Below are 54,122 nucleotides of genomic sequence, written 5' to 3' on the forward strand. Positions count from 1 at the left end.
CCCGAAGGCGTCTGGGTATAGTATCTGGGCACGTATACATTTCCCTGTACAAACCAAAACAGGGATGGACGCAGAATTCTTCCTCTTGAATGAAATCAAGAAGTTAGTACACTCATATAGGTGACGTAAGGGAATGGCGGAGAGGAAGGGATTCGAACCCTCGAGACGGTTGCCCGTCTACTCCCTTAGCAGGGGAGCGCCTTCGACCACTCGGCCACCTCTCCGGTTCGTTTCGTTTATAAGCCGACGCCTTGAGACGCAAGCCCTTTTCAGCCCACGACCCGATTTTTCCACGTTCGCAGAAAAGATGCTTCGACCGTCTGGAACTTGCGCGGGAATGGCGTCCCTTAGATGCTGTACAGGAAACGCGGGGCTCTCGCCTTCACTTCGGACAGTTCGCCCCGACAAGGCAGATCAGCTTGCCTGTTTCTTTTCTTGCTGGGTTTGGGCGCCCTTTGCGCCTGTCACGAACAGGAACCGCTTCGCAACGAGCGATATGGCAAAAAGGAAACCAGCCCCAACAAGGAACACCGGACCATAGATCGTCCAGTCGATGTTATCGCTGTCACCCAAAAGAAGTGCGATAAAAACAGCGCCAAGAGGTAGGGAAATCGCCATTTCAACAAGCGTCATGCGCCGCGATGCAGCCCAGGCTTCCTTGACATCCGGGACTTGCTGATAATCTTCGAAATACATTTTTCCAACATGCATGGTGGCAATCAGGACCGGGATAAATTGCGTCGCTGAAGCTGGCACATCAATGCCAAAGCCGAACAGCAGAACACCCGAGATCAGTGTAATCCCGACCATTGCAGCCACATAGACCAGCGCGAACCATTTCAAGTTGACGGAGTTCGTCATTGAAAGTCTCCAAATCAATAAAAGAAAGCTGCCAGACCTAATCCGGCTTATTCAAAAAGGGGCGAACGGAACTGTCTGTTCAATCGTCCATTCGCCCGGTCTGAAAATATCCCCGACAGGTCCCTGCCCTGTCAGATCGCGCGCCCGGCCAATCCGCCGCCGGTCGGCGCGAGAGGGTCATCAATGCATCGACAGCCATTCGCGGGCAGAGCGCTGTGCTTCTGCAATTTCCTCGCGGCTCATCTCGTCAGAGATTTCCTTGCGATAACGAACAGCTTCCTTGTTGCCCTTCAGAGCTGCAATGTTGAACCACTTGTGCGCAGTCACAAGATCCGTGAAGCCGTTACGGCCACAGGCGCTGTCCAGACCCATTTGAAACAGAATGTCGGCAGACATCTGGCTTTCACCAAAGCCTGCAAGTTCATCAGAATGTACTTCATACCGAGCCATTTCGCTCTCCCTCGTTTTTCCTGCCGTTCTGGCAGCCCCAAGAAACAACTTCAGCTAAACTTACGTTGCGTCTCTTGTGAGATATATTCAGAGGCGGCGTTAAAGGGGCAGTTAAATAATGTGATTAACAGGAGGCAAATGAATACTTATCAAAGTTCTTATTTCACAATTCAGTAATGATGACTCCCGGAATTGTCGTGTTTTTTCAATTCCGTTTGACTCAAATTCCGTTTTTCCTATCAACCCTCTATTTACCACAGAATCCGAATACCGATTTTTTGCTGCAGTGTTCAGACCAAAAATGACGTTGCGACCTCCAAGAAAATCGAACTTTCCAGAAGAGGTGACCTTAGGACACGTCTTTTCTTTCGATCATTTCACGGATAGGTTCCGTTAACGGAAGCCTAATTCCGTTTGGGAGGAAACGATGAGACTTGTAAACGCCGCGACGCTGGCAGCCCTTGGATCGGCGCTGGCACTTGCAACGCCTGCAGCCGCCGGAGATGCCACGGGAACCTGGGTAAGACCCAGTGGAGCATCCCAGATCTCCATCACCAACTGCGGAGGCAATCTCTGCGGCAAGATCGTCTGGCTGAAGACACCGCGCAATGACACCCAGAACCCGGACGCCTCGAAACGGGATCGCCCGCTGGTGGGTGTTCAGATCATCCGGGGCATGCAGCCGACCGGAAAGCCCGACCAGTGGAAGGGCAAGCTCTACAATGCCGAGGATGGCAAGACCTATACCGGCTATGTGCAGCTGTCGGGCGCCAACAAGATGAAACTGGAAGGCTGCGTTCTTGGCGGCCTCATCTGCAAGGGCGAGACCTGGACACGGGTGAAGTGACCCGGCCCGTTCGGGCGGCAGGCTTTTGCCGCCCGATCACAGCAGTCTTACCGGGCGCGCTGACCGAAGAGGACACTTTGCGCGTTCTTATCCGTGTCCAGGGCAAACTTCTCGCGCTCCTGCCTGCCGAGCTTTAGACCCGCCTGAACTGCAGGCCGCGCTTCGAGCTGGTCTTTCCAGCGCTTCACATTCGCAAACTCTTCCAGGTCCATGCCCTGCCGCTCCCAGCCCTGCGCCCAGCCGATGATCGCCATGTCGGCGATGGTATATTCCCCGGCGGCCACAAAATCCCGCCCCTCAAGGCGCTTGTTCAGCACACCGTAGAGCCGGTGTGTCTCGTTGAGATAGCGGTTCATGGCGTAGTCGATCTTTTCCGGCGCGTAGATGCGGAAATGGTGGTTCTGCCCAAGCATCGGGCCAAAGCCGCCCATCTGCCACATCAGCCACTCTTCCGTTTCAACGCGCGCACGTTCCTCGCCCGGATAGAACCGGCCGAATTTGCGCCCGAGATATTGCAGGATGGCACCGGACTCAAACACGGAAATCGGTTCGCCGCCCGGCCCTTCCGGATCGACGATCGCCGGCATGCGATTGTTCGGGGCGATCTGCAGAAACTCCGGCTTGAACTGGTCACCTGCGCCAATGTTCACCAGCTTCAGCTCATAAGGAACACCGAGTTCTTCCAGCATGATGGAGATTTTCCAGCCGTTGGGCGTCGGCCAGTAATGGAGCTCAATCGGCTTTGTCTGGGACACGGACATGTCTTACCTCATCATTTCCGGAACGTTCATCGGTTCATACCGATGAATTAAGTGGCCTAATCCGCAGCTTCAAGTCGAAGCCGCGCGCCTGACATCACACCTTCGGCATTTGCTGGGTGGCACAGTGGATGCCGCCGCCGAGTTCGCCAAGTGGATCGACGTTGAGCTGCACCACCTCGCGTCCGGGATAGTGGCGCTCAAGCGCCTCCCTGGCGATAGCGTCGGTTTCCGCATCCCCGAACTGGGCCGAGATCACCGCGCCATTGCAGACATAATAGTTGGCGTAGGAGGCCACGAAGTCCGGGCTGCGAACGCGGCGCTTGTGCGGCTCGGGGATGACTTCGACGTCCAGTCCAGCTTCCACAAGGATATCATGTGTCTGCAGCGCGGCCTGATGAAACGGATCCTGTCGGCGCGGCTTGTCGGGAAGATTGATCAGCACCCGGCCCGGCCCGGTGAAGCGAGCAAGGCTGTCGATGTGGTAGTCGGTGATATCTTCGTCCCACACGCCCTCGCCCCAGATGATCTTTTGCGCGCCATAGGCGGCCAGAAGGCGTTCACTGATCTCGTCACGCGACTGGCCGGGATTGCGGTTGTCGTTCACCCAGGAACTTTCATGCGCCAGCAGGAGGCCATGGCCGTCCTGCTCCACTCCGCCCGCTTCGCCCTTGAGCCCGCTCGGCAGAACCGAAAGGCTGAGCCGCTCGGCAATTGTTTCGGCAATCCGCCCGTCCCGCACATGCACTTGCTTGTTGCCCCAGCCGTTGAACTGGAGATGGCTGACCGCGATCTCCCCGGAACCGTTGATGGCAAACAGCGGACCGGCGTCGCGGCACCACAGGTCTTCCGTAGGCACATCCCAAAGCTCGACAGTCGATGAGAGAAGCCGCCGGGCCCGCGCATGGTCTTCCTTCGCAGCCAGCAGAGCCACCGGCTCGAACTCGGAAATGGTGTTGGCAATTTCGGCGATGGTTTTCTGGGTCATTTCCAGAAAAACCGCGTCGTCATAAACCTTGCGGCTGACCGGCCATTGCATGAAGGTCCGCTCGTGCGGCGCTTCCTCGGGTGGCACATGAAAGCCGTTAGGCGATGCGGACTGACCGCGTCCGCTCATCAGAGCACTCATCCCCATCACCGCTCCTCCCAAGAGCACGTCTCGCCTGTTCATGTGATTGTCCCGAAGTCATCATCATTCGTGCACTGGCGCGGCATATCCAGTATTCCAGATCAGCCCGAACGCTGTCTGCACTCAAGCAACAAGATAGCCTTTGCACAAGCTTGTTGTTGTCATCGAACCGACGTCAGGCGGTGTCGAGCGCGGCGGCTTCCTGGCATGCCTGCATGAACTGGACGATTTCAGAAACGGGGCGATCCAGTGCCCGCTGTGGAACGGAGATTGCCGCCACCGGCGTCACAACGATCAAATACTCCTGCCACTCCAGTGCGCGAAGTGGCTCGTCTCGCCACTTGCTCTCAACTGCAGTGCCCATTCCCTTGAACGACCAGCGCGTCTCGTCGAAAACCAGTTCCGCTTGGGTGCCAATCAAGTGGCTGAAGACAGACGTCTGCAGCTTTCGCGTATTGGACCCGCTCAAAAGGCAAAACGCGGTGTACCCAATCCAAAGACCAAGCGCAAAACCGAGCCAGACTTCAGAACCCAGCTTAACCCCCCAGATGCTTTTTGCCACATATATGATCGCAACTGCGAAAAGGCCACAAACGACCCCGGCCCCGATGTAAACAAAAAGCCACTTCAAAGTTGCCTTAAGTCGGCTGCCGCCGCCGCGCAGGCTATTCAGAAACAGGACGTAGGTCTGGAGACTTTTGCTATAGGCCTTGAAGTCGTTTTCCTGAACTTCGTATTCAGTCGCCAGTCTCATAACAAGTTCCTGTAAAAGATGGCCGATCACGGGCAGCCATAAAACAGAAGAGGCCCGCACGTGCGGGCCTCCTGCTTATCACTTCGAGACACTCACCCCGATTATTCCAGACCGATTTTCTGTTTCAGAAGGTCGTTCACGGCTTGCGGGTTGGCCTTGCCCTTGGAGGCTTTCATGATCTGGCCGACGAACCAGCCGACAAGATTCGGCTTTTCGCGGGCCTGTTCGACCTTGTCCGGATTGGCGGCCATGATCTCGTCGACAATGGCTTCGATCGCGCCAAGGTCGGTCACCTGCTTCATGCCGCGCTCTTCAACGAGCTTCGCCGGGTCGCCGCCCTCGGTCCAGACAATCTCGAAGAGGTCCTTGGCGATCTTGCCGGAGATCGTGCCGGCCTTGATGAGGTCAATGATCCCACCAAGCTGATCGGCGGAAACCGGCGAGGTCTCCAGATCCTTGCCTTCCTTGTTCAGGCGGCCGAAGAGCTCGTTGATCAGCCAGTTGGCGGCCATCTTGGCATCGCGGCCCTTGGCGACTTCCTCAAAGAAGTCCGCGGACACCTTCTCGGCAACCAGAACGCCTGCATCATACTCCGTCAGACCGTAGTCCTTGACGAAACGGGCCTTCTTGTCGTCCGGCAGCTCGGGAAGATGCTGGGCCAGCTCGTCGACATAAGCCTGGCTGAATTCCAGCGGCAGCAGGTCCGGGTCCGGGAAGTAGCGATAATCATGCGCCTCTTCCTTGGAGCGCATGGAACGGGTTTCGCCCTTTACCGCGTCGAACAGACGTGTTTCCTGATTGATCTTGCCGCCATCTTCCAGGATCGCGACCTGACGGCGGGCCTCATATTCAATGGCCTGACCAACGAAGCGGATGGAGTTGACGTTCTTGATCTCGCAGCGCGTGCCAAAGCCCTCGCCCGGACGGCGAACAGAAACGTTCACGTCAGCGCGCATGGAGCCCTGATCCATGTTGCCGTCACAGGTGCCAAGATAACGCAGAATGGTGCGCAGCTTGGTCAGATAGGCCTTTGCCTCATCCGACGAGCGCAGGTCCGGCTTGGAGACGATTTCCATCAGCGCAACGCCGGACCTGTTCAGGTCCACGAAGGACATGGACGGATGCTGGTCGTGCAGCGACTTGCCCGCGTCCTGTTCAAGGTGCAGGCGTTCCACGCCGATTTCCACCTGACCTTCATCCATGTCGAGCAGGATCTTGCCCTCGCCGACGATGGGCTGCTTGAACTGGGAAATCTGGTAGCCCTGCGGCAGATCCGGGTAGAAGTAGTTCTTGCGGTCGAAAACGGACTTCAGATTGATTTCCGCTTTCAGGCCAAGACCGGTCCGGATCGCCTGACGAACACATTCCTCGTTGATCACCGGCAGCATGCCGGGCATGGCCGCGTCAACGAGCGAGACGTTGTTGTTGGGTTCCATGCCAAACTCGGTGGAGGCACCGGAAAAGAGCTTGGCTTCGGACGTGACCTGGGCATGCACTTCCATGCCAATCACGATTTCCCAGTCGCCGGTCGCGCCCTTGATGAATTTCTTCGGATCGGGTGTGCGGGCTTCGACAAGTGTCATTGCGTCTTCTGTCCTGTCATTTTGAACTTTTCGCACCGGAGCAAAAACAAAAATGTGCCTTTGCGGCGCGGTCAAATCTTCGGAAATGATGCCTAGTCGGGATTTTCGTTTGTCGCAAGGCTTTCGTGGCGCAAAGCGCGGTCTTGCACATCATCAAGGCACAAAATGCCCGCGAGTTGGTCAATTCCTCGCCTAAGGGACAGAGGCGAAGCCACCTCACTCCTTCGGCGGGTGCTGGGCCTTGCCGGTACGCATGATGAAGCCGATCAGAACGGCGACCGCCTGATACAGCTCCACCGGGATTTCCTCATCGATATCGATCTGCGACAGCGCTTCGGCCATCATCGGGTTTTCCTCGATCGGAACACCGGATTCCCGCGCGATCTCCTCGATCCGTTCAGCAATCGACCCTGTGCCTTTCGCCGTGACGGTCGGCGCACCTTCCTTGTCATAGTGAAGGGCGACGGCCAGTTTCTTGTCGGATGCGGGCTTTTTCGGGGGCTGTTTGCTCATGACGTTCTGTCCAGCTTCACGCCAAAGCGGGCTTCCGTTTTTTGCGGCAGGCCGCGCAGGAAGCGCAGTTCCTTCAGGTCCAGTCCGGCGTGGGCGAAAGTTGCCTCCATGGTTTCCCGTTCGGCAGAGATGGCGGCAAAGGTTTCGCTTCGGTCCATCCAGAGACTGACATAGGTTCCCCCGCCGCGCAGGCTGACGGCGGCCTCCAGCGGGCCGGTGGCGGTCAGGTCCAGTGCAAAGCGCAGGCGCCAACCAGGTTCGGCTGTCTCGTCGTCCTTGCCCTTGTCTGGATCGCGACCCACCTGCATCTGCAGGACGCCGGTTTCCTGCCCCAATGATATCGGCAGCTCGACCACCACATCCATGGCCCGGCCCGCCTGTTGCGGCACCCCGTCATCGGCCATGCCACGGCTGACCATCTGCGTCAGGCGAATGCGCGAAAGGGCCGCGTCCGTATCGCTCAAAAGCCTGGAGAGCTGCTGGATTTCATCGCCATCGGGCGCGTTGTTCGGCAAAGTCGGTCGTTGCCCCCTTGGCAAGGCAACAAGGCTGGGCACAGGTGGCTGGGTGAGCGGCTTATGGGGGGATGGATCAATTCCCATGCCTTTCAGGAACGAACGCAGTTGCAAGAGCAGGGACTTGATGTCCTGTCCGGTTTGCGCCGTCCCGCCGCCGGGAGGAAGCACCCCCTGCCCCTTGGCCAGAACGGCTTCGCGAAACAGCCCGGAGTTTTTGACCGCAGTCTGGATATCCTTGCCGGTTGCGCCCTCGCCAAGACGCAAGCCTAGCAGCTGTTGCACGACGGTCTGGACCGGTTCCGGCACTTTGGAAATGCCGAGTGCCGAGCGGCTGCCAAGGCTCGCCAGCTGCGCGAAAGCGCCGGAAAGGCTGGCCTGCTGCTCGGTCAATTGCGGCAGCACCGCCTTTGCCAGTCGCACGACCTCCGGCGATGGCGGCGGAGCCGAGCCTTTGGAACCGGATGGTGCTGGCGCAGTTGAGAGAGGTGTGGTCTCGTGCGATGGCGGTGCTGGTGGCGCAGTCGTTGCGCTGCCACTGCCCTGCCCGACTGCCAAAGTTGCGGAAGGTGCAGTTGAGAGCGGTGATGGTGCTTGTCCACCTGTCGGAAGACTGGCCGGTGGCGCTTGCGTTCCTGCGGGCGTTTGGATGCTGGGCGCAGTTGAAGCAACTGGTGCCTGCGGAGCAGCCGCCTGACCAGCCGGAGCGGACTGAGTGGTTTGACCGGGCAAATTTGGCACTTGTCCGGAAACGGTCTGGCCACTTCCCGCCGCCGTCGCCGTTGCCGAGGGCTGGAGACCTGCTCCCGCGGGTGTAACCGCTTGTGTCAACGGGGCCGATGTGGCGGGTGTTGCCGAACCGCCAAGCGCCGGGTTTGCCACTGTCTGTGATGTACCCTGTTGGGGAGAAGTCGGCAGACCCGCACTATTCGTGCCCGCTCGCGCAGATTGCCCTGTGCCCGGCACCGCATTTCCTCCGGTTGGCAGAGGTTGTGACGGCTGCTGGGCGCTCCCGGCTCCACCGACCGGCGGCAGAGCGCCCTGAGTTACCGATGAGGGTTGACCTCCTGGCACTCCGGCACTTGCTGATCCGGTTTGCCCTGACGCGCTGCTTCCAGTAGCTGAAGCAGCCTGGGAAGGCGTCTTTTGCGCCGTTTGGGTCGCCTGCCCCGGTTGAAACGAGGAGGAAGCGGCAGGAGCTGACGCACCTTGCTGGACTGCGCTGTTGTTTGCGGCGGAAGACGCTGTGGTTCCCTGTTGCGCGGACTGGGGCGGTTGAGCGTTTGCGCTCAAAGACCCTGTTCCGGTCTGTGCAGTTTGACCGGAGGACAAAGCACCTGATGGCAGGGCCGCGTGTCCCCCACCAAGGGGCGGGCTTGACCCGGTGGTCAGAACGGAGACGAGACTGACGGACTGGCCACTCACCTGAAGTCCACCAGCTTGCGCCGGTGGGACAGCGCCTTGCGTTGGAGGAATTGCGCCTTGTGTCTGCGACGTTGTTTGTGCCGGAGGCGGCGGACTGAGGACCGGCTTGCCGCTTCCATCGATCAGCACACTTACCGGAGTGGGGCGCAGCCCTCCCCCTGCACTGGCCGGAACCTGCCCGGCAGGCGATGACGACTGAGGAGGCGGCGCTTGAACAGGAGGCTTTGCTGGAAGCAGCCGAATCTCCGGCCTTGCCGCACTCCCCTCGACCTTGAGGGTGAGCTCGGTCCCTTCAGGCAAGGGCTGACTCACCCTGACATCAACCTGACTGCCGGCAACGGACAGGCGCAGAACATTGTTTGGCAGGACAGCCTCGACCTTTGCCGGAACCTCGGTTCCCGGCTTCACGGGAAAGGAGGACCCGGTGGCTTTTTGGGTCAGCGACGCCTGAAGCGCCTCAACGGGGACGACCATTTCAATGTTCCATGTCGTGGCCTGCCATGGGGCAGATCACCCGCCAAATTCTCACGCGGGGTCACAAAGATGCGGCAGATTGACCCTGATCAAAGAGAAGATACATCGAATAATGCAAATTCCCACCCTTGAGGCTGACGAAAGTCAGGCGGGAGGAAACATGAACTGGATGAACCGACTAAACCATCGGGCTGAGCTGATGGGGCGCATGCTTGAGACAATCGGCGTGAATACGCACGATCTCGAGGGCCACATTCCCGGTGAAGAACTGAATGCAGCCGCAGCCCGCTGTGAAGATTGTTCGCATGCCGGCGAATGCCGGACATGGCTTGAGCAGAACGCCTGTGGAAGCAGCGTGCCTATGGAAGCCTGCCCAAATCACGATCTGTTCGTGACCTGGTCAAACAAGCCGCCCAAAAGCACCTCCTGATCACAGCTCGCCAAACGGCATGGCGAGCTAGGCCGACCGCGCCCTGAAAAAGCGGTAAGCGACAAAAGCTGCAATCGCGCCGCCAACAAAGCGGAACGGGAACATTGCAAGGGCTCCCGGATCGTGCGGGATCGGATTTGGCAGCCCAACGAACATCCACGCGGTTTCCGCGATCAGGGACAGGGCCGCAGCTGCAAAAGCGGCAATCCAGATCTTTGCGCCCGCATCGGCCTTTCGCCCCAGATAAAACCCTATCAGAAGCGCAATTGGACTGAGCATTCCTGAAAAAGTCAGGAGGCTGATCCATGTGTCATTCAGCGTTGTCATGCCCCGTCTTTAGCAAGAGACTGCTGCGCAATCGAGCGGAATTTTATCCTCTCTTCACCTTAGTTTCAGAGATTTTCAACAATACAACCGATCTACAACCTTTACTTTTCATAATATGACGCATTACGATCTCACCATACGTAATGTTACGAATCCGAAGCAGCAGAAAGAGAAGTGCCTGATGAACGGATCTCAAGCAGCTCAGAATGACACCGTGACAATCGAAGAGCTGGGAACCACTGATCGACGTTTGGGCATACAGTGTTGTGATTGCAATAGATTTCGGTACATGCGGCCCCATCGATATTCCGCAGATACCAAAGTTGCGTCGATTGCAAAATCACTGAAATGCGCCCAATGCGGGTCGGAAAACGTGAATACATTTGCGGTTGAGCGCCATCCCGGCACGGGCTACTGGCCGGCAGAATGCAGCTGACACTCATTCCCTGCACACGCAAAAGGATAGGCAACCCATCCATTATCGGTTGATGTCGGGTTGCAATACGTTCACTCGGGAGTGCAAGAAGACCGCTTTCGCCTGAGTTATGCCGGGGATAAACCCAACAGGTCACGCACGTGATCACCGATGGCAAGAGCCGAGGTCAGTCCCGGCGATTCAATTCCGTAAAGAGCAACCAGACCGACATGGCCATGAACTGCTGGTCCGTCGATCCGGAAGTCGGCTGCAGGTTCTCCGGCAGCAACGATCTTCGGCCTGATGCCGGAATAGTCTGGCACCAGTGATCCGTCTGCGAGATCTGGCCAATATTGCCGGATGGCGGCGTAGAATTTGTTCCCTCGCGCCGGATCAACCTCATACGCAAAGTCAGTGACCCATTCGACGTCCGGGCCAAACCGCGCCTGATGTTGAAGGTCCAGCGTCAGATGAACACCAAGACCACCGGGTTCGGGAACCGGGTAAATCAATCGCGAAAACGGGGCCCTTCCCTCAAGCTTGAAGTAGTTTCCCTTGGCGAGATAGGCCTTGGGCGCATTCGTACCAGTAAGCTGGGCGCCAAGCGCCGGTGCCATGTGACCGGCGCTGATCACGAGTTCCCTTGCTGAAACGGAATAGTCACCTGCGTCCGGATCGCTGACATGCACCCGGTACCCGCCGCCGGGCACCGCCTCGATACGCTCAACTGACGTGTTCAGCACCACCTGCCCGCCGTTGGAGGTCAGCTCACCCTCCAGTGCCAGCATCAAACCGTGGCTGTCGACAATGCCGGTCGACGGGGACAGCAAGGCCCCGGCCACTTCAAGCGCAGGCTCCAGCGCCAGCGTTTCGTCCCGGGAAAGCAGGACAAGATCCGTCACTCCATTTGCTGACGCCTTCTCACGGATCGTCTTCAACTCACCGAGCTGCGCCTCATTGGAGGCAACGATCAGCTTTCCGATGCGCTCGTGGGAAACGCCGCGCTCGGCGCAAAAGGCATAGAGGCTCTCCTTGCCTTCGACACAAAACCGCGCCTTCAGGCTGCCCGCCGGATAATAGATCCCGGCGTGAATGACTTCCGAATTGCGGGCACTTGTCTCTGACCCGATCAGGTCGTGACGCTCCAGCACCATGACTTCGCGGCCAGAAGCCGACAGCGAACGCGCTGCGGCCAACCCAACCACTCCAGCGCCAATGACGAGGGTTTCAATGTCATGCATGAGAAGGTGCCCCAAACAGCATAAAGTCCCGGCCTTTGAGCCGGGACCTTAGACAACATCAAAAGATGGCCCCGACTCAAGGTCGAGGCAGTATCCCGTGTAGCGATCAGCCCCACCACTTCTCGGCAGTGAAGCGCCCGGCGGCGTCTTCGATAACCTGACCGACCTGGAACAATGTCGACTCGTCAAACGGCTTGCCGATCAGCTGAAGGCCGAGCGGCAGACCGTCCTTGTCGAGACCGGCAGGCACGGAAATGCCCGGAAGACCGGCCATGTTCACGGTCACTGTGAAAATGTCGTTCAGGTACATCTTTACCGGATCGGAATGGAGGTCCTGATCGTTGACACCAAAGGCCGCCGACGGAGTTGCCGGGGTCAGGATGGCATCGACACCGTTTTCCCACGCCAGATCAAAGTCGCGCTTGATCAGCGTGCGGACCTTCTGGGCCTTCAGGTAATAGGCGTCATAGTAACCCGCAGACAGCACATAGGTGCCGATGAGAATACGGCGCTTCACCTCATCACCGAAACCGGCGGCACGGGTGTTCTCGTACATGTCGACGATGTCCTTGCCGGGAACGCGCAGGCCGTAGCGAACGCCGTCATAGCGGGCAAGGTTCGAGGACGCTTCAGCCGGAGCGACGATGTAATAGGCAGGCAGCGCGTATTTGGTGTGCGGCAGCGTGATGTCGACGATTTCCGCACCTGCATCCTTCAGCCAATCAATACCCTTCTGCCAGAGCTCTTCGATTTCGCCCGGCATGCCATCCAGACGATACTCGGCCGGGATACCGATCTTCAGGCCCTTCACAGACTTGCCGATGGCATCTTCATAGTTCGGCACCGGCAGGTCGACCGAGGTCGTGTCCTTCGGGTCAACGGAGGCCATGGACTTCAGAAGGATCGCGCTGTCACGAACGGTCTGGGCAATCGGACCTGCCTGATCGAGCGAGGACGCGAAGGCAACGGTGCCCCAGCGGGAGCAGCGCCCATAGGTCGGCTTGATGCCAACGGTGCCGGTGAAAGCTGCAGGCTGACGGATAGAACCGCCGGTATCGGTCGCGGTCGCGCCCATGCACAGGCGCCCAGCAACAGCGGATGCAGATCCGCCGGAGGACCCACCTGGAACCAGATCCTGATTGGAGCCCCTCTTGCGCCACGGGTTGATCACATCCCCATAATAGGACGTCTCGTTGGAAGAGCCCATCGCGAACTCGTCCATGTTGAGCTTGCCGAGCATGACGGCACCATCGGCCCAAAGGTTCGCGGTCACGGTGGATTCGTATTTCGGCTTGAAGCCATCGAGAATGTGGCTGCAGGCCTGGGTGTGAACGCCTTCAGTCGCAAACAGATCCTTGATGCCGAGCGGAATGCCTTCCAGCGCACCGCCCTCGCCTTTTGCAAGGCGCTGGTCGGAAGCCTTGGCCATGTCGCGTGCCTTGTCCGCAGTGACAGCAACATAGGCGTTCAGTGCGCTGTTGCCCGCCTCGATGTTCTTCAGGAAGGCCTCGGTGAGTTCGACTGCGGTGAACTCCTTGTTCTTCAGCCCTTCGCGAGCTTCTGAAATCGTCTTGTTTGTCAGATCGGTCATGTGTCTTGTCTCTCAGTCGGCCGCAAGCGACCGGGAATAGAAAACGGATTCCGGATCATCCGGGTAATCGAGAATGGCGGCGCATTGTTCAAAGCCTGCTCGCTCGTAGAGGCGGCGCGCGGCGTCGTAATTCCAGCCGGTTTCCAGAACGATCCGGCTGAACCGTTCCGATGTGGCGGTCTCAAGGATGCGGTCCAGAATCTGTCTGGCGAGACCATGCCCCTGAAAAGCCGGGCGCGTGAACATGCGCTTGACCTCGCACACGCCATCTGCATGGCGATGCAAGGCGCCACAGGCTGCGGCAATTCCGTCGATGCGAGCGACAAACAAAGTCGTCCGCTCGTCCGCCATTTCTTCAACGCTCAGTTCGTGGCAGGCATGTGCAGGGGTCAGCGCACGCATCGTACAGCTGAGTTCCGCGACAAGACCGCGAACGTCGTCGTCAAGGGGACTTTCGATGGAAAATGTCGTGGCCATGAAAGCTCCCGATTACTCGACGACCTTCGGCACCATGAAGAAGTTGTCTTCGGACGCCGGAGCATTGGCGGTGATATCGTTGGCCTTGTTGCCGTCGGTGACGCCATCAACGCGCTTCTTCATGGCCTGCTCGACCACGGAGGTCAGCGGCTCAACACCCTCGATGTCCACTTCGTCAAGCTGTTCGACGAAGCCAAGAATGCCATTCAGCTCCCCGGTCATCCGGGTGGCCTCTTCCTCGGTCACCTTGATCCGGGCAAGACGCGCAACGCGCTTCACGGTGTTTGTATCAACGGACATGAATGCCTCTTTTTGATGGATGGTTGTTCGTGGGATTCTTGTCCGCAAAGCCGTAGTCAAATGCAAGCGAAAGACATTGGCTCAAGAGGGCAAAGTCGCTATTACGGTCCTTATGAGTACCGAAAGTAATCCAGCCGGCAGATCCCGAGATGCCCAGTTGACCGAGCGCATTCTCGCTATAGCCTTGGCGCGCCTCGCCCAAGGCGGACTGGACGGCCTTTCCCTTGACGATCTGGCTGCCAGCCTTGGAACCAGCAAACAGGCGCTTTATCGAAGGCACACATCCAAACAGGCACTGGCGCTTGCAAGCCTTGACTGGGCGATAGGTGCCTTCAGCCCCCCGCCCCCTGACCGCTCCAATCCCGCCCGAGACCTTTCCTTGCTGCTCAAGGCCTGCTGGTCGGAGGTCTTTTCGGCCAATCTCGGAAAAGCCCTTGTGAGAACGCGGCACGCCCCTGGATTTTCCGAAAGGGCGGCCGTCCTTGAACAAGATCTTCAGTTTCACATTCGGCAGATCCTTGTTGCCACTCCCTTCGAACAGGACATGGACCTGAAGGCTCGCCTGCTTGTTGCCCTGCTGTGGCAGGAAGCTGCAAAGCCTTCCCGGGAAGCCGGATCATTTGAAGACGTGCTCGACAAGGCCATTCTCCTCGTGCTTGGCCTCGGAAACTAACCTATCAGTGTGCAATTCTATTTTTACAATTTACCGTTGCGTCACATTCCTTCCCTACCTTTATAGGAGGTTTGTGAACTCGGGAGCTTTCCATGTCCGTCCGCACACTGTTTGCGTCACTCATTTTGATGCTTGTGACCAACACCACGTCACTTGCCGATGAAATGACCACCTTCGTGAAGGATGGTGTGGCAATCCGGGGGGCGGATGCCGTCGCCTATTTCACCGAAGGTGCCTATGTCAGCGGAACACCCGAGTTCACCACGACCTATGACGACGTGACATGGCAGTTTTCATCTGCAGAAAACCGGGACTTGTTCGCCACCAATCCGGAAAAATACGCGCCGCAATTTGGCGGTCACTGTGCGGTCGGGGCCGCACGTGGGCGAAAGGTTTCGTCGCTTCCTAACATGTGGCGCATCCTTGATGGGCGTCTGTATCTCGCCTATTCCCCGGGACTGCAGAAGGATTTCGACGCGGATCCGAAAGGCATCATCGCCAAGGCGACCGAAAACTGGGCAACCGTGAAATTCAAGAACCTGGCGATGTAGCGCGCAGCTTCTTTCAGGACGAAGAAGCCGCGTATAACCACGAAAAACCCGCCACGCTCGAATGGCGGGTTTTCCTTTTACCTGAATCACTTGAACGGGCTTGTTAAACCGTAATGCTCTCGCCCGGAGCAAGTGGTTTGACCCGGTCAGCCTGCTCGCCCATCGCAGCGATGAAACCGTCCGCATTCTGATCGAGGATCGGGAATGTGCCGTAGTGACAGGGCAAAACCGTGCCGAAATCGAAATAGCGTTTGCAGGCAAGCGCGGCCGCACGCGCACCCATCGTGAAACGATCGCCAATCGGCACGATGCCGATCTTGGGCGCATAGAGTTCGTTGACGAGAGCCATGTCTGAGAAGATATCCGTGTCGCCCATGTGATAGAGCGTCGGCTCGTTCGGAGCCTCGACGATGATGCCGTTGGGATTGCCGAGATAAATCGGCTGGCCGTTGTCGGGAATGGTCGAGGACGTGTGGTGGGCCGTCGTCAATCCAACCTTGAAAGGACCAACATCAACACAGCCCCCTGCTCCCATCGGATTGATGTTTTGAATGCCTTGCGCATTCGCCCACATGCAAATCTCGAAGTTCGCAGTCAACTGCGCTCCGGTGTTGCGCAGGATTTCAAGGCTGTCACCGACATGATCATCGTGGCCATGGGTCAGCAGCACATGGGTCGCATCCCCGGCGACCTGTTCCACGGACAGGTTTTGCGGAAAGACCGGATTGCCGCTCAGGAACGGGTCAATAAGGATTGTCGCGCCTGCAATTTCAAGCTTGTAGGCAGCATGGCCAAACCAGGTCAGTTTCATCAAATTCCTCCACGATTCCGATTTATCAGCGAAGATAGCGCACTGGCTGCACAGCACAACGGGCTTGTACCCACCAAGGAAGCTGGTGTTCGTTTGCCCTTCCTGCTAAAGCCGGGCCATGGCATCTGATCCTGCACTCACTCTTGAGGGCTTCCTTGAAGTCCTGCCCAGAAATCGCCGTTTGATCGGTCTGGACCTTGGCACCAAGACCATCGGCCTTGCGTTGTCTGATCTCGGACTTGGGATTGCGACGCCCATGGAGACAATCCGGCGCAAGAAATTCACGCTGGATGCCGAGCAGCTCCTGAAGATCTGCGGCCAGCAGGAGGTTGGCGGGCTGGTGATCGGGCTGCCGCTCAACATGGATGGTTCGGAAGGCCCCCGCGCGCAGGCAACGCGCGCCTTCTGTCGCAATCTTGCGCAGAAAACCGAATTGCCGATGACCTTCTGGGATGAACGCCTGTCGACGGCGGCGGTGACGCGAACCCTGCTTGAGGCAGATTCCAGCCGTGCCCGCCGGGCGGAAGTGGTCGACAAGATGGCTGCTGCCTACATCCTGCAGGGGTTTCTGGACCGCCTTGGACATATGGGCGCGTCCTGAACAATCGAGCCAGCTGACAGCGGTCAGGCGCCGGCTTCCAGCACCAGCCTGAACCCGACCCGCGCAGGTGGTGTCCCGCCACCGCAGCCAGCTTTTGCCGTATCCCTCGCATAGATGGACAGGAGCGCCATGTGATTACCCATGGCAATGCGCAGGCTGTCGCAATTCCCGCTCACTTCGTCCCCCATCCGGGCACACGATCCCGTCCATTCCCAAACCGTGTCACGAAGCTGCTCAATGCCAAAAAGGTTGGGTTCGGCGAGCACAGGGTTGGGTTGTGACATACGGAAATCCGCCGCCCAGCGCATTTCCGGTTCCAAGAACAGAGCTTCGCTTTCCTCCGGCACCTGATCGGCAGCCAGCAGCATCCATTCTTCATGAGTGGGCAACCTGTAGGGTCTTCCGTCCAGCGCGCTCTTCCAACGGATATAGGACTGGGCGTCCAGAACATTGATACCGTAGACCGGCCCGGCTGTGTCCGATTTCAGCGGCACGTCCGGGCATCCGCCATCATCAACACAGGCTAGCCAGTCTGATGTGGTGACCTGATGTTTTTGAACGAGCAAAGGCTGGTCATCACCGACATCAACCGCGACAAAGCCGGACGGCGGCATGTCTGCCGCCGTCCCCAGGCCAGTCAGAAGAGGACCGGCGGCATAACCGGAGGCCCCTGCAAGGAGGAAAACAAGGAAACCTCTGGCCAACACGCTGCTATTTGCGAACAGGCCCATGATATACCTGTTCCATCAGGGAGTTATCCCACTTTCCATCCACCACCACATGAGCTGCAGCACCCAGTTCAACGGCTTCGATGAGATTGTGGTTCAGATAAACATAAACACCTGGCTGCTTGAACGTGTAGAGCGCAGCACCTGCGGAGCCGCCCCGCACGAACCAGGTTTCCAGATCCTTCATCGGCGGGTTCGCGAAGGCACCTTCTTCCCAGACATAATCACCGTGACCGCCGATCAGATGCGGGCGGGTATCGCGATTGGCCTGCGAGTGAACAAACAGAACTGTCTCGCCTACATTGGCAGTCATGGCCTTTTCACCGGTCAGGGACCCAACTGCACCGTTGAAGACGACGTGGCTCGGAATAAGGCCGCGCATGACGTCGACCCATTCGCTGAAGTCTTCGCCCGCAAAGTTGTAGGACTTGAAGTTGCCGTTCTCGTCGCGCGGCACATAGTAGTCCTGCTCTACAACGTAATACAGCTTGTCATAGCTGAGCTGATTGCCCTTCTCGTCCTTCAAGCCCTCGCGCGGCAGCACCATGATCACGCCGTTCATGCCATGAGTGACGTGATACGGCGTCATGGAACCTTCCGGTGCACAGTGATAGATGAAGGTGCCAACCTTGGTCGCCTTGAAGCGCAATTGGGCCTGTTCGCCGGGAAGCAGGGTCGTGATGCCTGCGCCGCCCAGTGCGCCGGTGGCGGCGTGCAGGTCGATATTGTGCTCCATGACATTGGTCGCGGGATTCGTAAGGGTAAGATCGACGTAATCCCCCTCATGCACGACGATCATCGGTCCGGGAACCGACCCGTTGAAGGTCAGTGCAACGATTTCGGTTCCATCCGGGTCGATCTTGATCTTCTTTTCCTGAATGGTGAAGTCGATCTCCACGATCTTCGGCTTGCCCGTCGCCACCTGCTCGTGTTTCGGGGCAAATGGCGGGGCAACCAGTTCCTGTTTTACGCGCTCGTATCCGGACAGATCGACCTCGGCGGCAGAAACATCGGACACATCGCCAACCGGGGCATTGCCGTGCGTCATGCGCTCTTCGGATTTTTGCATGCTGGCTTCGTCGGCCTTGTAAAAGGTTGCCAGATAAGCGGCCACGTCCCGGCGATCCTGTTCCTTCTTCAAGCTGAAGGTCATCTTGGTCTTTGCCTTGTCGTTGCCGGTAAAGGACCGGATATAGTCCTTGGGGCTCGCCAGCCATTCAAAGACCATATCCTCGTCCCATACACCTCCGGCCTCATTGGCTGCCTTCAGGCCGTCAGCGTATTTGTATCCATCGAAGCTGCCCATCGGGCGACCGATCACACCCGTCAGATTCGGACCAACGCCATTGCGCGCCCCTTCACCGATCTGGTGACAGGCCCGGCATTTCTTGAAAATCTGCTCGCCATTCGCAGCATCTCCGGCTGCATGGGCTCCACCTGAAAAAACGGCGATGCCGATCGCAAACGCCAGAACGCCGAGATGGCGCTGTTTCATTTGGCGCATGACTGTCCCCTTCCTTGTCAATCACCTGAATAGTGACCGGTTGATCCGGCCTTCTCTCGCAGGGGAAAGGGTAAGGGGACTCGCGCATCAAACATCGTCATTTTGGCTTATGATATTTATTCAAAACACCTATTCAGCGGCACGACCTCCCGTTGCACGGCTTGACGAATGACAATTCCGGGCGCTTAGTCCGGGGCAACCGGCAGGGTTGATCTGTCGGTGTCCCTCCTTCTTCGCACGTGCCGTGCTCTTCCCGATCCTGTTGGACCTGCCATGCTGACGACCCTTGACGCCCTTCTCCCGGTCATTCTCGTGATCGCCTCCGGGTATGGTCTGGCACGCGCCGGTCTGGTGTCAGGGGATCAATGGCGCGGGATCGAGCGACTGGCCTGGTATGTGCTTTTTCCCTCGGTGCTGTTTTTAAAGACCGCCGCGATCGACTTCTCCAAACTTCCCGCTCTGGAAATGTCTGCCGCCCTCCTGGCTTCGATCTTTGCAATGGGCGCGCTGGTCCTCGCGCTGCGCCCGGTCTTTGCCAGGGTCTGGCAGATAAATGGACCGCGCTACACCTCGATCTTTCAGGGCTCGGTGCGCTGGAACGCCTTCGTGGCGCTTGCCATTGCAGAAAGCCTGATCGGGCCGCAGGGCGTTGCCCTGATCGCCGTGGCCATGGCTGTCATGATCCCGGTGTTGAATGTCATGTGCGTGTTGGTGCTCTCGCGCTATGCCAATGCTGAGCCGCCGACATTGAAGAAGACGGCAAAAGACCTGCTGTCGAACACCTTCATCATGTCGATTGCCTTGGGCCTGCTTGCCAATGTGATCAATCTGCCCATTCCCGGGGTGCTGGCTGATACGCTGGGGCTGTTTGCCAGCGCGGCGCTGCCTGTCGGTATCTTGTGCGTGGGCGCCGGACTTGATCTGGCGGCCCTTCGCCGTCCGGGTCCCGCGCTCACCAGCGGCACCTTGCTGCGGCTTATCCTGATGCCGCTGATCGGCGCCGGTTTTGCCATGCTTTTCGGCGTCACGGGCCCAGCCCTTACCGCGATCATCATTGCGCTGTCGGTACCAGCGGCAAGCAACTCCTATCTCATGGCTCGGCAAATGGGCGGCGACGCCAAGCTGATGGCCGAAATCCTCACGCTGCAGACAGTTGTGGCCATCGTCACGCTGCCACTGTTCGTGCATATCCTCGGCAGCTGAGCTGCTTTTTCGCCCAGTTAGTTGTGAAGAACAAAGCCTGGGCAAATCCCGGCTTGTGAAAATGCGCGTTAGAGCCTATAGCCTTGGCTTCGATGAGCGCGACCCCTACCCATCGAGACACGCCCTTTCCCCATCGCCATCTGCTTGGGATCGAGGGCCTTCAACCCCACGAAATACTTGGCCTTCTGGACCGGGCGGACGAAGCCGTTGAGGTGAGCCGTCAGGTTGACAAGCGGAAGACCGTGTTGAGTGGACGCACCCAGATCAACCTGTTCTTCGAGGCCTCGACGCGGACCCAGTCCTCTTTCGAGATCGCGGGCAAGCGCCTTGGGGCGGATGTCCTGAACATGGCGGTGTCCCAATCGTCGGTCAAAAAGGGGGAAACCCTGATCGATACGGCGGCAACGCTGAACGCCATGCGGCCGGATCTGCTGGTGGTGCGCCACCACGCTGCCGGTGCTGTCCATCTTCTGGCCCGCAAGGTTGACTGTTCAGTTGTCAATGCAGGCGACGGCCCTCATGAACACCCGACGCAGGCCCTGCTTGATGCGCTGACGATCCGTCGCCACAAGGGCAAGATCGCGCGGTTGACGGTCGCCATTTGCGGTGACATTGCCCACTCGCGGGTTGCCCGCTCCAACATCATCTTGCTGAATGCGCTCGGCGCTCGGGTTCGCGTCATCGCACCGTCCACGCTGCTACCCGGCGGCATTCAGAAAATGGGTGTTGAAGTCTTCAACGATATGCGTGAAGGCCTGAAAGGCTGCGACATCGTCATGATGCTGCGCCTCCAGCGTGAGCGCATGAACGGTGCCTTCATCCCCTCGGTGCGCGAATATTATCGTTATTACGGGCTGGACGCGGAAAAGCTGGCCTATGCCAACGAAGATGCTCTGGTTATGCACCCCGGCCCGATGAACCGCGGCGTGGAGATTGACCCGGCCATTGCCGATGGTCCGCAGAGCCTCATACGTGAACAGGTTGAGATGGGTGTTGCCGTGCGCATGGCCGTGCTGGAAGCGCTGGCTGCCCATCTGCCGAACAGTTGAAGGATCAGGCCGTGGCACACGACACCCCCAAACCTCTGGTCCTTTCCAATGCCAGGGTGATTGATCCGGCACGGAAACTGGACGAACCCGGCGCTGTCATCATTTCAGACGGGAAAATTCTCGCAGCTGGCAGCGATGCGGCCAATCAGGGCGCGCCGGAGGGCGTAGAAATCATCGATTGCGGCGGAGCTATTGTCGCTCCGGGCCTCATCGACATGTGCGTCTCCGTTGGCGAACCGGGGCATGAACACCGCGAAACGCTGGCCAGTGCGTCAGATGCGGCGGCAGCCGGTGGCATCACGACCATCTGCACCATGCCGGAAACCGACCCGATCATCGATGATCCGGCGCTTGTCGACTTCGTCCTGCGCCGCGCCCGTGACACGGCCTCGATCAATGTTCATCCGCTGGCGGCCCTGACCAAGGGCCTTGATGGCGTGGAAATGACCGAAATCGGCCTCTTGAAGGAAGCCGGCGCGATCGCTTTCACCAATGGCCACAAGTCTGTCCGCAACGCGCAGGTGATGCGCCGGATGATGACCTATGCCCGCGACTTTGATGCGCTGATCATCCACCACACGGAAGACCCGGATCTTGCTGGCGGCGTCATGAATGCCGGCCTGAATGCCAGCTGGAAGGGCCTGTCCGGCGTGCCGCGCGAAGCGGAAATCATCATGCTGGAGCGCGACCTTCGCCTCGTTGGCATGTCGAAGTCGAAATACCATGCCAACCTGATTTCGACGTCTGACAGCGCTGATGTAATCAGGGCGGGCAAGAAACGCGGCCTCGACATCACCGCAGGCATTTCCATCAATCATTTGACCCAGAACGAGAACGACATCGGGCCCTATCGGACCTTCTTCAAGATGTCGCCTCCCCTTCGTGATGAAGACGACAGGCAGGCGATGATTGCCGGCCTTGCAGATGGCACGATCGACGTCATCGTCTCCAACCACGACCCGCAGGACGTGGAAACCAAGCGTCACCCCTGGGCGGAAGCCGAAGACGGGGCCATTGGTCTGGAAACCTTGCTGGCCGCTGCCCTGCGGCTCTATCACGCCGAGCAGATCGACCTGGTCACCCTGCTTGCGGCGATGACCTGCAACCCGGCTGATCGTCTCGGCCTCGCCTCGGGCCGCCTGTCCGCTGGTTCCCCGGCAGACATTGTCGTCTTTGATCCAGACAAGCCCTGGGTTCTGGAGAAATCCGCCATCAAGTCCCGCTCAAAGAACTCCCCCTTCGAAGACGCCCGCTTCTCCGGCCGCGTTCTGAAAACCATCGTCGGCGGCAAGGTGGTGTTTGGGTAGGAGGTGAATTGATGAGCGTACTCTCACGGCTGGCGATCGGCTTTGCCTTCGTGCTGGCAACTGCATCATTGTCAATTGCAGAGACCATCCCGACCAACCAATTTGTGCAGCTTGAAACGTCCGAAGGAGTGGTGATTTTCAAGCGATGGCAAGCTAAGGATGCGAACGGCGTTGCGATCGAAACCGTAGCGGTTGAGAAAACCGGGCTGGACGGTAGACCATCAGTAATAGCTCTTTCACCGATTTCAATGCACTGGTGGATAGACTGCCCCGATAAGATCCCTAGTAGTTGCATTATTTACGATCGCGCAAATGGAAACCTTCTGACGATTGAAGAAAAAAGTAGCGGCTGGACCACAATCGCCCCGCTTTCAACAAGCCGAGTCGAAGCGGATTTTCCAGAGTACTCGGGAGACTACTTTGGCTTCGCAATCGAAAGAGCATCTGCTTTTCAGCAACTAAAACTAGAAGCGAATATAGCTATAAGCGCCCCGATATTCTTTTTGGGCGCGTCTTTCCTTGCTGTAATGGTTTGGTTGCCTTGGTTTCACTTTATTCCGTTTTTTCGCCGAAACCGGGCAGAGCTTTTTACGCACCAAAACGCAATTACGATTCTGGGTCTTGCGTTATCTCCAGCCGCGTTTTTCCTGCTCATTTCACAATTCAAAACACCGATTTTTTTGGGCCTAGTGCTGGTATCTGGCCTCGCGCTGTCTGTTATTTTGGCGGTTATATCCCGCTCAAATAAAGCAGCATCTTTAAGCTAGAGGCTTTCCCAATTTGCAGCAGGTCCCGGCTCAAGGCCGGGACGGCGTAGCGGCAAGACTCCCGCCCCCCTCAGCTCGTCATCCCGACCAAGCAAAGCGCCAGCCGGGACCGGGGAGCCCGGATGGTTGACAGGAAAGCACTCAGCGACCGGGCTCGCCGATCCCGCATCAAGTGCGGGATGACAATCGAGAGCGCATTGCAAAAGCATCAGACTACTCCCCTGCCGCCCCGGACTTGATCCGGGGCCATCTTTTGAGTCACCGCAGTTCCGCCTCATGGCCGGGGCGGCATGGAGGCAATTTTGCCTCTTCCCTCAATCCGTCATCGCGACCAAGTGCAGCGCACAACGGCACATGCGAATGGGCAGAATAGATCTGGTTGAATTCCTTGATATTATCTACGGTTGTATATTCAGGCTATGAAATATAAAAATTGTTCTGATTCTATTTCCTCTCCGCATGGGTTTGATATGAAACTGGACAATGACAGCTTGGTAAAAAAGGCCAGCTCGAACGACTTCCAGCCGCAGAGTAAAAAACTCACCTATCTCGCCGTCCTCCTGGCAGCAAGTTCTGGCATTGCTCTGATGGCTTCATCTTCGGCCAATGCCCAATGTACAAATCTTGCAGGCGTAATTACTTGTGATGGCAACGATACAGATGGCATTTATTCCGCTGCCGGGACATCAGCAGTCACAGTTCAAACCGGCGCAACGGTGGATGATAGCGGCAATGGTGGCAATGGCGCTGCAGGTGGAACCGGGGCTGGTGTCATTGAGATAGATGGTGGAATATCGGGCAACTTCACGAACTATGGGTCTGTATCGACGACGGGCACAACGGAGAACGCGATTAATGTCGATGGTACGATCACGGGAAATTTTCGCAACGAGGGAACACTGACTGGCGAAGACACCGTCGAGATGGAAGATATTTCCGGCACATTCATCAACAACGGAACGATCACCGCTGAAGGCAGCAGCAGTGTTTCTGAAGCCGTCGACATTGATGACGTCGGCAACGGCCTCATCAATACCGGCAAAATATCCGCTCAATCAGATCTCAGCATTGCAGATGGTATCGAGGCCGGTAACATCACGGGGAATTTCGACAATAGCGGCACAATTTCCGCGACAGCAGGTACCAACATCGCTGATGCAGTCGAAACCCGTGACATATACGGCGATTTCATCAATTCCGGCACGATTACCGCCCAGACAGGTGAAGCGATAGCCGATGCGGTTGAAACCAACGACATAACCGGAAATTTCCTAAACAGCGGTACGATCTCCTCCCATGCAGGAACATCCATTGCCGATGCGGTTGAAGTCGACGTTGTATCCGGAAACTTCACCAATAGCGGCACGATTACCTCAATATCCGAAACAAGCACTTCCAACGCCGTCGAGACGGGGAACATCGGCGGCAGCTTTACCAACAGTGGCACAATCACCGCCAAAGCCGGCACGAACCAAGCGACCGGGGTGGAGACGGACAACATCGCCGGTGGTTTCACCAACACAGGCACCATCTCCGCGATCGCGACAGACGACATTGCCAGAGGCGTTTATGCCTTGACGATTTCCGGTCTCTTTTTGAACTCAGGCACGATTTCAGCATCAGCAAGCACATCAAATGCGGACGCTATTCTGGCTGACACACTTTCGAGCGGCCTGCGCAATGATGGCACGATTACGTCAAGCAACTATGCAATCCGCACAACTGGCGCCAACCAGACAATCGTCAATAACGGAGGAACAATTACCGGCAGCATTGACCTAGGCGCCGGTGCCAATGCCTTCAACAATCTGGCTGGCGGCATCTTCAATTCGAGAGCGACGGTTGTACTTGGCGCAGGCAACCAGTTTTCCAACGACGGCGTCTGGTCCCCCGGAGGCACGGATTCCATCGTCACGACAAACGTGGCAACAGGAAATCTGGTGCAAGGAACAAGCGGGACTTACCAGATAGATCTCAATCTGGCAGACGGATCAGGCGACCTTGCCAACGTCAGCGCAGGAAGTGCCTCCCTTGCAGGAACCGTGAAGACACGGATCACGGCACTGGGGACGGCAGCCAGAACCTATACCATCCTCACGGCATCGAGCGGTGTGACGGACAATGGATTGACCTTGCTCCACTCCCCGGTACTAAACGCCAGTCTCCTATATCCAGACGCAAACACCCTGCAAATCAGCGTCCAGAGCATCGACTTCAACGCGGATGGGCTTAACTCCAACCAGCAAAATCTGGCGTCCACGCTGAATCAGGCAAACACGGCAGGCGGAGGACAGATGTCCTCGCTGCTGCTTGAACTGGTCAATGGGTCGACTGGCCTGTCTGACTATCAAAGAGACCTCAATCAGCTGCTGCCAGCCGCGCAGGTTGCGTCTCAAGCCGCCAACCTCTCGTCGGCGCAAAAGTTCACCGACAGCCTCTTTTCCTGCCCGACAATGGGCAACGTTGCATCGGTTGTGCGTGAAGGCCGGTGCGTGTGGGCGCGAGTTGACGGACATTTCCTGAGTGCCGACAATACCTCGTCAACAATCGGGTTCGATGAACGAGCGTACGGCTTCTCTGCGGGTGTGCAGTTTACCCCCCTGGAAAATTGGGCCTTGAACTTTGCTGCTAACTACGAAAGAGCGTTTGTCGAGACAAATGACGGCGCCAAAAGTGATGGAAACCGCTTTCAATTCGGGAGTGCTGTAAAATATCAGCCGGGCCAATTCCTGTTTGGCGGCGCCATTGGTGCAGGCTTTGCGCAACTCGATACCACCCGCAGGATCACGATCTCCAACAACAGCGGGGTAGCGAGTTCGGACACGGATACAGTTTATGTCGCGGGCCAACTCAAGGCGGCCTACACCATGCCGCTGAACGGCTGGTACGCCAAACCGTCTGTTGACCTCAACCTCACCCACTTGAACCGCGGAGATGCCCGAGAAACCGGTGGCGGAGCTGCAAATCTTCTGATTAGCGGCGGAAATGAAACATTCTTTTCCATCGTACCGGCAGTTGAGGTGGGCACCGAATTCCAGCTTTCTGACACGATGACGGTGAAACCCTTTGCAAAGGGCGGCCTTTCCTTCACTCCGAACAACGAACATTCGCTCGCCGCAAGCTTCATCATGGCGCCTGGCGGGGTCGACAGCTTCACGACCACAACCGTTCTGGAAGACTTTTCTGCCAATTTGGAAACCGGCCTTACGATTTTCAGTCCTGACAACGTCTCAGTCACGATGGGCTACAAGGGGCAACTATCTGAAAAAACTCAACAACACGGCATTTTCGCCAAGGGAACGATCCGATTCTAGGTCGATCTGGAGCTGACGACGTCCGTCAGCTCCATCTTCCCAACGCCGCCCCGGACCTTATCTGGGCCCGTTTTTTTGAGTGTTAATTGACTACCAGCCTTAGAATACCGGGAAAAGGTGGAAATTGGCGGGAAGAGGTGAAAAACGCCGTTAATTCAAGATAGTAGCGGAAAACAGACGAAGAACCCCCGTAACGGATTTTGACGAGCAAAATTAGAATGCTTTGGTAAATCGCTGTGAAAAGCGATTTTTTACGCCAACTTTCAACCCGCGTTCAAAAAGCCCTCAAGTACCATTTAAATCCTTGTTAAACCGCCAATAAATCAGTTTTGCGCTTTCTCTCATATTGGCAGCGAAGCCGTAGAGAAGCCAATTTTAAAAAGGAACTCAGTTCCAATTCTGCCCAAAAAGCCGAAAAACTACATAACTACAACAACTTCTGCGGCGCATCGGCCTGCAGAAGAAATGGAACCGATTTCGGCACAAATTCTCAACCTGGCAATGGGCAATGACGTCAAACGGCACTCGAACCGTGAAACCTTCGCCAGCTTTTCACGCAGCGTTTTATAACGGTCAATGTTATAAATACCTATCTCTTACGTAGAGGTATTTGGTATGAAATATTTTCTCAGCGCCGCACTTTTTGTGCTCTTGCCGTTAATTTCTGAAAGTCGGGCACAGGACGTAAATTTCGCCAATGTCGCTGCGGAAGTTCGAACGTATACATTGATTAATCAGCTATCAGCAGAGCGCGTTCTGATCGGCGTCGACTATGCGTTGGACAATGTTGGATATGTCGCTCGGACTGGCAAAAACTCACGTGTCATTCATGAGCACATCAACAAGCTGTCCAGCCGCCTCGAAGGCGTAAGGGCAATCATCATCCTCTCGGAAAAGGGACTGTTGATCCACGATAGTTTTCGGTATCCCGCGAAAGTGATCGACCTGTCCGATCGCGACTATTTCCGGCAGTCCCGAGAAACCTCGGCGGTCGTAATTGGAGATGCCGCGATAGGCCGGACTTCAGGCGTTCCATTTATCCCTGTAGCGAAGAAGGTAGGCGATGTAACTGTTGTGGCAATTGTTTCGCCCCATCTATTGATCAGCTCGCAGACCCAGTGTGTTAGCTGCGTTTCGGCAATCTTGCGCCCTGACGGTAGCGTATTGGCCTCGTTTCCTCCTGCGGCCCAAATACCGCCCAATGTCCTGTCACTACCCGTTCTAAATAAATCAGAAGAAGGAATTGATCGGGCAAACTTCCTGCACTCGGATACGGCGATAGCGTGGAAACAATCTGCGCTGTATCCGCTAATTGTTCTTAGCGCCAAGGGTCTGGCCAATACCGCACGCGTGGGGTTCTATGATTGACATTAGGTAGTCGGCAATTCGATTTCGAGTGCGCAAGTCTAGGGGATCTAGCCAGTGATCGGATGCGTCACGCGCATTTTCCCACTCGATAGCGGGTGACTGCCCCGTCGAACAAGAAGCTACGGCGGTCAATTTTCCGACGTGGTCTTCTGTAACCTTTCCATCGATTAAGTCCATGTAGGTTGAATACAGCGCTATTGCCAGAATTGCGCTGGAAATACCAACCACAATGTTGATGAGAAGGGCTCTCCGGCGATCCGGCATTTGTTTGAAAAAATTAACGGCATTTTCTTTTTCAAACCGATCAAACATTGCGACTTTCATCTCATAATGAAGGAGTGACAATCCTTCGTTTTGGGAGATTTTCCGATGACCATAGCAATACGCCTAGGGCATAAAGATGACGTAAATGATATTTCGAAAATTCATGTAAGTTGCTGGAATGAAGTCTATTCATTCATGCCAAAGGAAGTGCACTCAATAAGAAACCTAGAGTACAGAAAGCAACAGTGGACAACTTGGTTTGAAAAGCGGAACGACGAAGAAGCACTTTTCTCAATAGTGTCTGACGGTACTGTCGTTGGCTTTGCGCTTTGTAAAAGAAACAATGATCCGAGCATTGATGCAGCTGGCGAATTGCATGCAGCTTATATTCTCCCACCATTTCGCGGGGGCTTAGTCGGCCCGACAGTCATGTCCTTAATGTCTGATTTCCTGCATTCAAAAGGGATGTGGCCGAGCTGCCTTTGGGCCTTCAAACAAAACAAACACCGGCGCTTCTATACAGCGACAGGCTGGCGACCGTTGGTCTATCGTGATCGACTGATTGCTGGCGTTGGAATACCAGAGATAGGATATATTAGTCCCGACTACGATACGCTTAGTCTCCGTCTTGAGCGGATGCGCGCTTCAATCGCGCAGAAGCAAAGCCAACCACGTTTTCAGATGACTTGCGGTCAAGCAGCTTCTCATTGAACAAGTGATCGAATGCCTCAACAAATGTCTCGGCGAATTGACTAGGATCGACGCGCCGAGACAGCCGCTCAGCCGCCGCATATGCGATATTATAATTTAGCTTTCGCACATCCCCGAGGCTCAAATCGCCGACGGATGTTTCGTCTCCGACCAACATCTTGCCGCTCCCAGTTATCAGCCAATTAAGGTTTACCTGAAATTCGTCGGCATAGGCGGCCAATACGGCGCAAGATGGCTCCATCTCGCCCCGCTCGTATCGAGCAATGGTGCTTAGATTTACACCAAGCTTTACCGCAAATTCATCTCGCGGTGGATCTCCAAATCTCTTTCGAATTTCCCGAAGCCTTTGCCCTATTGGGGTGTCAGCTTTTCGCTCAGGTCTAGCCAATAACTCACCTAATAGGCGATTTCGCACTTTACTAAAGGGCGATATCGCGCTATACCCATGTTGTCACGGCGATTAACCAACGCGGAAAATCGCATATTGAGGCCAAAGGAAACGGCTTGCTGCAACAAGCCGTTTCCCAATGAACGAGGCACCAATGGCAAAGCCCAAAAACCCGCCGCGAAGCTGGGATTATGAAGCCATCAAGGCCGAACTCCACCGGCAAGGCATGACCTTCGCAAAGCTCGCCGAACTGGCTGGTATCTCTCCGAAATACATGGCCAAGGTCAAGCGAAACACCACTCGCAAAGCCGAGAAAGCCATTGCTGACTTTTTCGAAACGCCTGCCGAAGAAATCTGGCCAGACCGGTATCCGATCCGGCCCTCGCTGATCCTTTCTAACAAATACGACCCGATGGGCGCTAGAGCGAAATCGCCGCCGTCCTCCGGCCAGTCCTCCGATCAGGAAGCTGCGTGATCTCCTCCAGCGCTGTTTTCTGATCAGCCTGTGGCGCGGGGGAAGGCCTGCTCTCGCCTCGTATCCTCCCTGCGGGAAGCACAAGAGCAACTTGATTGCCCCGGCGGTCAGGTGCCGTTCCCCTGCGCCACACCCTGAGAATGCCGCCTGCGGTTTCTGCGGGCAACGTCTAATCGAACCCGAGGTTTAGACATGATCGACGGCAATCCCTTTTCCTCTCAAGAGCCATCCAAGCCCACTTGTTTTGCCATTCCAGGCCTCGGCCTGGTTGTCCTTGTTGTGACGGCCATGGCGGTCGGCATCGGCCTCGGTGAGCTTTCCCGGCTGATTATTGGCTGACCAATTTCAATAGGATTTTAGACATGAGTAACGAGCAGATTGAACCTATCAATCCTTACGATGATCTCTGGGGGCAAACGCTATGCCAACCCATCACACCGGAGACTTACGAGCTGCTCACAACGAGTGGTCTTTTCGACGCGCCCGTTAATCGCCTCAATCCTTCGGTGAACGGGTTAAAAGTTCTTCTGGCCTTGGCTCATTGGTCCGCGAGAACTGAAACGCCGGCACCGAGACATACCGAACTGGAGTTCATCTACAACTCCGGCTTCAACGAGGCGCTGTTCGCGGTTTGCTGCGCCCTGACCGGCAAGAACGCGGATGAACTCTCAGACTACTTTGTTGATGATCATCACTTGAAAATGTTGAAGCTTTTTGGCGGCGGCCAGTGCGTCGTCAATGAATTGCTCCGTGAACTTGGCATCAAGGTTCACCCGGAAGCAGAAGACCGGAGGTCGGCATGAACGGCCTTTCAGAGTTCGACGATCTCACCGACTTCGAAACCGAAGCTGAATGCCCGAACTGTCACGGCACCGGCTTTGTCCATGACTGCTTAGAGGAATTTGCCTGCATCGACCCAGAAAGCGGCTGTGAGCTTTGCAAACACCGCTGCGATTGGTGCGACGGCAAGGGATAAGCGGGAACACCTCATGACCTTCAATCCACATAATGAACAAGAACGGTTGATGATGATGACGGCCTGCGCCCGCAAGTCGGTCCAGATGCAGTTTTCGCATTTGCCGATGGAGTTCATTGTCACCCCGCCCCATCGAATGTTCGACGCCTATCTGGCCCGGCATATCGTCATTGCCATTTTGAACATGCGGTTCCAGATCCCGCGCAAGCGCATCGGCCTCCTGTTCGGATTTCAAAAGAAAGTCGTGGCCCGCGCCTGCCTGGGCGTGAAACGGCGGCGAGATGTTCCGGTTTTCGATGCCGTGTACGTCGCCCTGGCTGATCGGGCTGCCCGGTTCTTTGAACAGGAGCTAGGCAGCGTCATTGATGACACCCAATTTCATGAGGAGCGCGCGTAAATGGCTGACCTCAAGACAATTTCCCTTTCAAGCATTCTGCTCGGTGACCGCCTTCGTGATATTGACGAAGGTCACGCAGAAGCAATCGCGGCCTCCATCTCCGCCCAAGGCTTGATCAACCGGATTACGGTTCGGTCAACGCCTGCAGCCAAAGGCGGCTCTTACACAATAGTCGCCGGTGCCCACCGGTATAGGGCTTTCCAGATCCTCGAACTTTCCGAGATCGATTGTGTGGTGGTCAAGGCTGGCGCGGAAGAGGCTCAGCTGATTGAAATTGCAGAGAACCTCTACCGCAATGAGCTGTCCGTTATCGACCGCGCCCTTTTTGTCGAAACATACCGCGAGCTTTGGGAAAAGAAGCACGGCGAGATCAAGCGCGGCGGTGACACAGGTTCAAATTGCCAAGTTGGCAATTTGGTATTCGCCGGAGAGCGTGAGCTAACAGAACATGTAAAAGACCGTTTGGGATGGTCTGAACGCAAGATCCGCCGCCTACACCAAATCGCGCACAATCTGCACCCGCATGTGCGGGCAGCGCTCCGCAACACCCCGATTGCCGACAATCAGGCCCAGCTGCTCAAGCTCGCCAAAATGGAACCGAGCCAACAGCAGCGGGTTTCCAAAGCGATCGCAAAAGGAGTGGAATTTTCCGAAGCCGTCTCCCTCGCCAGCAACAAGCCGAAGATTGAGCCTGACAAGGATCTGATTTCCTTTACCGCGCTCAAGAACGCTTGGGACAAGGCAACGCCGGTGGCGCGGGCACAATTCCTGAATGAGGTTGCCGCTAGCACCTCCGAACAGGAGGCCGCGTGATGCCCCGTCAAACCCCTGATCAGTTCGACCTCTTTGAAGAAGCTGTCTTTCCGGTCCGCATGCCGGTGACTACCATCGACATTGACCGGTTCCGATCCCGCATCAAGCGGGCAATGGCTCGGGCCATTCGCGAATGCAATCTGGATCGGGCGACTATTGCCGCCCGCATGGCGAAGTATCTTGGACAGGAAAGCCTCTCCAAATCCACGCTCGATGCCTACACGGCGGAAAGCAAGTCCAGCCACGACATTTCACTTGTCCGGTTTCGCGCCTTTGTGCGGGCCACGGACGCTGCGTGGCTTTGGGACGAGATTGTCTGCGAGGACGGCCTGACCCTTTTGCAAGGGGATGAAGCGCGCCTCGCCGAGATCGCCCGCCTGCAACAGGACCAAAAGGCAATCGGCCAGAAGCTCAAATCCCTTCGCTCCACTCCGGTGGATATCAAAAGGGGGCGGGCATGAAAGAGTGGTTTTCCTTCGCGGAACTGGCAGAGGCCAGATTGCCTGACATGCCTCACAGCGTTCGAGGGCTTTTGAAAAGAGCCAAGAAGGACGGCTGGACGGAGAAGTCCCGCCTTGTTCCCGGCAGCACCAAATCCGTACAGGAGTTCCATGTCTCCCTATTGCCGGGACCGGCGCAACTTCGTCTCGCGCTTCTCATGGAGCCTGCGGCGAATGACGAAGAAGATCCGCAGGCAGACGCCCGCCGGAAACTCTGGGACCGGTTTCACGGTCTTTCAGAGGCACAAAAACGGGTCTGCGAAGAGCGTTTAAAGACCCTCCAAGCGGTGACAAAATTCGAAGTGGCGGGCCTCAAGTCCGCTGACGCGATCAAACGCGCGGCAAAGACAGCCGGGGTCAGCACGGCCACCGTTTACAATTGGCGCTCTCAGGTCCTTCACCATGAGCGCGAGGACTGGCTTGCGGCCCTTGCGCCATCGACAGCCAAGGCAATCGAGTTTGCCGAGTGTCATCCCGATCTGTGGGAGATGCTGAAATCCGACTATTTGCGACCGGGGAAGCCGGGATTTTCTGCCTGCTATCGCCGGGTCGAAAAGTTCGCAAAGGCAAACGAGTTTGTGCCGTTCCCGTCCGAGCGGTCCTTGCGCCGCCGCCTCAATCACGAGGTACCCAAATCGGTCCAGACAATGGCGCGCGAGAGCAAGGACAAGGCAAAGACCCTTTACCCTGCGCAGCGCCGGACGCGCTCACATATTCACGCCATGCAGATGGTCAACATGGACGGGCACACATTCGACGTGTTTGTCCTGTTCCCCGGTCGCAAGAAGCCCTCGCGTCCCTGCCTTGTAGCCATTCAGGACCTGTTTTCCGGCAAGATCATCGGCTGGCGCCTGTCCGAAACGGAAAACAAGGAAACGGTCCGCCTGGTTATTGGTGACGTGGTTGAGACCTACGGCATCTTTGAAGACATCTATCTCGATAACGGACGCGGTTTTGCCTCCAAGTGGATCTCGGGCGGCGCAAAGAGCCGGTTCCGGTTCAAGGTGAAGGACGAAGACCCGGACGGCCTGCTGACTACGCTTGGGGCGAAGGTCCATTTCACGACGCCATATTCGGGTCAGTCCAAGCCGATCGAACGGGCGTTTCTGGATCTGACCGACACGATCTCCCGCCATCCCCTTTGCGCCGGGGCCTATACGGGTCGCAGCCCGCAGCACAAGCCCGACGACTACATGAGCCGGGCAATCCCCTTTGAAAAGTTCAAGGCTTTTATTGCTGCCCGCATTCGCGATCACAACGCGCAAGACGGCAGAACGGCAGCAAACTGCAAGGGGCGATCTTTTGACGAAACGTTTCGTGCCTCCATGGAAGATCAGGCCACAATCGTCCGTGTTGCCTCCCCTTCACAACGGGCGCTTTGGCTTCTTGCCTCCGAAGCGATCAAGACACGGCCCGGCAACGGGCGGATCGAGTTCCAGGGCAACCGCTACTGGTCGGAAGAACTCACACAATATGCCAGCAAGGACGTTGTCATTCGTTTTGATCCGGACAACTTCCATCAGCCGGTCAAGGTTTATGACCTCAACAACCGGTTCATCTGCGATGCGGACTGCGTTCACGATGCAGGGTTCAACGATCAGGATGCAGCAAGGGATCACAGCCGCGCCCGCCGCGCCTTTCTCAAGCACCAGAAGGAACTCAAGGACCTTCATGTGCAGCTGTCCGCGCAAGAACTGGCAACGCTCTATGAAAGCGTCGACGAACCGGTCGCCGAGCCAGAGCCGATCCATCCGGCAGTAACCCGGCTTATCCCGAACGCCCTTGCCGACCGCAAGGAGCAGAAGCTTCGGGAGAGCGAAGAAGCCGAAAACCAGTCAACCGAATTCGAGGACAAGTTTTCCCGCGCCATGTCGTTGGTCGGGTTCGGCAATGTCCTCGATTTTCCGGAGCAAAGCTCCGACCAAACTGAGCCGAAAAGTAGTGAGTACGGTTCCGAAAAAAGAAGGCGGGGCTGACCAGAGCCCCGCCGGAAATGATCGCATCAGGTGAGTTGCGGTCAAGAAACCAAAGGAACCATAAATGAACACCCAAAGCGCCACAAGCATCAGCGCAAAACAATCTTGGGACGGAGAACGGCAGACACCGGCCCTTACAGACAATCGCACCGAAGCGGACATCCGCGATTGGACTGATCTGACAGAACGTGTCCGCAGCCTCGGAATAGAAAGAGGGTGGAGTCAGGGCGAAGTCTCCAGACGTTGCGGCGTTGCCTCTAGCACATTCAATCCGTGGTTCTTGGGCAAATACCCAGGACGGCTGGGCACCGTCAACCAGAAGATGCGCAATTGGCTCGATCAGGTCGCAGAAACACAGGACATGATCGCGCTCATTCCCTCCTCCCCGGACTACGTGAAAACGCGCCTGTTCACCGAGATTTTTTCAACGCTCGCATGGGCGCAGGCGACCGATGACGTGGCGGTCATCACGTGCGCAGCCGGTGTCGGCAAGACGGCAACCTGCGAACGATACCGGGATGCACGGCCAAACGTGTTCATGGCGACCATGTCGCCGAACACAAAAACGCCTTATGCGATGTTGATTGAGATAGCCGAGGAACTGGATGTTCAAGAACATAACCCGGCCAAACTCGGACGGGCCATCGGGCGCAAACTGGAACGGGCCGGTGGCGGCACGTTGTTGATCATCGACGAAGCCCAGAACCTTCATGATGACGCGATCAACCAGCTGCGACATTTCTCGGACAAGAACAAATGCGGCCTTGCCCTCGTCGGCAATAACGAGATCTACGACCGCTTCACCAAAGGCAACAAAGCCAACCGCTCCTATGACCAGCTCAAGAGCCGGTTCGGCAAACGGATCGAGCGAGACAAGCCATACGAGGAAGACATTCTCGCATTCATCTCGGCATGGGGCGTGCGGGAAGAAAAGGCGGTGCGTGAGCTTAAGGGCATTGCCCTCAAGGGCGGCGCGCTTCGCCAGATCGACAAGACCATGAAGCTGGCCACCATGATTGCGCTCGGTGATGGGCGCGAAGAGGTGACAGTTACCGATATCATGGCCGCGTGGAAAAACCGCAATGTGAACGAGGCTGCCCTATGACAACCTCCCTCGCCACAGAACTCAGCATTCTCCGCCGCGATGTTGCCGCCGATCTTGCCGACTGGCCCGTCCTCAAGCCGTTCCTTGGGCGGTTGGATCTTCGTCTCCATGCCGCGCAGCAGATGGCGTTTTCCATGGAACAGGAACTTCACGCCCACCGTGTTGGAGAGATCAACCGCGCCTGCGTGAAGGCAATGCAGGAAGAGCTATACGGCGCTGTCGGTCAGCCCACTGCGGACGTGATTGATCTGTCCGAACATCTCAGGCGTGGATGGCCTACGCCTCCAACCGGGGGGGATGCAGCATGACTTCCACTGGCTATTGGACGCGGCGGGAACTGGCAATGTTGCTCGGCTTCGATCGCATGGGTGAAACAGTCAATGAGATCGCCCTTGAAATGGGTCGCAAGCCGCTTGAAGTCGCGCAAGGTATCGAGAAAGCCCACGCCCTGATCACTGAACCCAAAGAGGTTCCGAAGGCAGGCAGACGCCCCCCACTGAGGCGATATGGAAAACCCGTTCCGGTTCCGATCCCAACCTCTCCCGCGCAACAGCTCTTGGACGATACACAAGACGCCGCTGCCAGGCTGAAAGAAATGCAGCTGACCCGGCAGATTTTGAAGGACGTAACCGGAAAAGACTATGGCGCCCCGGACCCAAGCCGGGTTGCCAGCCAAAAGAACCCCTCTGAGCATTCAGGAGATAGACAATGACCGCAGCCGCACTGGAAACCACGCCCGAAGCCAACGCCGCAAATGACGGCGTGCAGGATATTGGCGGGAAGCAGTACATGGTCGACGCCAAGGGGAACCTTGTTCCTCTGGAACTGGTCAAACCGCAGGACAAGCTGGAAGACGAGACAGTCCGCAAGATCATGAAATTCGCGAGCGAGCTGTCGGCGCAGATTGCCCGGTTCAAGGGGCACACCTTCACCGACCTCGGTGAGTTCGACGCTCTTCTGGAACAGGAGTATGGAGAGCAACGCGGCGGCAAAAAAGGGAACCGGACTTACATGTCATTTGACGGTTGCCAAAAGGTCACCGTTCAAGTTGCCGACTACATTGATTTCGGACCGCAACTCCAGACGGCCAAAACCCTCATTGACGAGTGCCTGATTGAATGGGCGGCTGATAGCCGCCCTGAGATCCGCGCCATCGTCACACGCGCCTTCAACACCGACAAGGAAGGTCAGATCAATAGGTCTGAAATCTTCATGCTCCTGCGCCTGGAGATCGAAGACCAGCGCTGGCAGAGGGCCATGGGCGCGATCCGGGATGCGATGCGGGTTACAGGCTCTAAAACCTATGTCCGGTTCTACCAGCGCAAGGCTCCGGACGCCGAATGGCAGAGCGTCACGATCGATTTGGCAAAGGCCGCATGACATGTCCCGCCTCGCCAACACCGCAGATGGGTGGAGTGAGGTGACAAATCTGCGCCGTCGCCGGGATGAACTCCAGGCGAAGGCGCACCGGCTCCGGTTTCGCCGGGGCGTCCAGCGCCTTTTGAATGAAGAACTACAACGAACGACCACCGAGCTTTTGAAACGGGAACTGGAAGCCAAGACGAAACCGGAACCGCTCGGGGATGCTGGTCCGGTTGGTGACCAGATCCAACCAAGGCTTCCTTACAAGGATTGAAACGATGAGCGAGCCCGTTGTCCTGCAAATCATGCGGACGTCAGCTGACCTCATGGAACACATGGCGGAAAACCCGGCTTGCGATGGCCGTACCCGGCACATCCTTCTGATAGTCGCGCGCGATATCAGAACGAGCGCAACCCGCATTGAGGACACGCAACAGCCGGTCACTATGCCGGGACCAGATACCGATGATTGGTCCTTTACCGGTCATGGAGGTGTCTAACATGGTCGCTTTCAATTTCATGGCAGAATTTGCCGAACCGGTTGAGCGAGGCAAGAAACGCCAATCCATACGCCAGACCCAACGCTGCAGGGTTGGTGACAAAATCCAGCTCTACACCGGGCAAAGAACCAAGCACTGCCGGAAGCTTTCTGTGATCGACCCGGTTTGCACGGAAGTCACGCCGATTATTCTCGGGAACCCGGAACTTACCATTCCGATTAGGCTCGGCGAACTTGAACTATCCAGCGAACAGCAAATCACCGCCTTCGCTAAGGCTGACGGCTTCACGTCCTATCGGGACATGTATGTATTTTTCCGTCTGCGTTATCGGGCCACTTCCTTTGTTGGTTTTCTTCACAAATGGGATTGGTTGCAACCGACCAGCGTCGGCATCGATTGGGCTATTGGCCGCGACGTGGGAGCCGCCTCATGACCAGCATCCAGATTTTGAAGATTGCCCAAAAGCAACTCGGCCTTGATGACGACACCTATCGGGACAAGCTGGAAGCGCTCACCGGCAAGCGTTCCGCCCGCGATCTGAGTGAACGGGAACGGCAGAAGGTCTATATGGCCTTCCAGGCGGATGGCTTTGTTCCCACGCGCCCGGCACCTAAGGCAAACCGGGCGACCGGCAAGTTTGCACCCAAACTGCAGGCACTCTGGATCGCGGGTTGGAACCTTGGTGTGTTCAGGAACCGCACCGACAAGGCCATGACGGCGTTCCTCAAACGCCAGACCGGCATTGATCATTCGCGGTTCCTCCATCATGGCGAGGACGCGAGGAAAGTCATTGAAGCCCTCAAGGCATGGATCATACGGGAAACACAGGCACTAGACCTGTTCACGTTCAACAAGTTTCACCCGCCGATCCTGAATGATCACCGTTACCAGATCGTCCAGCTCCAATGGGGCCTGTTGGCTCAGGCCAACCGGCAACCGGGCACACTGGCAGGCTTCCTGCAATCTGAGTTCCGCATTGACCGCCCGCTCTCTGCCCTCACCGACCGGGAGTGGATCGACATCATGAACCGGCTCGGCGAATTGGTGAGAGGGATCGGAAAATGACACCCGAAGACCTCCCCGGTTATCTTGGCGAGATCGCAGAGGCGGCAGGCGTTGACGCCGCCCTCGCGCTCGCCAAGGCGCGGGGCGGAACCCGGATCGATATCCCTGCAAGGGTCACTGAGGGGCATTGGCTGGTCGAAGTTGTGGGTCGTGAAGCGGCTGATCAAATCTGTGACTACTTCCGAACCTTGTCAGCAGAGCATCGGGAAGCCGGGGTTCGCCATATCGTGATCCCGCGGGGTCCGGTGGCGATCATGAAGCAAGCACAGAAGCAACTTGAACAAGAGCTTCTCGCAGGAGCAAGCCCCCGCGCTGCTGCCCGCGCGGCTGGTCTTTCCGAGCGAACGGCATTCCGGGCGCAAAAGCGATTGCGCGACAAGAGAAAAAAGAACGGCACCGGCGAGCCGGAAGCCAAACAGCTAAGCCTGTTTTAAACACCGCTTATCGGGCCTTGAAGTCCTGTTACTGACAGTTGACAGCCCCGGCGATTTTCGAAAATCCCCAATCTTGAGCGCGAACTTGATCACCAGAACTCAGGTGCGCGCACATGTCCAAAACGGTTGCCCTTCTCAAAGCTGGCGGCGGCAAGTCTGCCGACAATTCTGGCTTGGAGCTTGCCGCGCGGCGGCTCGACATTGAAGTCGAGGTGCTCCTTGCGATTGATGAAGTGGAAAGCAAGGGCCGCGCTTTCGATGACAAGGGCCGTTTGATCATCCTCACGGAAAAGCATGTCTTTTGGCGGGAGCTGTCGAAGGCCTTGCGTGGCAAGGCAAGCCGCATGGGATTGGCCACCCCGAAGTGGTCCAGGAACAACTACAAAGGCTTGGGGGGCGCTGGCTCGGACAAGCGATGGGACCGTCTGGACCAAATGGCTGGCCTGGACGAAACGGCGGCGCTCAAGTCGGTCTCTTACGGAGCCTACCAGATCATGGGCTTCAACCACGGACTTTGCGGCTACGCGTCGGTGCAGGACTTTGTTGTCGCCTTTGCGCAATCCGAGGAAATCCAGCAGGAAGGGTTCATTGTCTTCCTGAAAAAGGTTGGATTGCTGCAGGCTCTTCGGGAAAAGGATTTCCAGCAGATCGCCCGCCGATACAACGGTTCAGGTCAGGTGTCATATTATGCCGGGCACATGCAGGCGGCCTATAACCGCTTGATCGCTGCGCGCGGTAAAGTCCGAACTATCTCGGACACCAAGACGGAGTTGAGGCTCGGCTCAAAAGGCCGGAAGGTATCAGCTCTGCAGGAGCGCCTTGTCGAACTTGGGTATCACCTGAAAGTCGACGGCGATTTCGGTCCTGCAACCCGCAGGCAAGTCGTCGCCTTTCAGGTTGATCATGGCCTTGCGGCTGAAGGCATTGTCGATCCGCAGACGGTAGAGGCTCTGGAAACGGCTCTTCCAATCAATCTTCAACCGGGCGGCACTCGCGAAAACCTTACCGTAAAGGACTTGCGACAAGCCGGTTCAAAAACCATTCGTCAGGCTGACAATCTCACCCTGATCGGCGTTGGCGCGGCTAGCATTGGCGGGGTCGCTGAAACGGTTCGCGGCCTTGAAGGTGTCGCCGGATTGGAGGCCTTGAAAGGTTTCTCAGGGCTCATTCAGGACATCGCCGGTCTTGTAGCGCCGGTCCTCGGTCTGATCAGCGACAACAAATGGCTGGCGCTGATTGCCATCGGCGGGGCGGTGTTTTTTATCGCCCGCCAGATCAAGCTTCGCCGTCTCCATGATGCGAAGGAATGGAGACATGTCGGATGAGCTTCCTTCTCTCCCTTGCCCTGAAATTCCTGTCGGGCGGTGCCGTTGACAAGGCATTGGACTACCTTCGGGCGGACGCAGCCCGGAAAAACGGCGAAGCCAAGATCCGGGCGGAGGTGACAATCGCCGAGATCGAGGCGGCTGTCGCCCACACCAAGGTGATGGCCGACCTTCAGAAAGCCAAATTCCAGCATCTGCCCTACTGGATCTTTGCCGGTGTGTTCGTGCTTCCGCTCGGACTTTGGTGGTGTGCGGTCATTCTCGACAGCGTGTTCCTGTTCGGATGGGGCATAGCCAGTGTGCCGATCCTGGAGGAATGGGGCGGCCAGATGATCAGCTGGATTTTCTACACCGGCACCGCCGTTGGTGCCCTCAAGATGTTGCGATGAGGTGATTGATGAGCACGGAGGCTGCGTGCCCGCGATGCGGGGATGAGATTGACCCGGAACAGGCGTTTTGTCCGAGCTGCTGCGACAGCCATGATTACGTCAATCACGGAAACGGATTGTGGATCTGCACCCTTTGCGATGGCGCAGATCCGGATAATTCGGAGGCCGTCGATGTTTGAGTGGATCAAAGGTCTTGAAGCCGCATTCGGACTTGCCGGCGCTTTGTTCGGCAGCATCGCTTTGATCGTGTCCTGGATTACTCGCGGCTCAAAGGCCAATGCCGTGTCGATCGCCAAACTGGAAACAGAGCAAAAGGATCTGTGCGATCGCATTTCGGATCTGGAAAGGGTCATCCGCAACCAGCCGACCAAGGACGATTTTCACAAGCTGGAAATGGTCATTTCCGAGCTGAACGGCAACATCGGCAAGGTGACCGTGAAGCTGAACGAGGTCGACCACCTCTCTAAGCGCATTGACGATTTTCTTCGAAACAGGAGATCTGGAGCATGAGCCTCTCCGAACAATATCGGCGAGACGAGGAGCTGAACGCCCGTCTGACTATCCTGAAGGCCGTCCATGAAGAACAGGACCACCAGCTGAATGACATTCTCATTCAAAAGCGGCTGGACTACTTCGGGCACCGCAAGTCCAAAGACTGGGTGCGGACACAGCTTCGCGCCATGGCGGACCTTGGCGTGTTCACCCTTCGTGAGGCCGGAACAGCAATGGTGGCGGAAATCACCGAGACCGGCATTGATCATGTTGAACGGCGCACAGTCGTGGAAGGGATCGCGCGTCCGGGCGCGGCCCGCTGAGGTGAGCGATGACAGGAAAGCGAGGACGTGGCCGGTTATCAGCGATAGACCTCCTGCCGGACGAGTGCGACGGAATTGTCGCTGAGGCCGCGAAAGATCTCGTGGCGATGGATCGAACACAGGTCGACATTTATCAGGACTTTCGAAACAAGCTGATCGCCCTTCAAGGCGAGACTGGCCTTGGGTTCGATATCCCGTCTTTTTCCTCCTTCAACCGGTATTCGACACGCAAGGCCGCCGCAAAACGCGCGCTCGCGTTGCAACGGGATGTTTCGGCGGCAGTCGCCGAAAGCTTCAAGCCAAAAGACAGCGACGATCTGACGATCTTTATCAGCGAAACCACAAAGACACTGATTGCAGCAATCGTCGAGGAAGCGATTACCGGTCGAAAATCTGTCTCGGCGAAAGAGATCCAGTCTCTGGCGAACGCCGCCTTCAAGATCGAACAAGCCCGGAACCTCTCCGGGCGCACCCGGCGCACGGACGAGGATGAGGTCAACAAGGCCCTCGGTGATGCGATCGACACGGCATCGAAAAAGGTTGGATTGTCTGCAGACAAGGTCGCCCAGCTGCGCCGGGAGTTCCTGGGCGTAAGAGAAGAACAGGCCGACCGTGATGGAGAATAACGAGCAGTTCATTGGCAAGCCGGACGTCTTTGCGGGACCGCCTGTTCTGGCCCGCGCCGATGATCATTTGGCGGATGACCTGCCACGCGGCGCAGATATCCCGGATGACCTGGACCCGCTCAAGGATGGCGTCCTGATGTTTCATCAGGCCGATTGGCTTGCGGACAAGTCGAAACTCAAGCTCTGCGAAAAGGGCCGACGCACAGGCATTACATTTGCCGAGGCGTTGGACGGCACACTTATTGCCGCAACCCGCCGCAAGGATGGTGGCGACAACGTTTTCTATATCGGTGACACCAAGGACAAGGGCCGCGAGTTCATTGGCTATGTCGCCCACTTTGCCAAGATCGTGGCTGAAGAGCTGGCCGCAATCGAGGAGTTCATGTTTCTCGATCAACGCGAAGACGGCTCAACAAAGGAGATCTCGGCCTACCGCGTCCGCTTTGCGTCGGGCTTTCGTGTCGAGGCGCTTTCCTCGCGCCCGGAAAACATTCGCGGCCTTCAGGGGATTGTTGTCATCGATGAGGCCGCATTCCATGCAGATGTGCGCGGCGTGCTCGATGCGGTCAACGCCCTTTTGATATGGGGCGGCAAGATCCGGATCATCTCCACGCATAACGGCGTTTTAAGTCCCTTTAACGAGTTGATCCGGGAAGTCAAAAGCACCGGCAAGCCGCCTTACTCCATTCATCACATTCCGTTCGGCGACGCCATCAAGAATGGCCTCTTCAAACGAGTGTGCCTGATCAAGGGGCAAGACTGGTCAGAAGAAGCCGAACGCCAGTGGGAGGCGGACATTCGTGGGGCCTACGGCTCTCGGACAGCCGCCATGCGGCAGGAGTTGGACGCGATCCCGGCAGAGGCGGAAGGTGCGGCTCTGACACGGGTGCAAATCGAAGCCTGCATGACGGACGGCATCCCGGTTATTCGTTGGGCCTGCGATGATGACTTCAAGAACCTGCCCGACGAGGAACGCAAAATCCGGGCGCGGGCATTTTGCGATGCGACCTTGAAACCGCTCCTGAAGAAACTGAACAAGCGCCGCCAACATGTCTTTGGCGAGGACTTTGCCCGCTCCGGCGACAAGACAGTGATCCTGCCCATGGAGATCGGGCTCGATCTTATTCGCCGCGCCTGCTTTGTCCTGGAACTCCACAATGTGCCGTTCGATCAGCAGCGGGACATTCTCTACTTCGTGGTCGATCGACTTCCGCATATGTGCGGCGGCGCACTGGATAAAACCGGTAACGGCGCATACCTCGCCGAGAAGGCTGCGCAGCGCTATGGCGCGAGCGTGATCGAGGTTCACTTGTCCGCCGCCTGGTACTCTGCGGAAATGCCGCCTTACATCGAAGCGTTCACTGACCGCACTGTCCTGTTGCCTCGCCATGAAGACATTCTCAGAGACCATCAGGCGCTTGCCTATGTGAACGGCATCATCAAGGTTCCGGACGATCACCGGACAAAAGGCTCTGACGGCCTTGAACGTCACGGCGACAGCGCACCCGCAGGTGCACTTGCTTATTTCGCCTCTCGCCAGAACCTGCCCGAATACGGCTATCAGGCGAGCGAGGATGACACCCAGAATTCCATGTTCGACATGAGCAGCTTTCACAGTGGCCTTGACGGGAGACGGCTATGGTAAAAACCCTCCTTGACCAGTATGGCCGACCGATTGACCGGAGCCTCTTGTCAAAACCGGTCGCCACCCCGGAAATCATGGGCGTGCGCCGGACGATCGAGGACCGGGTTGCGCACTACATGACGCCCGACCGGCTGGCCCATGTCCTGATCCAGGCGCAGAACGGCCACGCCCGCGATTACCTGACCCTCGCCGAGGAAATGGAAGAGCGGTATCTCCACTACGCGTCCCAGCTCCAGACCCGCCGACTTGCAATCGAAGGCCTCACGGCCGTCATTGAAGAGCCGGACGGCGTTCCGGCCAAGATCGTTGATGCGGTCCGAGAACTGATGGAAGGCGCGGACGTCGACGACCTATGCGGGGACCTGACTGACGGTATCGGCAAGGGGTATTCCGTTGCCGAGATCATGTGGGAATATCAGGGTGGCAAGCTCCGCCCGGCTGAATATGTCTGGCGGGATCCACGTTACTTCCAGTTCGACAAGGTGGCCCTCAAGACCCTTCGCCTTGCATCTGATACCAACATGGACGGCGACGAGTTGCCGCCTGCCAAGTTCATCATTCACGCCCCGCGCACCAAGGCGGGCGTTCCCTTGCGGCGCGGCCTTGCCCGCCCGGCGGCTTGGGCGTTCCTGATCCAGAGTTTCGGGCTTCAGGACTGGGTGTCCTTCTCGGAAGTCTATGGTCTACCGATCCGGGTCGGTCGCTATCACAGCAATGCCAGCCCGGAAGACAAGCGTACCCTCTTCAGGGCGGTCAAATCGATTGCCAATGATGCGGCTGCGATCATCCCGCAAGGAATGGAGATTGAATTCCACAAGATCGAAGGCCAGCACGGCTCAGCGGTTTTTGGCGAATTGTTGAGTTATGTCGATCAGCAAATCTCCAAGCTGGTCGTCGGTCAGACAATGACCGCTGATGACGGCTCGTCAATGGCGCAGGCGGAAGTTCACAATGATGTCCGCATGGATATCCTGAAGGCCGATGGAAAGCAGCTGGCCGCGACCTTGAACCGGGATCTGATCATTCCGTTTGTGAACTTCAACTTCGGTCCGCAGCCGGTCTATCCGATGGTTTCGTTCCCGGTACCGGAACCGGAAGACCTGACCGCCCTTGCCGACAGCCTCGCAAAACTTCTGCCGCACGGGTTCAGGGTCGACCAACGCGAGATCCGCGAGAAGTTCGGCCTCTCTGATCCGGGGGCCGACGCGGAGCTTCTTGAACCGCGACCGCCAAAAATCGAGAGCGACAAGCCCCAAAACGACAAGTCCGGCGTCCAGAACAAGAAGGCAGATCCCCGTCAGGACAAAGACAGTCAGGACGATGATCGGAAGGAGGCGAAACTTGCTGCCTTCTCTGGCCACCATACCGGTTGCCAATGCGGATCATGCGCAAGTCTTTCAGCAACACCAGGCGGACTGGATGAACTCGACCGTCTTCTGGCGGGCGCTGATTGGGAAAGCATCGCCGACCCGACCTTTGCGCCTCTTCAAGCGATCCTGACAGAAGCCCGGTCTCTTGAGGAAGCCGAGAAGCGCCTTGGCGAAGTCGTCCTCGAAAGTGAGCCGCTTCGTGATGCGCTCGCCCGGTTGACGGCGATATCGCGAGGGCTGGGAGACACCTCAGACGAATAAGGGGTCCAAAAAATTGGCCGAAGCGAAACAGGGCTTTCAGACCCCGAAGGAAATCACCGACTACTTCCGGCAAAAACAGCTGGCTCCCGCGTTCCACTGGGGGGACGTTTGGGGAGAAGAACACGCTTATGCCCATACGGTCGCCAAAGTGGTTGAACTGGAAGTCCTGCAGGTTTTCCATTCAACCCTTGATGAAGCGATTAGCGGTGGCTGGAATTTCGAGCGTTGGGTTGAACGTATCCAGCCTGAACTTGCCCGCCGAGGATGGTGGGGTAAGCGGACGGTCGCGGACCCGACCGGTAAACATGCCGACGAAGCGGTCGACTTTTCCAAACCGCGCCGCCTAAAAACTGTCTTCTGGTCAAACATGCGAGCCGCCCGCGCCGCCGGGCAATGGGAACGCCTTCAGCGCACGAAACAGGCGGTGCCCTATCTTCTCTATGTGCGAACGGCGGCAAGTGATCCAAGGCCCGAACATCTGACATGGGCGGGAATTTTGCTTCCTGTTGATGATCCGTTCTGGAACACCCACTTTCCTCCCAATGGCTGGGGTTGCCTCTGCAGTGTTCGCGGCGTCACGAAATGGGAAGCAACGCGCTTGCTGGATGCGGGCGAAATGGAAATCGACGGGCAGAAGGTCCCCATCTCAACCGAAGCCCCGAAGTTCAAAAAGGTTTCCTACGTCAACAAACGCACTGGCGTTGTCACAGAAATCCCGGAAGGCATAGATCCGGGCTGGCACACGAACCCCGGCCTGTCGCGCGCCCGGACCTTGACCGCCCGCCTTCAGGGCGAATTGGAAAAGGTTGGAGAAGAGATTGCCCGTCGCCAGATCGACAGCCTCTTTGACAGTCAGACCCCGAGCATTCTGGCGGGCCTTGCAGAACGGGTGCAGCTCCCTGTCGCGGTCTACCCTAAACTCAAGGATATGCTTGGCGCGAACTCATCCCTGATCGTTACCTCAAGCGACACGATCAAGGCAAAGACCGGCAAGCATGCCGTCGTCTCGCTGGATACTTTCTCACTTGTCCAGGGCATGCTGGATCTTGGGACCATTGTTGACGAGGGACGTGCGGAGACTGAGCGGGCCGTCTATGTGCAGCTTGGCGGGGCATGGTGGAAGCTGGTCATCAAGAAGTCAGCTGCCGGGTTCCTGCGCCTTCACACGATCTACCGGGTAGACGAGGCCTATGCGCGGAAATGGTTGGAAGGAATACGTGGCGGGAGGACGTGACCCCTCGCGGTCGCATTTGACCGGCACCATCGATTTCGCGCCGCCACGATTTGATTATGCGGAATGGCGTAGAAAATTGCAATTGTACGGTTTGCCGCGTACTGTCGGGGCGTGTTTAAAAGCTAAATGGCGGTTTTATTGTGCGGGCGATTATTGGCTTAGTATTGGCATCTTTATTGGTTTACCCGGCCAATGCTTTGGAACCAATGACTGATCAAGACGCGCACAAAATGGCGCAAACCACCTATCAGTCTATTGAGCAGATGGTCATTTACTTTGACGGAGATATTGCGGCATTGAGCGGCACTGAATTGTCAGTTGCCATGTATAAAACTGCTAGTGCAATTAACAGTATGATTGGCAAATACAGAGAAAAATGGGGGCTGGACCAACTGCGTGCTAGTTTGCGAACTCCCGGCGGCGGGAGCGCCTTGGATAAATATTCTGCCTGCCCGCTCGCTGGATCAATGTTTGCGGAGGCGGCGCTGATACTCGCAACAAAACGCGCCTCCGATATGATTGTTCAGAAATCATTTCAACAATTCCGGGAGGCGTGTGTGGTTGCCCTGCACGCTTATGAAAACGGAGACAGGGCCTCTTCTCGATAAAACGCCCACTGAGCGCCTTCTTCCCCATTTGCGCGTCATTGTACCAAAAAACTCCTGCCGCGCTTTGGTGCCTATTTAAGACCCCCTTAAATTTGATCCTGATTGGCCGCCCCGGATGCGATTTCGCGTCCGGCGTGTTCATCTCGGTTTTAAGCTTAACTGACAGCTGACAGCCCCTCTCAGCCGACCGGCCTTGCGTAATTTCGCGGCCATGACAAATCCGGCTTCAAATACCAACCTTCTGACCTCAACTGGCCTTGCCCTGGAAGTGGTGACCGCTTCTGCGGATGGCGCGGATGCGTTCAAGGCTCCCGAGTGGGTGCAGATCACGCCGCGCGGCAAGGTGCCGTGCCGCGATGGTCGGTCCTTTACATTCGAGCCTGAACGCCTTGTTGCCCGGTTCGAGGCGGAAGGGATCGATGTTCCGATCGATCTTGATCACGGGATCATGACCGGCACGCGCCCGGACGCGGTGGGCTGGATCAAGGAGCTGCAGGCGCGGGCAGAAGGACTGTTTGCCCGTGTCGAATGGCTGGAGAGCGGGCTGGAAGTCTTGCGTGCCCGAACACGGCGGTTCGTATCGCCCACGTTTCATCACACCAAAGAAGGCGTGACGACATGGCTGCATTCAGCCGCCCTCGTTGCCGCCCCTGCGCTCTCCATGGCGGCGCTCGCCCATGCAGACCCAACTTCCCAACAGCAACAGGACATTTCCATGAAAGGAATAGCGGAGGCCCTTGGCCTCAACCCGGAAGCCGACGAGGCGGCCTGCCTTTCAGCTTTCAACACCTTCAAGAGCGGCACTGTCGCCAAGGCCGTTCACGAGGAAACCCTCGCCAAGCTTGAGGCAACCACCAGCGAGCTGAACGGTCTGAAGAAGGCGCAGCACGACAAGGAAGTCAGTGATGTGCTGGAAGCGGCCCTGTCTGCCCGGAAGATCACGCCCGCGCAAAAGGACAGCTACGCGGCCCTGTGTGCGACCGATGAAGGCTTTGAGCAGGTCAAGGCGCTCCTGAGTGCCACTGCTGAAGGGCTTGTCCGCTCGGGACTTGATGAAAAGAAGGCCCCTAATGCTGACGGCGGCTCTCTCGATGCGGCTGCTCTTTCTGCCAAGGCAACCGCCTACCAGGCCGAACAGGCAGCCAAGGGGATCACTGTCGACATCGTGACGGCGGTCAACCATGTGAAGGAGACAAGCGCATGATGCCGCTTATCAAGTCGTACCCGGTCGGCGTTGCCGGGCTGAAGGGCAAGCATATTGCCAAAGTCAACGGCGGCACCGTGGAGACGGCAACAGCTGCCACGGACACCACGCTCGGCCTTGCCGATGAATTCGATCAGGACGCGGGTCAGATGGGCGATGTGATCCTGTCCGGCATCGGCCCGGTGGTTGCGGGCGGCGACATCGACTTCGGCGACAAGCTTATGGCTGATGCGCAAGGGCGCGCGGTCAAGCTGGTCCCGGCTCCCGGCGGCACGGTCGCTGTCGTTGGCACTGCCCTTCGTGACGCTGCTGAGGGGGACATCTTCGACATGCATGTTTCCCCGAGCCTTCTTTCCACCCCGGCCTGATCGGCTGTGAGCACTTAAAGGGTCAATAACATGGCTCCCAATCGTCCTTTTACAGTCGATCCGGTCCTTACCGCGATTGCGATCGGCTATTCCAATCCGGCGCAGGTTTTGATCGCCGACAAGGTTCTGCCGCGCATACCGGTCGGACAGGAAATCTTCAAATGGACCGAGTACCCGGTCGCCGAAGCCTTCACAGTGCCGGAGACGGAAGTCGGTCGACGCGGTCAGGTCAATCAGGTGACCTTCTCAGGAACCGAGCGCGAAAGCTCGACCCGTGACTACGGCCTTGATACTCCGATCCCGATCTCGGATATCAATGTGGCGCGCGCTGCTCGTGAAGCGAAGACATCCAACTATGATCCGGAACAACACTCGGTCGCTATGTTGACCAAGCTTGTCCAGCTTGATCGCGAGGTTCGTTGCGCTAAACGCATTCAGGACCCGAACACCTATGCACCGGGTCGCCGTATTGTTCTCGCAGGTGGAGACCAGCTCTCCGATTATGCCAATTCGGACCCGCTCGGTGTTCTGGATGCGGCGATCGAAGGCACGCTGATATACCGCGCGAATACCCTGGTTATGGGCAATAGGCCCTGGTCGTTCCTGAAGCGCCATCCAAAGCTGGTGAATGCGGTCAAAGGGAACCTGACCAGCGAAGGGTTCATTACCAAGCAACAGCTCGCCGATCTTCTGGATATCAAGGAAGTTCTGGTCGGGGACGCGCATGTGAACACCGCACGTCCTGGACAGGCGGCAAACCTGACTCGGGCTTGGGGGAACTCGATCTCCGCGCTCTATATCGATCCGACCGCAACGAAGGACGAGATTACGTTCGGTTTCACGGCAACGTTCGGCTCCAAGATCGCGGGCCGGATCGAGGACGAGGATATCGGCCTTGAAGGCGGTGTCCGAGTGCGCTCGGGCGAGAAGATCAAGGAAGAGATCGTCGCCAAGGACGTTGGCTATCTGATCCAGAACCCTGTCGCTGAAGCCGCCTGACGCCCGGCGTTCACAATGAAACGACAAGCGGGAGCCGTCTTTCGGCGGCTCCGCGCCATCCTCTTATCCCGGAGACTTTCAACATGGCTCGCAAGGCACGTTCAAACGCTCGCGACAACAGCAAACCGGCTGACGACGCCACCCCGGCAACAGACGACACGAAAACCCATGACGAGGTGGTTTCGGCACCTTCCAATTCCCCTGATGCTGCTTCTGATGCCGCATCTGGTGAAGACGGCGCACCCGGCCCCGAGGACGTTTCGACTGAGGAAGTGCCCGCACCGGAACATGAAGCCGACAAGGGCGCGCCAGCAAGCTCCGAGGCGGTGCCGGTACCGGACGCGGGAGCCAAAGAAGGCGAAGCCAAATCCGAAAGCGAAACAGTCGAAGAAAAAACCGCTGAGGACGAGGCAGGCGAGCCGACAAGGGAAGTCACGCCGCTCTGCCATATCCGGCGCGATGGCAAACTGTTGCCGCCGGGCGTGCCGATCACGGTCACCCGATCCCAGTTCAATGAGCTGAAACGTGCCAAGGCCGTCGAAGGCTCCTTCGACGACTGAAGTCTCCCGATAACTGAAGCAATCCGGCCATGACAACTTACGCGACCATCAATGACATTTCTGATCGGTACCCGAATGACCTGATCATTCTGGCAGCTGACACTCAGACGCGTGAGCTGGACGAAGGCCGGGTTGTCGCCTGCCTTGCAGATGCGGGCGCGGAGATCCGCGCGATCCTTCAGGCGCGCTATTCCGCCGAAGAACTTCGCCGCCTCGATGCCGAAGGTCTTTCAATCCTGAAGGTCTATTCGATCGACATTGCGCTTTACCGGGTGGCGCTGTCCTTCTCGCGGTCAACCGACCAGATCAAGGAACGCTATGAGGCGGCGATCAAGCGCCTTGAAGCGATCGCAACCGGTAAAGGCGGCCTGACCTTTGAAGGGGGGAGCGTTGATCCGGATCTGGCCACAAGCGGCGATATCTCTCCGAACGAGGTTCTGATTGATGTGCCGCCGCGCCCGTTTGGCTCCCGAAGATCGAGGACGCCGCGATGAGCGTCGTCCTTTCCGTTGATACCAGTGGCTTTGACAAGGCGCTCGTTCGCCTTGAGCCTCTTGTCGATCCGAACCTTGGCATGCTCGCCGAGATCCTTTCGGGCGTTGGAGAAAGTCAGACCCGCCGCCGTATCGAGACGGAGAAAACCGCACCTGATGGCACCGAATGGCCAGAGAACGCGGAAGGCACAAGCATTCTGCGAAGAACAGGCGCTCACCTACTCGACAGCGTTGCGTCGCAATCCTCCGGATCGACCGCCGAATGGGGCGCTGCCTGGGAATATGCCCACGTTCACCAGTTCGGCGCGGTCATCAAGCCAAAGACGGCGAAGGCTCTCGGCTTTCATGTCGGCGGCAAGTTCGTTCGGGCAAAGAAGGTTGTCATTCCCGCCAGGCCTTTTGTCGGTCTGTCGAAGGAAAACGAGGCGGAACTCGTTGATGTGGTGACCGACTTCCTTGGCGTTGGAGATGCGGCATGATCGAACCCCAATCCCTTTCGGAGTTGATCGCTGTTGATCCGGTCTTTGGCTTGCAGAAGGCCATCTGTGACACGCTGCATCGCCTGTTTCCTGATGTGTCGGTGCGCCAGCATCCGGGCAAGCTCGATGTTTATGACGTGATTGAAGGCGAGACGATCGCAGCGCCTGCCATTCTGGTTGGCTGGACGGCGATCAAGACGCCGCGCGATGTGACCGGGGCTTATGAGCTGCCGATCGATTTTGCCGCCTATATCATCGCCGAGGACTATGCGGATCGCGCCCAGAACCGGGCGATCGACCGGCAGGCGATTGCCTTTGCCATCGGGTCACGCCTTCTCGACATTCTTCAAGACCCCGATCTGCAATGCTTTGACCAAACTGGGGTTACGCCACCTGCGGCCAAGCCGGAACCCGCCCTTCGTCCACTCTTTACAGCGACCGCTCATGGCAAGGGCACGGCTTATTATGCGGTGACTTGGCAACAGACAATTGTGGGCCTCGGCCCTGATCTGACCGGCGGGCCGACGCCTGCAATGGTCCCCTATGGCGATGCAGATGGACCGGGGCTTACCTTTGCTTCTGACGACGATATTCCGCCCGAGATTGCTGCCCTCATCAAGGAGGACAGCCAATGAGGTCTGAAACAGCCCGCGAACTTCGCACCCTACGGCGCTTGCTCGCCCAAGCAGAAAGCCGCATGGCGCGAATGCATATGACCGGCAAGGTGCATCCCGGTTCTCAGGACATGAAGGCCCGCACGATCCGCCTGGAGCTTGGGGAAACCACAGACGGAAAGCCGATCCTCTCACCGCCTGTTCGCTGGGCTAATCCCGGCAATGGTCGCCTGAAAATTCATTCCGCCCCCGGCGACAACGAGCAAATGACCCTCTTCAACCCATCGGGGACGATCGGTCAAAACAGCCTGGCGCAGTATGCGACCTATGACGATGACAATCCCCCGCCGAGCGACCAGATCGACGAGACGGTCATCAAGTATGGCGACACCGTGATTGTTCTGAAAGGCGATGAGGCCCGCGTCAAGTCGGGCAAGGTCATTATTGAAAGCGATGATGTGAACCTTGGGGGAGACGGCGGCAAACGGGTTGCCCGCATCGGCGACAAGGTCAGCGTCAAGTCCGGCTCTTCAAAGGGCCTTTGGCCGATCGTTGAAGGGTCTTCAATTGTGAAGGCGGTGGACTGATGCGAGCGCTTCGATATCGCCGAGGGTTCCACCCTGTGACGTTCCAGCCTCTTGTCGGCTGGCCGCATGTTGTCCAGTCGCTCGCCATCATCTGGATGACCCGGCTGGATACGCGGGTCATGCGCCTTGATTTCGGCTCGGACCACTTCTCGCTGCTTGCCGAGGACATTACTCCGGATCTCGCCTTGCGGTTATACGATGCGCTCATTGGCGCGGCCCACAAACACGAGCCGGAATACCGGATCAGGACCATGCAGCTGGTCAAGGTTGCCAGAGACGGCACATTGGCTGTTCGCCATGGCGGGGTCTACTACCCTGAAGGCCGGTTCGGGATCTACGACTTTGAACAGGACGTCACGGCAACAGCGCCGCTCCACCACTACCGGGAGGCGGCATGATCGATCTGGAAAAGCTCCCCAAGCCGGAAGTGATCGAGGAACTGGATTTCGAGCAGATCCACGCCGAGCAGCTGGCGGACGTGAAAGCCCGCCTGGAAGCCAGAGGCTATTCCTTTGACACCGGTGGCCTGAATTCGGAAGTGATCGCCATAGTCCTGCAAGCCACCTCTTTCCGCGAGTTGGAGGTACGCAGCCGGATCAACAATGCCGCCCGGTCCAATCTGTTGGCCTTTGCCTTCAAGAATGGCCTTGAACAACTGGCCGCCTGGCTTGGTGTCGCCCGCCTTGAGGGCGAAAGCGACGAGCGGCTGAAGAGGCGGTACCAGCTGGCGACCATTGGTCGGTCAGCTGGAGGACCGCCAGAGCGATACAAGGACATAGCGCTCAAGGCCAGCGCCGAGGTCCGGGACGTGAAGGTCTGGAGCGACGAGGACAGCCCTTTGGTCAATGTCGCCGTCTTGTCGGCGATTGGAGACGGCAGCGCCTCGATGTCACTTCTGGCGATTGTTCGCGCGGCGCTGGAGCAAAAATCCGTCAAGGTCACCAATGACCGGTTCAACGTCATGTCGGCAGTGCGCCGGACCGAAGATCTTCACCTTCGGGCGCGGCTTGCGCCGGATGCCCCGGCCTCTCTCATTGAGGCGATTGGACCGCACCTCAAGTCAGAGTGGGTAAAGCAAGATCTTCTCGGTCTGGATCTGGAACCGTCCTGGATCATTGCGACCGGAAGACTGCCGGGCATAACTTCCCTTGAAGTATTGGCTCCGCATGGCCTGATCGAGGCAAAAGGCTTTGAAGCGATCGCCCTTGGCGATATCGCCGTTGAATATGTCGGGAGGGGCCGATGATCCACACCCTTCTGCCTGACAACTATGCTCCTACAGAGGTTGCGGTGGAACTTGCCGGAGCCTCTGAAGACCGTCTTATGCCCGGCGTGGACCGGATCCCCGGCTGGAAACTCACTTCGCGGTCAGCGTCCCTCATTCCGTTCCTGATCTATGAGTTCGGCCTTGAGGCGCTGGTTCCCTATATTCAGGATCAGTATTTCCTGATTGATGCCGGTCGCCAGTGGGCGCGGGTTCGAGGAACCCACAAGGCCATTGATGACGGCCTCGGCTTTGTGGGCTATGCGGCGGGGATTGAAGAACCTCCCGAGCGCCGCTCGACATGGTGGAAGGTTCAGCTGCATCTGGATCGACTTCGCGACAGCGAGG

67 protein-coding genes, 1 tRNA gene and 1 pseudogene (1 of these 69 running past the window's edge) are annotated in these 54,122 nt (G+C 57.3%); 49 read left to right on the forward strand and 20 right to left on the reverse strand.

All coding sequences use genetic code 11. The features are described from left to right. Positions 1 to 134: 134 nt before the first annotated feature. The 3 genes from F0155_RS19375 to F0155_RS19385 form a co-directional block, all read right to left on the reverse strand. A tRNA-Ser gene (locus F0155_RS19375) sits at positions 135 to 224 on the reverse strand. Positions 225 to 414: 190 nt separating this feature from the next. Beyond that, entirely contained in the window at positions 415 to 861 is a 447-nt protein-coding gene (locus tag F0155_RS19380; protein WP_150526217.1) for an ABZJ_00895 family protein, read from the reverse strand. A 180-nt stretch (positions 862 to 1,041) separates the two neighbouring features. Next, positions 1,042 to 1,311, reverse strand: coding sequence for a hypothetical protein (locus tag F0155_RS19385; RefSeq protein WP_150526218.1), 270 nt, complete (start codon positions 1,309 to 1,311; stop codon positions 1,042 to 1,044). A gap of 427 nt (positions 1,312 to 1,738) precedes the next feature. Here F0155_RS19385 and F0155_RS19390 point away from each other — a divergent pair, with 427 nt between their 5' ends. Then, positions 1,739 to 2,158, forward strand: a complete 420-nt coding sequence (locus F0155_RS19390) for a DUF2147 domain-containing protein (protein ID WP_150526219.1) — start codon at positions 1,739 to 1,741, stop codon at positions 2,156 to 2,158. A gap of 47 nt (positions 2,159 to 2,205) precedes the next feature. On the opposite strand, the gene F0155_RS19395 is transcribed toward F0155_RS19390, so the two are convergent. The 6 genes from F0155_RS19395 to F0155_RS19420 all read right to left on the reverse strand — a co-directional run bounded on the left by F0155_RS19395 (position 2,206) and on the right by F0155_RS19420 (position 9,309). Beyond that, positions 2,206 to 2,919 carry a glutathione S-transferase N-terminal domain-containing protein gene (locus F0155_RS19395; protein WP_150526220.1) on the reverse strand — a complete coding sequence of 238 codons (714 nt, stop codon included), beginning with the start codon at positions 2,917 to 2,919 and terminating at the stop codon, positions 2,206 to 2,208. 94 nt (positions 2,920 to 3,013) lie between these two features. Continuing rightward, entirely contained in the window at positions 3,014 to 4,051 is a 1,038-nt protein-coding gene (locus tag F0155_RS19400; RefSeq protein WP_244303550.1) for an agmatine deiminase family protein, read from the reverse strand. Positions 4,052 to 4,220: 169 nt separating this feature from the next. Next, positions 4,221 to 4,799: a hypothetical protein gene (locus F0155_RS19405; protein WP_150526222.1), complete on the reverse strand. Its 579-nt coding sequence runs from the start codon at positions 4,797 to 4,799 to the stop codon at positions 4,221 to 4,223. A 101-nt stretch (positions 4,800 to 4,900) separates the two neighbouring features. Beyond that, entirely contained in the window at positions 4,901 to 6,382 is a 1,482-nt protein-coding gene (gene gatB, locus F0155_RS19410) for an Asp-tRNA(Asn)/Glu-tRNA(Gln) amidotransferase subunit GatB (protein WP_150526223.1), read from the reverse strand. Positions 6,383 to 6,598: 216 nt separating this feature from the next. After that, positions 6,599 to 6,895, reverse strand: a complete 297-nt coding sequence (locus F0155_RS19415; protein ID WP_150526224.1) for an EscU/YscU/HrcU family type III secretion system export apparatus switch protein — start codon at positions 6,893 to 6,895, stop codon at positions 6,599 to 6,601. After that, positions 6,892 to 9,309, reverse strand: a complete 2,418-nt coding sequence (locus F0155_RS19420; RefSeq protein WP_150526225.1) for a flagellar hook-length control protein FliK — start codon at positions 9,307 to 9,309, stop codon at positions 6,892 to 6,894. The genes F0155_RS19415 and F0155_RS19420 overlap by 4 nt, the downstream gene beginning before the upstream one ends. A 160-nt stretch (positions 9,310 to 9,469) precedes the next feature. Between F0155_RS19420 and F0155_RS19425 the strand changes: the two genes are divergently transcribed. Next, on the forward strand, positions 9,470 to 9,739 hold the full coding sequence (locus tag F0155_RS19425) for a DUF6455 family protein (protein WP_150526226.1): 270 nt from the start codon (positions 9,470 to 9,472) through the stop codon (positions 9,737 to 9,739). 27 nt (positions 9,740 to 9,766) lie between these two features. Here F0155_RS19425 and F0155_RS19430 read toward each other — a convergent pair whose 3' ends face one another. The 5 genes from F0155_RS19430 to gatC all read right to left on the reverse strand — a co-directional run bounded on the left by F0155_RS19430 (position 9,767) and on the right by gatC (position 14,090). Next, a complete protein-coding gene (locus F0155_RS19430) occupies positions 9,767 to 10,066 on the reverse strand; it encodes a phosphatidylglycerophosphatase (RefSeq protein ID WP_150526227.1) in 300 nt (99 codons plus the stop codon). A 543-nt stretch (positions 10,067 to 10,609) separates the two neighbouring features. Further along, positions 10,610 to 11,722, reverse strand: a complete 1,113-nt coding sequence (locus F0155_RS19435; protein WP_150526228.1) for an NAD(P)/FAD-dependent oxidoreductase — start codon at positions 11,720 to 11,722, stop codon at positions 10,610 to 10,612. Positions 11,723 to 11,828: 106 nt separating this feature from the next. Then, a complete protein-coding gene (gatA, locus tag F0155_RS19440) occupies positions 11,829 to 13,313 on the reverse strand; it encodes an Asp-tRNA(Asn)/Glu-tRNA(Gln) amidotransferase subunit GatA (RefSeq protein WP_150526229.1) in 1,485 nt (494 codons plus the stop codon). Between the two features lie 12 nt (positions 13,314 to 13,325). Then, positions 13,326 to 13,790, reverse strand: coding sequence for a GNAT family N-acetyltransferase (locus F0155_RS19445; RefSeq protein ID WP_150526230.1), 465 nt, complete (start codon positions 13,788 to 13,790; stop codon positions 13,326 to 13,328). A 12-nt stretch (positions 13,791 to 13,802) separates the two neighbouring features. Next, entirely contained in the window at positions 13,803 to 14,090 is a 288-nt protein-coding gene (gene gatC / locus F0155_RS19450; protein WP_150526231.1) for an Asp-tRNA(Asn)/Glu-tRNA(Gln) amidotransferase subunit GatC, read from the reverse strand. Positions 14,091 to 14,247: 157 nt separating this feature from the next. Here gatC and F0155_RS19455 point away from each other — a divergent pair, with 157 nt between their 5' ends. Together F0155_RS19455 and F0155_RS19460 are read left to right on the forward strand one after the other, a co-directional pair. Beyond that, positions 14,248 to 14,763 (forward strand): TetR/AcrR family transcriptional regulator, encoded by a 516-nt coding sequence (locus F0155_RS19455; RefSeq protein ID WP_161599844.1) that lies wholly within the window; start codon positions 14,248 to 14,250, stop codon positions 14,761 to 14,763. 92 nt (positions 14,764 to 14,855) lie between these two features. Next, a complete protein-coding gene (locus tag F0155_RS19460; RefSeq protein WP_150526233.1) occupies positions 14,856 to 15,314 on the forward strand; it encodes a YHS domain-containing (seleno)protein in 459 nt (152 codons plus the stop codon). A 103-nt stretch (positions 15,315 to 15,417) separates the two neighbouring features. Here the strand turns inward: F0155_RS19460 and F0155_RS19465 are convergent, their stop codons facing one another. Next, complete coding sequence (locus F0155_RS19465; protein WP_150526234.1) at positions 15,418 to 16,125, reverse strand: metal-dependent hydrolase; 708 nt, start codon at positions 16,123 to 16,125, stop codon at positions 15,418 to 15,420. 118 nt (positions 16,126 to 16,243) lie between these two features. Here F0155_RS19465 and ruvX point away from each other — a divergent pair, with 118 nt between their 5' ends. Beyond that, positions 16,244 to 16,726, forward strand: a complete 483-nt coding sequence (gene ruvX, locus F0155_RS19470; protein WP_150526235.1) for a Holliday junction resolvase RuvX — start codon at positions 16,244 to 16,246, stop codon at positions 16,724 to 16,726. 23 nt (positions 16,727 to 16,749) lie between these two features. Here the strand turns inward: ruvX and F0155_RS19475 are convergent, their stop codons facing one another. The 3 genes and pseudogenes from F0155_RS19475 to F0155_RS23670 form a co-directional block, all read right to left on the reverse strand. Continuing rightward, positions 16,750 to 17,457 carry a formylglycine-generating enzyme family protein gene (locus tag F0155_RS19475; RefSeq protein WP_150526236.1) on the reverse strand — a complete coding sequence of 236 codons (708 nt, stop codon included), beginning with the start codon at positions 17,455 to 17,457 and terminating at the stop codon, positions 16,750 to 16,752. Further along, a complete protein-coding gene (nirK, locus tag F0155_RS19480; RefSeq protein ID WP_244303552.1) occupies positions 17,438 to 18,502 on the reverse strand; it encodes a copper-containing nitrite reductase in 1,065 nt (354 codons plus the stop codon). The genes F0155_RS19475 and nirK overlap by 20 nt, the downstream gene beginning before the upstream one ends. A 57-nt stretch (positions 18,503 to 18,559) precedes the next feature. Beyond that, positions 18,560 to 18,958, reverse strand: a pseudogene (locus F0155_RS23670) (c-type cytochrome); the annotation flags it as partial. 273 nt (positions 18,959 to 19,231) lie between these two features. Between F0155_RS23670 and F0155_RS19485 the strand changes: the two are divergent. The 4 genes from F0155_RS19485 to F0155_RS19500 all read left to right on the forward strand — a co-directional run bounded on the left by F0155_RS19485 (position 19,232) and on the right by F0155_RS19500 (position 23,284). Further along, positions 19,232 to 20,161 (forward strand): AEC family transporter, encoded by a 930-nt coding sequence (locus tag F0155_RS19485; RefSeq protein ID WP_150526238.1) that lies wholly within the window; start codon positions 19,232 to 19,234, stop codon positions 20,159 to 20,161. A 92-nt stretch (positions 20,162 to 20,253) separates the two neighbouring features. Continuing rightward, positions 20,254 to 21,210, forward strand: coding sequence for an aspartate carbamoyltransferase catalytic subunit (locus F0155_RS19490; protein WP_150526239.1), 957 nt, complete (start codon positions 20,254 to 20,256; stop codon positions 21,208 to 21,210). Between the two features lie 11 nt (positions 21,211 to 21,221). Further along, on the forward strand, positions 21,222 to 22,517 hold the full coding sequence (locus F0155_RS19495; protein ID WP_150526240.1) for a dihydroorotase: 1,296 nt from the start codon (positions 21,222 to 21,224) through the stop codon (positions 22,515 to 22,517). Between the two features lie 11 nt (positions 22,518 to 22,528). Next, on the forward strand, positions 22,529 to 23,284 hold the full coding sequence (locus F0155_RS19500) for a hypothetical protein (RefSeq protein WP_150526241.1): 756 nt from the start codon (positions 22,529 to 22,531) through the stop codon (positions 23,282 to 23,284). Here the strand turns inward: F0155_RS19500 and F0155_RS19505 are convergent. Further along, positions 23,281 to 23,493, reverse strand: coding sequence for a hypothetical protein (locus F0155_RS19505; RefSeq protein ID WP_150526242.1), 213 nt, complete (start codon positions 23,491 to 23,493; stop codon positions 23,281 to 23,283). The two genes, F0155_RS19500 and F0155_RS19505, sit on opposite strands and share 4 nt — an antisense overlap. A gap of 261 nt (positions 23,494 to 23,754) precedes the next feature. Between F0155_RS19505 and F0155_RS19510 the strand changes: the two genes are divergently transcribed. The 3 genes from F0155_RS19510 (at position 23,755) to F0155_RS19520 (ending at position 28,941) form a co-directional block, all read left to right on the forward strand. Beyond that, positions 23,755 to 26,598, forward strand: a complete 2,844-nt coding sequence (locus tag F0155_RS19510) for an autotransporter outer membrane beta-barrel domain-containing protein (protein ID WP_161599845.1) — start codon at positions 23,755 to 23,757, stop codon at positions 26,596 to 26,598. A gap of 615 nt (positions 26,599 to 27,213) precedes the next feature. After that, positions 27,214 to 27,966: a PDC sensor domain-containing protein gene (locus F0155_RS19515; protein WP_150526244.1), complete on the forward strand. Its 753-nt coding sequence runs from the start codon at positions 27,214 to 27,216 to the stop codon at positions 27,964 to 27,966. A 369-nt stretch (positions 27,967 to 28,335) separates the two neighbouring features. Next, complete coding sequence (locus tag F0155_RS19520) at positions 28,336 to 28,941, forward strand: GNAT family N-acetyltransferase (protein WP_150526245.1); 606 nt, start codon at positions 28,336 to 28,338, stop codon at positions 28,939 to 28,941. Here the strand turns inward: F0155_RS19520 and F0155_RS24125 are convergent. Beyond that, positions 28,847 to 29,356, reverse strand: coding sequence for a helix-turn-helix domain-containing protein (locus tag F0155_RS24125; protein ID WP_425299989.1), 510 nt, complete (start codon positions 29,354 to 29,356; stop codon positions 28,847 to 28,849). The two genes, F0155_RS19520 and F0155_RS24125, sit on opposite strands and share 95 nt — an antisense overlap. A 127-nt stretch (positions 29,357 to 29,483) precedes the next feature. On the opposite strand from F0155_RS24125, the gene F0155_RS19530 reads away from it, so the two are divergent. From F0155_RS19530 to F0155_RS19700, 37 genes are all read left to right on the forward strand, one after another. Beyond that, the gene (locus F0155_RS19530; protein ID WP_150526247.1) at positions 29,484 to 29,804 is read left to right on the forward strand and encodes a helix-turn-helix domain-containing protein; all 321 of its coding nucleotides are present in this window, start codon (positions 29,484 to 29,486) and stop codon (positions 29,802 to 29,804) included. 192 nt (positions 29,805 to 29,996) lie between these two features. After that, positions 29,997 to 30,143 (forward strand): hypothetical protein, encoded by a 147-nt coding sequence (locus tag F0155_RS23460; protein WP_161599846.1) that lies wholly within the window; start codon positions 29,997 to 29,999, stop codon positions 30,141 to 30,143. Between the two features lie 23 nt (positions 30,144 to 30,166). Continuing rightward, positions 30,167 to 30,607, forward strand: a complete 441-nt coding sequence (locus F0155_RS19535; RefSeq protein WP_150526248.1) for a hypothetical protein — start codon at positions 30,167 to 30,169, stop codon at positions 30,605 to 30,607. Beyond that, a complete protein-coding gene (locus F0155_RS23465) occupies positions 30,604 to 30,780 on the forward strand; it encodes a hypothetical protein (protein WP_161599847.1) in 177 nt (58 codons plus the stop codon). The genes F0155_RS19535 and F0155_RS23465 overlap by 4 nt, the downstream gene beginning before the upstream one ends. Before the next feature lie 13 nt (positions 30,781 to 30,793). Next, positions 30,794 to 31,177, forward strand: a complete 384-nt coding sequence (locus F0155_RS19540; protein ID WP_150526249.1) for a hypothetical protein — start codon at positions 30,794 to 30,796, stop codon at positions 31,175 to 31,177. Next, the gene (locus tag F0155_RS19545) at positions 31,178 to 31,990 is read left to right on the forward strand and encodes a ParB/RepB/Spo0J family partition protein (protein ID WP_150526250.1); all 813 of its coding nucleotides are present in this window, start codon (positions 31,178 to 31,180) and stop codon (positions 31,988 to 31,990) included. Beyond that, entirely contained in the window at positions 31,990 to 32,451 is a 462-nt protein-coding gene (locus F0155_RS19550) for a hypothetical protein (RefSeq protein WP_150526251.1), read from the forward strand. The genes F0155_RS19545 and F0155_RS19550 overlap by 1 nt, the downstream gene beginning before the upstream one ends. Further along, entirely contained in the window at positions 32,448 to 34,466 is a 2,019-nt protein-coding gene (locus F0155_RS19555) for a transposase domain-containing protein (protein WP_150526252.1), read from the forward strand. Before F0155_RS19550 ends, F0155_RS19555 begins: the two co-directional genes overlap by 4 nt. A gap of 64 nt (positions 34,467 to 34,530) precedes the next feature. After that, entirely contained in the window at positions 34,531 to 35,571 is a 1,041-nt protein-coding gene (locus F0155_RS19560; protein ID WP_150526253.1) for an AAA family ATPase, read from the forward strand. Beyond that, complete coding sequence (locus tag F0155_RS19565; protein WP_150526254.1) at positions 35,568 to 35,879, forward strand: hypothetical protein; 312 nt, start codon at positions 35,568 to 35,570, stop codon at positions 35,877 to 35,879. Before F0155_RS19560 ends, F0155_RS19565 begins: the two co-directional genes overlap by 4 nt. After that, positions 35,876 to 36,283, forward strand: coding sequence for a hypothetical protein (locus tag F0155_RS19570; protein WP_150526255.1), 408 nt, complete (start codon positions 35,876 to 35,878; stop codon positions 36,281 to 36,283). The genes F0155_RS19565 and F0155_RS19570 overlap by 4 nt, the downstream gene beginning before the upstream one ends. Next, on the forward strand, positions 36,280 to 36,951 hold the full coding sequence (locus tag F0155_RS19575) for a DUF3164 family protein (RefSeq protein WP_150526256.1): 672 nt from the start codon (positions 36,280 to 36,282) through the stop codon (positions 36,949 to 36,951). Before F0155_RS19570 ends, F0155_RS19575 begins: the two co-directional genes overlap by 4 nt. A gap of 1 nt (position 36,952) precedes the next feature. After that, complete coding sequence (locus F0155_RS19580) at positions 36,953 to 37,207, forward strand: gas vesicle protein V (RefSeq protein ID WP_150526257.1); 255 nt, start codon at positions 36,953 to 36,955, stop codon at positions 37,205 to 37,207. 4 nt (positions 37,208 to 37,211) lie between these two features. Continuing rightward, positions 37,212 to 37,433 (forward strand): hypothetical protein, encoded by a 222-nt coding sequence (locus F0155_RS19585; protein WP_150526258.1) that lies wholly within the window; start codon positions 37,212 to 37,214, stop codon positions 37,431 to 37,433. A gap of 1 nt (position 37,434) precedes the next feature. Beyond that, a complete protein-coding gene (locus F0155_RS19590; protein ID WP_150526259.1) occupies positions 37,435 to 37,866 on the forward strand; it encodes a hypothetical protein in 432 nt (143 codons plus the stop codon). Further along, complete coding sequence (locus tag F0155_RS19595) at positions 37,863 to 38,498, forward strand: gp16 family protein (protein WP_150526260.1); 636 nt, start codon at positions 37,863 to 37,865, stop codon at positions 38,496 to 38,498. The genes F0155_RS19590 and F0155_RS19595 overlap by 4 nt, the downstream gene beginning before the upstream one ends. After that, on the forward strand, positions 38,495 to 38,932 hold the full coding sequence (locus F0155_RS19600; RefSeq protein ID WP_150526261.1) for a hypothetical protein: 438 nt from the start codon (positions 38,495 to 38,497) through the stop codon (positions 38,930 to 38,932). The genes F0155_RS19595 and F0155_RS19600 overlap by 4 nt, the downstream gene beginning before the upstream one ends. Before the next feature lie 113 nt (positions 38,933 to 39,045). After that, on the forward strand, positions 39,046 to 40,257 hold the full coding sequence (locus F0155_RS19605; RefSeq protein ID WP_150526262.1) for an N-acetylmuramidase domain-containing protein: 1,212 nt from the start codon (positions 39,046 to 39,048) through the stop codon (positions 40,255 to 40,257). Then, positions 40,254 to 40,646, forward strand: a complete 393-nt coding sequence (locus F0155_RS19610; protein ID WP_150526263.1) for a hypothetical protein — start codon at positions 40,254 to 40,256, stop codon at positions 40,644 to 40,646. Before F0155_RS19605 ends, F0155_RS19610 begins: the two co-directional genes overlap by 4 nt. Before the next feature lie 171 nt (positions 40,647 to 40,817). Beyond that, the gene (locus F0155_RS19615; protein WP_150526264.1) at positions 40,818 to 41,156 is read left to right on the forward strand and encodes a DUF2730 family protein; all 339 of its coding nucleotides are present in this window, start codon (positions 40,818 to 40,820) and stop codon (positions 41,154 to 41,156) included. After that, a complete protein-coding gene (locus tag F0155_RS19620; RefSeq protein ID WP_150526265.1) occupies positions 41,153 to 41,461 on the forward strand; it encodes a VpaChn25_0724 family phage protein in 309 nt (102 codons plus the stop codon). Before F0155_RS19615 ends, F0155_RS19620 begins: the two co-directional genes overlap by 4 nt. An 8-nt stretch (positions 41,462 to 41,469) precedes the next feature. Beyond that, complete coding sequence (locus tag F0155_RS19625) at positions 41,470 to 42,087, forward strand: phage protein Gp27 family protein (protein ID WP_150526266.1); 618 nt, start codon at positions 41,470 to 41,472, stop codon at positions 42,085 to 42,087. After that, a complete protein-coding gene (locus tag F0155_RS19630; protein ID WP_204934542.1) occupies positions 42,077 to 43,732 on the forward strand; it encodes a hypothetical protein in 1,656 nt (551 codons plus the stop codon). Before F0155_RS19625 ends, F0155_RS19630 begins: the two co-directional genes overlap by 11 nt. Next, positions 43,726 to 45,363 (forward strand): DUF935 domain-containing protein, encoded by a 1,638-nt coding sequence (locus tag F0155_RS19635; protein WP_150526267.1) that lies wholly within the window; start codon positions 43,726 to 43,728, stop codon positions 45,361 to 45,363. The genes F0155_RS19630 and F0155_RS19635 overlap by 7 nt, the downstream gene beginning before the upstream one ends. Positions 45,364 to 45,376: 13 nt before the next feature. Next, entirely contained in the window at positions 45,377 to 46,597 is a 1,221-nt protein-coding gene (locus F0155_RS19640) for a phage head morphogenesis protein (RefSeq protein WP_150526268.1), read from the forward strand. A 140-nt stretch (positions 46,598 to 46,737) separates the two neighbouring features. Further along, positions 46,738 to 47,205, forward strand: a complete 468-nt coding sequence (locus tag F0155_RS19645) for a hypothetical protein (RefSeq protein ID WP_150526269.1) — start codon at positions 46,738 to 46,740, stop codon at positions 47,203 to 47,205. A 211-nt stretch (positions 47,206 to 47,416) separates the two neighbouring features. Then, positions 47,417 to 48,409, forward strand: a complete 993-nt coding sequence (locus F0155_RS19650; RefSeq protein WP_150526270.1) for a phage protease — start codon at positions 47,417 to 47,419, stop codon at positions 48,407 to 48,409. Continuing rightward, a complete protein-coding gene (locus tag F0155_RS19655) occupies positions 48,406 to 48,777 on the forward strand; it encodes a capsid cement protein (RefSeq protein ID WP_150526271.1) in 372 nt (123 codons plus the stop codon). Before F0155_RS19650 ends, F0155_RS19655 begins: the two co-directional genes overlap by 4 nt. A 30-nt stretch (positions 48,778 to 48,807) precedes the next feature. Beyond that, positions 48,808 to 49,776, forward strand: coding sequence for a capsid protein (locus tag F0155_RS19660; RefSeq protein WP_150526272.1), 969 nt, complete (start codon positions 48,808 to 48,810; stop codon positions 49,774 to 49,776). A gap of 83 nt (positions 49,777 to 49,859) precedes the next feature. After that, a complete protein-coding gene (locus tag F0155_RS19665; protein ID WP_150526273.1) occupies positions 49,860 to 50,336 on the forward strand; it encodes a hypothetical protein in 477 nt (158 codons plus the stop codon). Positions 50,337 to 50,365: 29 nt separating this feature from the next. Continuing rightward, positions 50,366 to 50,830: a gp436 family protein gene (locus tag F0155_RS19670; protein WP_150526274.1), complete on the forward strand. Its 465-nt coding sequence runs from the start codon at positions 50,366 to 50,368 to the stop codon at positions 50,828 to 50,830. Then, the gene (locus tag F0155_RS19675) at positions 50,827 to 51,309 is read left to right on the forward strand and encodes a phage virion morphogenesis protein (RefSeq protein WP_150526275.1); all 483 of its coding nucleotides are present in this window, start codon (positions 50,827 to 50,829) and stop codon (positions 51,307 to 51,309) included. Before F0155_RS19670 ends, F0155_RS19675 begins: the two co-directional genes overlap by 4 nt. After that, positions 51,306 to 51,944 carry a hypothetical protein gene (locus F0155_RS19680; protein ID WP_150526276.1) on the forward strand — a complete coding sequence of 213 codons (639 nt, stop codon included), beginning with the start codon at positions 51,306 to 51,308 and terminating at the stop codon, positions 51,942 to 51,944. The genes F0155_RS19675 and F0155_RS19680 overlap by 4 nt, the downstream gene beginning before the upstream one ends. Continuing rightward, the gene (locus F0155_RS19685; protein WP_150526277.1) at positions 51,941 to 52,510 is read left to right on the forward strand and encodes a phage baseplate assembly protein V; all 570 of its coding nucleotides are present in this window, start codon (positions 51,941 to 51,943) and stop codon (positions 52,508 to 52,510) included. The genes F0155_RS19680 and F0155_RS19685 overlap by 4 nt, the downstream gene beginning before the upstream one ends. Further along, positions 52,510 to 52,908, forward strand: coding sequence for a GPW/gp25 family protein (locus tag F0155_RS19690; protein WP_208999381.1), 399 nt, complete (start codon positions 52,510 to 52,512; stop codon positions 52,906 to 52,908). The genes F0155_RS19685 and F0155_RS19690 overlap by 1 nt, the downstream gene beginning before the upstream one ends. Further along, the gene (locus F0155_RS19695; RefSeq protein ID WP_150526279.1) at positions 52,905 to 53,756 is read left to right on the forward strand and encodes a baseplate J/gp47 family protein; all 852 of its coding nucleotides are present in this window, start codon (positions 52,905 to 52,907) and stop codon (positions 53,754 to 53,756) included. Before F0155_RS19690 ends, F0155_RS19695 begins: the two co-directional genes overlap by 4 nt. Continuing rightward, positions 53,753 to 54,122 carry the 5' end (the start) of a phage tail protein gene (locus tag F0155_RS19700; RefSeq protein WP_150526280.1) on the forward strand. Its footprint extends 734 nt past the window's final position, so only the first 370 of its 1,104 coding nucleotides appear in the window; its start codon is at positions 53,753 to 53,755; the stop codon falls past the right edge of the window. Before F0155_RS19695 ends, F0155_RS19700 begins: the two co-directional genes overlap by 4 nt.

Source organism: Roseibium sediminis (assembly GCF_008711325.1).
Taxonomy (GTDB): Bacteria; Pseudomonadota; Alphaproteobacteria; order Rhizobiales; family Stappiaceae; genus Roseibium; species Roseibium sediminis.

Coding starts and splice junctions, on each gene's coding strand:
- F0155_RS19380 (WP_150526217.1), bottom strand. CDS start 861: ATGACGAACTCCGTCAACTTGAAATGGTTCGCGCTGGTCTATGTGGCT.
- F0155_RS19385 (WP_150526218.1), bottom strand. CDS start 1,311: ATGGCTCGGTATGAAGTACATTCTGATGAACTTGCAGGCTTTGGTGAA.
- F0155_RS19390 (WP_150526219.1), top strand. CDS start 1,739: ATGAGACTTGTAAACGCCGCGACGCTGGCAGCCCTTGGATCGGCGCTG.
- F0155_RS19395 (WP_150526220.1), bottom strand. CDS start 2,919: ATGTCCGTGTCCCAGACAAAGCCGATTGAGCTCCATTACTGGCCGACG.
- F0155_RS19400 (WP_244303550.1), bottom strand. CDS start 4,051: ATGGGGATGAGTGCTCTGATGAGCGGACGCGGTCAGTCCGCATCGCCT.
- F0155_RS19405 (WP_150526222.1), bottom strand. CDS start 4,799: ATGAGACTGGCGACTGAATACGAAGTTCAGGAAAACGACTTCAAGGCC.
- gatB (WP_150526223.1), bottom strand. CDS start 6,382: ATGACACTTGTCGAAGCCCGCACACCCGATCCGAAGAAATTCATCAAG.
- F0155_RS19415 (WP_150526224.1), bottom strand. CDS start 6,895: ATGAGCAAACAGCCCCCGAAAAAGCCCGCATCCGACAAGAAACTGGCC.
- F0155_RS19420 (WP_150526225.1), bottom strand. CDS start 9,309: ATGGTCGTCCCCGTTGAGGCGCTTCAGGCGTCGCTGACCCAAAAAGCC.
- F0155_RS19425 (WP_150526226.1), top strand. CDS start 9,470: ATGAACTGGATGAACCGACTAAACCATCGGGCTGAGCTGATGGGGCGC.
- F0155_RS19430 (WP_150526227.1), bottom strand. CDS start 10,066: ATGACAACGCTGAATGACACATGGATCAGCCTCCTGACTTTTTCAGGA.
- F0155_RS19435 (WP_150526228.1), bottom strand. CDS start 11,722: ATGCATGACATTGAAACCCTCGTCATTGGCGCTGGAGTGGTTGGGTTG.
- gatA (WP_150526229.1), bottom strand. CDS start 13,313: ATGACCGATCTGACAAACAAGACGATTTCAGAAGCTCGCGAAGGGCTG.
- F0155_RS19445 (WP_150526230.1), bottom strand. CDS start 13,790: ATGGCCACGACATTTTCCATCGAAAGTCCCCTTGACGACGACGTTCGC.
- gatC (WP_150526231.1), bottom strand. CDS start 14,090: ATGTCCGTTGATACAAACACCGTGAAGCGCGTTGCGCGTCTTGCCCGG.
- F0155_RS19460 (WP_150526233.1), top strand. CDS start 14,856: ATGTCCGTCCGCACACTGTTTGCGTCACTCATTTTGATGCTTGTGACC.
- F0155_RS19465 (WP_150526234.1), bottom strand. CDS start 16,125: ATGAAACTGACCTGGTTTGGCCATGCTGCCTACAAGCTTGAAATTGCA.
- ruvX (WP_150526235.1), top strand. CDS start 16,244: ATGGCATCTGATCCTGCACTCACTCTTGAGGGCTTCCTTGAAGTCCTG.
- F0155_RS19475 (WP_150526236.1), bottom strand. CDS start 17,457: ATGGGCCTGTTCGCAAATAGCAGCGTGTTGGCCAGAGGTTTCCTTGTT.
- nirK (WP_244303552.1), bottom strand. CDS start 18,502: ATGACGCACGGCAATGCCCCGGTTGGCGATGTGTCCGATGTTTCTGCC.
- F0155_RS19485 (WP_150526238.1), top strand. CDS start 19,232: ATGCTGACGACCCTTGACGCCCTTCTCCCGGTCATTCTCGTGATCGCC.
- F0155_RS19490 (WP_150526239.1), top strand. CDS start 20,254: ATGAGCGCGACCCCTACCCATCGAGACACGCCCTTTCCCCATCGCCAT.
- F0155_RS19500 (WP_150526241.1), top strand. CDS start 22,529: ATGAGCGTACTCTCACGGCTGGCGATCGGCTTTGCCTTCGTGCTGGCA.
- F0155_RS19505 (WP_150526242.1), bottom strand. CDS start 23,493: ATGCTTTTGCAATGCGCTCTCGATTGTCATCCCGCACTTGATGCGGGA.
- F0155_RS19510 (WP_161599845.1), top strand. CDS start 23,755: ATGAAACTGGACAATGACAGCTTGGTAAAAAAGGCCAGCTCGAACGAC.
- F0155_RS19515 (WP_150526244.1), top strand. CDS start 27,214: ATGAAATATTTTCTCAGCGCCGCACTTTTTGTGCTCTTGCCGTTAATT.
- F0155_RS19520 (WP_150526245.1), top strand. CDS start 28,336: ATGACCATAGCAATACGCCTAGGGCATAAAGATGACGTAAATGATATT.
- F0155_RS19530 (WP_150526247.1), top strand. CDS start 29,484: ATGGCAAAGCCCAAAAACCCGCCGCGAAGCTGGGATTATGAAGCCATC.
- F0155_RS23460 (WP_161599846.1), top strand. CDS start 29,997: ATGATCGACGGCAATCCCTTTTCCTCTCAAGAGCCATCCAAGCCCACT.
- F0155_RS19535 (WP_150526248.1), top strand. CDS start 30,167: ATGAGTAACGAGCAGATTGAACCTATCAATCCTTACGATGATCTCTGG.
- F0155_RS23465 (WP_161599847.1), top strand. CDS start 30,604: ATGAACGGCCTTTCAGAGTTCGACGATCTCACCGACTTCGAAACCGAA.
- F0155_RS19540 (WP_150526249.1), top strand. CDS start 30,794: ATGACCTTCAATCCACATAATGAACAAGAACGGTTGATGATGATGACG.
- F0155_RS19545 (WP_150526250.1), top strand. CDS start 31,178: ATGGCTGACCTCAAGACAATTTCCCTTTCAAGCATTCTGCTCGGTGAC.
- F0155_RS19550 (WP_150526251.1), top strand. CDS start 31,990: ATGCCCCGTCAAACCCCTGATCAGTTCGACCTCTTTGAAGAAGCTGTC.
- F0155_RS19555 (WP_150526252.1), top strand. CDS start 32,448: ATGAAAGAGTGGTTTTCCTTCGCGGAACTGGCAGAGGCCAGATTGCCT.
- F0155_RS19560 (WP_150526253.1), top strand. CDS start 34,531: ATGAACACCCAAAGCGCCACAAGCATCAGCGCAAAACAATCTTGGGAC.
- F0155_RS19565 (WP_150526254.1), top strand. CDS start 35,568: ATGACAACCTCCCTCGCCACAGAACTCAGCATTCTCCGCCGCGATGTT.
- F0155_RS19570 (WP_150526255.1), top strand. CDS start 35,876: ATGACTTCCACTGGCTATTGGACGCGGCGGGAACTGGCAATGTTGCTC.
- F0155_RS19575 (WP_150526256.1), top strand. CDS start 36,280: ATGACCGCAGCCGCACTGGAAACCACGCCCGAAGCCAACGCCGCAAAT.
- F0155_RS19580 (WP_150526257.1), top strand. CDS start 36,953: ATGTCCCGCCTCGCCAACACCGCAGATGGGTGGAGTGAGGTGACAAAT.
- F0155_RS19585 (WP_150526258.1), top strand. CDS start 37,212: ATGAGCGAGCCCGTTGTCCTGCAAATCATGCGGACGTCAGCTGACCTC.
- F0155_RS19590 (WP_150526259.1), top strand. CDS start 37,435: ATGGTCGCTTTCAATTTCATGGCAGAATTTGCCGAACCGGTTGAGCGA.
- F0155_RS19595 (WP_150526260.1), top strand. CDS start 37,863: ATGACCAGCATCCAGATTTTGAAGATTGCCCAAAAGCAACTCGGCCTT.
- F0155_RS19600 (WP_150526261.1), top strand. CDS start 38,495: ATGACACCCGAAGACCTCCCCGGTTATCTTGGCGAGATCGCAGAGGCG.
- F0155_RS19605 (WP_150526262.1), top strand. CDS start 39,046: ATGTCCAAAACGGTTGCCCTTCTCAAAGCTGGCGGCGGCAAGTCTGCC.
- F0155_RS19610 (WP_150526263.1), top strand. CDS start 40,254: ATGAGCTTCCTTCTCTCCCTTGCCCTGAAATTCCTGTCGGGCGGTGCC.
- F0155_RS19615 (WP_150526264.1), top strand. CDS start 40,818: ATGTTTGAGTGGATCAAAGGTCTTGAAGCCGCATTCGGACTTGCCGGC.
- F0155_RS19620 (WP_150526265.1), top strand. CDS start 41,153: ATGAGCCTCTCCGAACAATATCGGCGAGACGAGGAGCTGAACGCCCGT.
- F0155_RS19625 (WP_150526266.1), top strand. CDS start 41,470: ATGACAGGAAAGCGAGGACGTGGCCGGTTATCAGCGATAGACCTCCTG.
- F0155_RS19630 (WP_204934542.1), top strand. CDS start 42,077: ATGGAGAATAACGAGCAGTTCATTGGCAAGCCGGACGTCTTTGCGGGA.
- F0155_RS19635 (WP_150526267.1), top strand. CDS start 43,726: ATGGTAAAAACCCTCCTTGACCAGTATGGCCGACCGATTGACCGGAGC.
- F0155_RS19650 (WP_150526270.1), top strand. CDS start 47,417: ATGACAAATCCGGCTTCAAATACCAACCTTCTGACCTCAACTGGCCTT.
- F0155_RS19655 (WP_150526271.1), top strand. CDS start 48,406: ATGATGCCGCTTATCAAGTCGTACCCGGTCGGCGTTGCCGGGCTGAAG.
- F0155_RS19660 (WP_150526272.1), top strand. CDS start 48,808: ATGGCTCCCAATCGTCCTTTTACAGTCGATCCGGTCCTTACCGCGATT.
- F0155_RS19665 (WP_150526273.1), top strand. CDS start 49,860: ATGGCTCGCAAGGCACGTTCAAACGCTCGCGACAACAGCAAACCGGCT.
- F0155_RS19670 (WP_150526274.1), top strand. CDS start 50,366: ATGACAACTTACGCGACCATCAATGACATTTCTGATCGGTACCCGAAT.
- F0155_RS19675 (WP_150526275.1), top strand. CDS start 50,827: ATGAGCGTCGTCCTTTCCGTTGATACCAGTGGCTTTGACAAGGCGCTC.
- F0155_RS19680 (WP_150526276.1), top strand. CDS start 51,306: ATGATCGAACCCCAATCCCTTTCGGAGTTGATCGCTGTTGATCCGGTC.
- F0155_RS19685 (WP_150526277.1), top strand. CDS start 51,941: ATGAGGTCTGAAACAGCCCGCGAACTTCGCACCCTACGGCGCTTGCTC.
- F0155_RS19690 (WP_208999381.1), top strand. CDS start 52,510: ATGCGAGCGCTTCGATATCGCCGAGGGTTCCACCCTGTGACGTTCCAG.
- F0155_RS19695 (WP_150526279.1), top strand. CDS start 52,905: ATGATCGATCTGGAAAAGCTCCCCAAGCCGGAAGTGATCGAGGAACTG.